Genomic DNA, 56,526 nt, shown 5'->3' on the forward strand with positions numbered 1-56,526 from the left:
GCGGGCGGCCTGGTCGTCGACATGACCGCGCTCGACCGCATCCACTCGATCGACCCGGATTCCGGCATCGTCGACCTCGACGCCGGCGTCAGCCTCGACAAGCTGATGCGCGAGGGCCTCCCGTACGGCCTGTGGGTGCCGGTGCTGCCGGGTACGCGCCAGGTCACCATCGGCGGCGCGATCGCCAACGACATCCACGGCAAGAACCACCACTCGGCGGGCAGCTTCGGCAACCACGTGGTGTCGATGGACCTGATCACCGCCGACGGCCAGGTGCGCACGCTCACGCCGGAGGGCCCCGACGCGGAGCTGTTCTGGGCGACCGTGGCCGGCATCGGCCTGACGGGCATCATCGTCCGCGCCAAGATCCGGATGACGAAGACCGAGACGGCCTACTTCAAGGCCGACATCCAGCGCACGGCGAACCTCGACGAGACCCTGGCGCTGGTCACCGACGGCTCCGAGGCCAACTACACGTACTCGTCCGGCTGGTTCGACTCGATCTCCAGGGGCGCCAAGCTGGGCCGCGCCGCCTTCCAGCGCGGCTCGCTCGCGAAGCTGGACGAACTGCCGCCCAAGCTGCGGGCCGACCCGCTCAAGTTCAACCCGGGCACGCTGGCCACCCTGCCGGACGTGTTCCCGAACGGGCTGGCGAACAAGCTGTCGTTCACCGCGATCGGTGAGCTGTACTACCGCAAGACCGCGAAGAACGCGCGCGACCAGATCCAGAGCCTGACCGCCTTCTACCACCCGCTCGACCTGTTCGGCGAGTGGAACCGCGCGTACGGCTCCAAGGGTTTCCTGCAGTACCAGTTCAGCACGCCGCTGAACGCGCACGAGCCGCTGCGCCGGATCATCCAGAAGGTCGCCGACTCCGGGCACGTGTCGTTCCTCAACGTGTTCAAGCAGATGGGCGAGGGCAACGCGGCGCCGCTGTCGTTCCCGCACCCCGGCTGGATGGTCTGCCTCGACTTCCCGATCAAAAACGGGCTGAGCCGGTTCTGCCAGGAACTCGACGAGGACGTCCTCGCGCTCGGCGGCCGTCTGTACACGGCGAAAGACTCGCGCACCTCCGCGGAGAACTTCGCGAAGATGTACCCGCGGCTCGAAGAATGGCGCAAGGTCCGCGCCTCCGTTGACCCCGAAGGCGTATTCGCCTCTGACATGTCCCGAAGGTTGGAACTGTGATCGACGCTGTGGGCAACCCCCAGTCCCTGCTGCTGCTCGGCGGCACCTCCGACATCGCGCTCGCGATCGCGGAGAAGTACCTGGCCGAGAAGCCCCTCCGGGTCGTGCTGGCGGGACGTCAGTCGCCCCGGCTCGACGCCGCCGCGCAGCGCCTGAAGGACAAGGGCGCTGAAGTGTCCACTGTGGACTTCGACGCGAAGGACATGGAGTCGCACCCCGCCGTGCTGGACAAGGCGTTCGAGGGTGGTGACATCGACGTCACCGTCGTGGCGTTCGGCCTGCTCGGCGACCAGGAAGAGCTGTGGCAGGACCACGCGAAGGCCGTCGAGGCGGCGACCGTGAACTACTCGGCCGCCGTATCGGTCGGTGTCGCGCTGTCGAACAAGCTCAAGAAGCAGGGCCACGGCAAGGTCATCGCGCTGTCGTCGGTCGCCGGTGAGCGGGTCCGCCGGTCGAACTTCGTCTACGGCTCCTCCAAGGCCGGTTTCGACGGCTTCTACCTCGGCCTCGGCGAGGCGCTGGCCGAGTTCGGCGTGCAGATCACCGTCGTCCGCTCCGGCCAGGTCCGGACCAAGATGACCGAAGGCCTCAAGGACGCCCCGCTGACCGTGGACGCCGAGCAGGTCGCCGAGACCGCGGTCGCCGCCTCGCGCGCCGGCAAGGAACTGGTGTGGTCGCCCGCGCCGTTCCGCCTGGTCATGTCGGCCCTGCGGCACATCCCCCGGCCGATCTTCCGGAAACTGCCGATCTAGGGAACGAGCGCGTTACGCCATTCGTCTCACCCGGGCACGGACGCCCTCCGTCCCCGGGTTGAGAGGAATCGATGGCTGACCAGGAAGCCAGGCTCGACGCGGCCATCCGGTCGTTTCAGGAGCAGGCCGCCAAAGCAGCGGAACTGAAGGACAAGATCGCCGGGCTGCGCGGATCCGCGCGCAACGCCGACGGCTCGGTGACGGTGACCGTCGCACCGTCCGGCGCCCTGCTGGGACTCCAGCTGTCCCCCAAGGCGATGAACCGCACGCACACCGCGCTGCAGCAGGAGATCCTCACCGCGGTCAGGGAAGCGACCCAGCAGGCCGCGGCCGCGATGCAGCAGACCGTCCAGCCGATCCTCGGCGACCGCGCGGACCAGTTCAAAGAGGCGTTCAACGCCCACGTCGAACCGCTCGGGCCGAGCGCTCCCCCGCCCGCGGAATCCCTCGCCGGGCCGGCCGCGCAGCAGCCCGTCCGCACCCAGCGCCCGGCGCGCCCCGCTCCCGCGGACGATGACGACTTCGGCGGCCCGATCCTGCGGAGGGACTCGTTTTGACCGGCTTCGGCGTACAGACGGAAGCGCTCACCGCGCACGCGACGGGGTCCAAAGAGGCCTCGGGGAACTTCGGCAGCCTCGCGAGCCTGCTGGAGCAGGCCAGGGTCTCGGACGACTGCTTCGGCCCGCTCGGCGAACTGATGGCCTTCAAGTACTTCGAGGGGCTGCAGGAATGCCAGGGCCTCGCCGAGCAGGCGAAGTCCTTCATGGACCAGATCGCCGACAAGACCACCACCGCGGCGAAGACCTACCTCGACCACAACCAGGGCACCGCCGAGGTCATCACCGGCCTCGGCGCGGGGCTGGACGACGGCGGCAGCGGCCCCGGCAGCCTCAGCGACCTCAACAGCGCCGGTGACTCCGGCCGCAAAGGGTTCTGGGAGCAGAACGGCGGCTACGGCAGCTCGTGGATCAGCACCTCCTCGGAGGTCGCCAGGGCGAGCAGCCCGCCGGACGTCGCGATCGCGGCGGTGCACGCGCGGATGGAACAGCTCCAGCTCGTGACCAGCCCCGGGCAGTCCTTTGTGGACAACGGGCTGGGGTTCCTGATCGGGATCGTGATCAGCCCGCTGGTCGAGCTGGTATTGGAGCCCGCGATCGGTGACCCCGAGCAGATGCGCAGCACCGCCAAGGGCTGGGAGCAGACGGCGAAGTGGCTCGACGGCGTCGCCGAACACGAGCAGAAGCGCGCCGAAGGCACCAAGGAGGCGTGGAAAGGCCAGGCGGGCGACGCGTTCCGCGGCCAGATGACCGAGTTCTCGGGTGGTGCCAAGGCGTTCGCGAACGACGTCCGCGGGCTGCAGCAGATCCTGGAGATCGCGGCCGACCTGTTCGACGCCTTCGTCGAGATCGTCATCGACATCATCCAGGAACTGGTGATGGGCCTGATCATCGAGTGGCTGGCCGCGCTGGCCGCCTCGTGGATCACGGCGGGCGCCTCGGTCGGCGCGGCGGGCGCGGCCACCGCGGGCCAGGTCGCGGTGACCGGCGGGCGGCTCGGGATGAAGGTCAAGCAGCTGCTCGGCAAGCTCAAGCCGTTGATCGACAAGCTCGAAGACATCCTGAAGGCGCTCCGCAACGGGCCGCTGAAGAAGGTCGTCGAGCGCACCGAAGGGCTGCGCGACGGCAACTGGGTGCAGAAGCGGATCGCCGACCAGATCGACAAGAACCCCATCGCCAAGATCGTCACGAAGGCCAACCCGGCGACCGAGGCCTCCAAGACGGCCAACAGGTTCGCGGACCGGTACGGCGTCGGCGGCGAGGGCTCGGACGCGCTCACCACGAACCTCACCGAGGCCGGGCTGCGCGCGATGGGCATGACCGGCACGACCAGCGTCGGCAAGGCCGCCTTCCGCGGCAGTGCCGGTAATCTGGCCGAACTGGGCGTCGAGCAGGGCGTCAAGGCGGGCTACCACGAGTCGCGGGACTCGTCGTCCGAGGAAGAGCGCCGCGCGGCGACCGACAGAGGGTTCACGATCGAAGAATGAATCTCGGCTACCCGCTCGGGGCCGCGTCGCAGGCCCTGCCTTCGCTGCACCCGGGCGAACGGTTGCTGTGGGCCGCGTACGGCCGGACGCTGAACTACGACGTGCGCGGCCTCGACCCGTGGGGCGTGCCGAAGAAGAGCGTGCTGGGCAAGATCGGCTCCGGCGCGGCGAACTTCGCGGGCGACGTGGTCGGCGCGGCGCTGGGCGGGGGCGACGACAGCGGCCGGTCGAATCCGCCGTCGCCGCAGGTGGTCGTGCTCGGCGAACAGGGCGGCCTCGCGCACGCGGCGGTACGGGAACTGCCCACCAGCGGCTCGCTTTCTCGGCTTTGGGCGCTGACCGGCGCGCGGCTGGTGGTGCTGGAGAAATTCGTCGCTCCGGAAGAGCCATCGAAGAAGTCGTTCATGTCGAAGGCGATCGGGTTCGGCAAGGACATCGCCTCGATCATGACCACGAAGACCTACGGCGAGAACGCCGAGGGCGTCCCGATCGCGCGGCACGAGATGGTGCCGTGCGCGGAGATCCCGCGCGAGGCGATCGCCGGTTTCGCGGTCGCCGACCACGGCAAAAACCGGCGCCCGTGTCTTCGGGCGTCCTTTGTGGACGGTTCGGGAATGGATTTCCTTTTCGACTGCGACGATCCCCGGCAGTTCGCCTGGCTGCACTCGGTGACGGTGAGCTGATGGAGAACACGCTTCCGATGGCGAAGTCCGTCGACGAGATCGTCGAACGGGAGCTGCACCAGTTCTGGCTCGCGCCCGGTGAACGGCTGGTCATCGGCTGCCCGCCCGCGCACGGGTACACCGGTCTGCTGCTGGACGGCAAGCTCACGCTGCCGTACGAGCCGTCGCGGGAAACCCCTGCGGTGACGGGGAAAACGCGTTGGCCGCTGCCCGCTTCCGACGTGCTCGAAGGCGACTGGACCGACGACCCGACGATCGCCTACTGGGCCGTCGCGCGGACCGCCGATGAGATCGCCGCGCGGCTCGCGGACCATCTCGCCGGCGGCAAGGGCGAGGCGCGGCTGACGCTGTCCGATCGGCGGCTGGCCGTCGTGTACCCGGCGCGGATGCTGGAGGGCGAGGATCCCGCCCAGCCGTTCCGGACCTTCGAGGAGATGCCCTCGGGAGTGGTGCGTTCGGTGTCCGCGCTCTACCTGGGGCGGAGTTTCCCGCCGCGGCCGGTGCTTCAGTTCGTCTTCGCCGACGGGTCCGTGGTCTGCCAGCGGGACATGCTGGCCGTCACGATGGCCGACCGCGCCCGTTCCCGCCGCTGACTTCCCGCATTTCGTCCTCTGGATGCGGTGGTTGGCATCGCGAACTACCGCATCCAGAGGACGAAATGCGGGAGGGTCAGCGCGCCGGGAGGAGGTACAGGCTTTGGGTGCCCATCCAGGGTGAGCTGATCGTCCAGGTCGCCAGCGCGTTCGGCGGCGGCGCCTTCCGGGTGGTGGCCAGCACGAGATCCGGGGTCGCGGGCGGGACGCTGTGGTCGAAGAACCGGAAATTCGCCGCCAGCAACGCCTTGCCCAGATCGCTGCTGCGGTTCTTCGTCTCGACGATCGCCGGGTCGACGGAGCCGCGGTCGGAGAACTGGTCGACGATGTCGCAATCGCAGGAATAGGCGAGCGCGCCGACCTCGCCCGCGCTCTCCACCTTGCGCCCCTTGGTCAGTTCGCCCAGTTGCGCGCCGATCGCGCGGTATTCGTCGGACGCGGCGTGGTTGCTGGTGATGGGCGCGAACCGGCGCGGCAGTTCGGGAGCCGCGTAGGCGACGGCGCCCACGAGGAGGAAGGCGCCCGCGAGGATCCCCGCGCCGAGCCGGGCCCGGCCGGGCACCGCGCAGGCTCCGGCGGCGAGGAAGATCGTCGCGCCGACGATGCTCGGCGCGTAATACCAGTGGTACGGCGGGACGTTCAGCCAGCAGTAGGCCAGATAGTGCGCCGCGCCGGCGATGGCGAGCGTGGCGAACGGCAGCAACCGCTTCGCCCGCTCCGAACCGCGCCGGAAGTGGAATGTCCACAGTAGACCGGCGACGCCGCCGATCACGAGCGGCAGGAAGGAAAGCGTCGCCGCCACCGGGAAGTTGTGCAGGTACAGCAGCGGGCCGTTGGTGAAACTGAACGGCCCCCACGAGCGCTGCATGATCTTGATGACCAGGGTGTCCGGCACCGCCGAACCCAGCACCAGCCAGCTGAACAGGTACCACGGCAGCGTCACCGCGAGCGCGGCGAACGCCATCCGCCAGATACCCGCCCAGAATTCGCGGCGCCCGAGGAACAGGACGAACGCGATCAGCAGCAGATCGATCCGGATCAGCGCGATCAGGCCGATCACCGCGCCCGCGGCGGCGGGACGGCGTTCGTGCAGCAGCACCATCGACCAGACGACGGCGGTCGCGCCGAGGGCGACCTCGAGCCCGACCGACGACAGCAGCAGCGGATTCACCAGCAGCATGCCCAGCGCCAGCGGGGCGAACCAGCCGGGGAGCCTGGTCGCGGCGCCGATGCGGCGCAGGCCGAGGACGAGCGCCACCTGGCTCGCGACGAAGACGATCCCCGCGGCGAAGACGGCGTCCCGCACGATGAAGGTGACGAGCGCCAGCACGAGGACGTTCAGCGGCGACGTCGCGGTGTTGGCGGTGCCCTCTTCGATCAGGCCCCAATGGCCGTGGAAGGCGAGGTTCTTCGCGTACGAGAGCGTGATGTACGTGTCGTCGATCAAATGCCCGCTGACCAGCACGAACACCAGGGCCGAGGCGACCGCCGCCCCGGCCGGGAGCACCCAGGGGCGGGTAAGGACGGCGGCTCCCGGCAGCGCACCGGGAGCCTGGGGCAGATCGGCGGAGGCGCTTCGCATCACGAACACCGTACACGGCGGCGTGATGATTCCGTTATCTACCTGCCGTGGGACTCGTCACGCCAGCCGCGGTCGCCCGGGCCGTCACGGAAGTCACGGTGCATGCCGGGACCGCCGTGACCACGGTGTTCGCGGGAGAAACCGGGCCGGTCGCCGTCGCGGGAGGCCAGGCCGACGGCGGTGCCGATGATGCCGCCGCCGAGGACGAAACCGAGGGCGCCGACCGCGACCAGCTGCGTCGCGCGGTGCCCGGCGAACCGGCGGAATCCGCCCTTCTTCGGCGGGACCTGCTGCACCGGCGGGGGCGCGGCGGGCTTCTTCGGGGTCTCGTCCGCCACGGCGGGCTGCTCGACCGTCTTGGCCTCGTCTTCGGACGGCCGCTGCGGGTCGGTCATCTTTCGCTCCTCAAAGTAGATGGGGGCGGGCTGCGTGCCCGCCCCCATCACCGAGGATGCGTGCGCATCCTGTGGATGCGCTGTGTCCGAGCTGTCGATCAGAGATAGAACGACAGGAACAGCGTGATGACCCAGCTCGCGCCGAGCACCTGGAGCACGCGGTCCTTGAGCGCGATCTCCTCCGGCTCGCCCGCGTTGCCGCCGTCGACGTCGACGGCGTAGCGCAGGACGGCCACCACGAACGGGACCATCGAGACGACCGCCCAGACCGAATCGTGCTCGACCTGGCGGATCTCGAACGCCCACAGGCAGTACGACATGATCAGGATCGCCGCGGACGTCGCCCAGACGAACCGCAGGTAGCTCGCCGAGTACTTCTTGAGCGAAGACCGGATCTTCGCCCCCGTGCGCTCGAAGAGCATGATCTCGGCGTAGCGCTTGCCCGCCACCATGAACAGCGAGCCGAACGCGGTGACCAGCAGGAACCACTGCGAAAGCGCGATACCCGCGGCGACACCACCGGCGATCGACCGCATCAGGAAGCCCGAGCCGACGATGGCCAGATCGACCACCGGCTGGTGCTTGAGCCCGAAGCAGTAGCCGAGCTGGACGGCCTCGTAGACCGCCAGCACGACCGCGAGCTGCCAGCTGGCGAAGAACGAGATGCCGAGGCCGGCCGCGAAGAACACGGCGGCCGCGACGAACGCCACCGGCACCGGCACGATCCCGGCCGCGATGGGCCGGTTCCGCTTGGTCGGATGCGCCCGGTCGGCCTCGACGTCGATCGCGTCGTTGATGAGATAGACCGAGGAGGCCACCAGCGAGAACGCCGCGAAGGCGATCAGCGCGGCGATCAGCAGGCCGGTCCGGTCCGTCGACTTCGAAAAGGCGAAGAACGGTGCGGCGAACACCAGCACGTTCTTCACCCATTGGCGCGGGCGTGCCGTCTTGATGATGCCGCCGACGAGACCGCCGGCGACCTTCTTCGGTTCGGCGGCCTCGGCCACGGGTTCTACGTCGTCAGGCTTGGAATCGGCCTTCTCGGTCGTTTCACTCATCGTCGCTTCAGCTTCCTACGTATCAGGCCGCCGACTACGCCCCCTAGGGCCGCTCCGGCCAGAACGTCGGTCGGGTAGTGGACGCCGAGCACGAGCCGGGAGGCCAGCATCGGCGGTACCAGGGCCGGGACCAGGTTACGCCCGGTCAATCCGGAGTAGAGCACCGCCGCCGCCGTAGTCGATGTCGCGTGCGAGGACGGGAAGCTCAGCTTGCTCGGCGTGGAGACCAGGACCTCGACGCTCGGGTGGTCCGGTCGCGGCCGCCTGACCACGCGTTTCACCGCGATCGACGCCGCGTGCGCGCCGACGACCCCGGCCGCCGCGACCAGCCAGTCCTTGCGGCGCTTCTTGTCGACCGCCGCCCCGACGAGACCCAGCGCGAACCATCCCGCGCTGTGCTCGCCGAAGTGCGAAAGACCCCGGGCCGCCTTCACCGTGACGTCGCTCTTCAGGACGCCCTGTGCCTTCGCGAGAACAGCCACCTCACCGGTGGGAGCGCCCTTCTCAAGCATCGAGGGACCCGTCGAGAGGCGCGCCATCGGTCAGGTGCGGCGCGATCTTGTTGTCGAACACGGACAGCGCCGAGCCGATGGCCATGTGCATGTCGAGGTACTTGTAGGTACCGAGACGGCCGCCGAACAGCACGTTCTTGTTCTTGGCCTCGGCCTTCGCCAGCTCGCGGTAGGCCTCGAGCTTCTCGCGGTTCTCCGGGGTGTTGATCGGGTAGTACGGCTCGTCGGCCTCGCCGGCGAACCGGGAGTACTCGCGGAACACGACCGTCTTGTCGTTCGGGTAGTGCTTGCGCTCCGGGTGGAAGTGCCGGAACTCGATGATCCGGGTGTAGGGCACTTCTTCGTCGTTGTAGTTGACGACCGAGGCTCCCTGGAAGTCGCCGGTCTCGACGACCTCGGACTCGAAGTCCACCGTGCGCCAGGTGAACCGGCCCGCGGAGTAGTCGAAGTAGCGGTCCAGCGGCCCGGTGTAGACGGTCGGGGTGCCGGCGGGGATGTGCTCGCGGACGTCGAAGTAGTCGACGTTCAGCCGCACCTCGATGTTCTCGTGCTCGGCCATCTTCTCGAGCCACGCGGTGTAGCCGTCGACCGGCAGACCCTCGTAGGTGTCGTTGAAGTACCGGTTGTCGAAGGTGTAGCGGACCGGGAGCCGGGTGATGATGTCGGCGCCGAGGTTCTTCGGGTCGTTCTCCCACTGCTTGGCCGTGTAGCCGCGGATGAACGCCTCGTAGAGCGGGCGGCCGATCAGCGAGATCGCCTTCTCTTCGAGGTTCTGCGCGTTCGCGGTCTCGAACTCCGACGCCTGCTTGGCGATCAGCTCACGGGCCTCGTCCGGCGTGTGGGACTTGCCGAAGAACTGGTTGATCAGCGCCAGGTTCATCGGCAGCGGGTACACCTGACCCTGGTACTTGCCGAACACGCGGTGCTGGTAGTTCGTGAACTCGGTGAAGCGGTTGACGTACTCCCACACACGCTTGTTGGAGGTGTGGAACAGGTGCGCACCGTAACGGTGCACCTCGATCCCGGTCTCCGGCTCGGCCTCGGAGTAGGCATTACCACCGATGTGGTGCCGCCGCTCCAGCACGAGGACCTTCTTGCCGAGCTCGGCCGCGGCCCGTTCGGCGACGGTCAGCCCGAAGAATCCGGAGCCGACCACGATGAGGTCGTAGCCGGTGTAATCGGCTTCAGTAATCTTGTCGGGGTTCGTGTGCGCGCTCACGGGCGTCGAGGGTACGCACGTCGACTCCGAGCCCTGCAGCGAGCATCGGTTTTCACCTTCGACAGACACATTTAGGAAGCAGTGCCTACTCCGGACACCTTCTGGTCGTACTTCGGTGCGACCCTCACCTATCTGGCCGTCCTGGCGGTCCCCGGCGGGCTCGTCGGCCGGGCCGCGGGCCTGCGCGGCTGGGCCCTGGCCGGCCTGGCCCCACTGCTGTCCTACACGGTAACCGGACTGGCCGGTCCGTGGCTGGCACTCGCGGGTGTGTCGTACAACCCGCTGACCGTGGCGGCCGTCACGGCCGTGCTCGCCGGACTGGGCTTCGGCCTCCGCAAGCTGGGCCGGAACCGGGGCTGGATCAAGCCGGGCGCCGAGGAGCCGCCGGCGAAGTGGCACCCGAGGGCGCACTACGCCGTCGCGGCCTGCGTCGCGCTGGCCGTGGGGATCTCGATCCTCGTGGTGCTCTCGGCCCGCGGCGGGACGACGGCGGTGTTCCAGCGCTGGGACACGGTCTTCCACGCGAACGGCATCCGCTACATCGCCGAGACCGGCGACGGTTCGCTGACCGGTATGGGCACCATCAACTGGTACCCGGACGGCTCGTTCTACCCGAACGCGTATCACCTGGTCGGCTCGCTCGTGTACTCGATCTCGGGCACGACGATCCCGGTCACGCTGAACGCCATCACCATGCCGGTCGCCGGCGTCTTCGCGCTGTCGATGGTCGCCCTGATCCGCCAGCTCGGCGGGCGGGCGGTGTTCGCGGGCTGCACGGCCCTGGTGGCCGCCGCGGCCACCACCGGCGCGTACGAGTCGGTGTCCAGCGGGCTCCTGCCGTTCGCGCTGGGGATCGTGCTGACGCCGCTGGCCGTCGTCGCGCTGGCCCGCTTCCTCGCGCGGCCCGGCCTCGACACCGGCTATGTGCTCGCGCTGACCGCGGTCGGCCTGCTGGCCGCGCACTCGTCGGCACTGTTCGGCGCGCTGCTGTTCGCGTTCCCGCTGGTGGTGCAGCGCTGGTACCGCGCGCTGCGGCACAAGCCGCTCGACGGGGTGCCCGAAGGCCGTGGCGGCTGGCGGGTGATCGGCGGCGACGTCGTCAAGATGGTGCCGGTGATGGTGGGCAGCGGGCTGCTCGCGGCGCCGCATATCCTCGGCGCCCTGAAATTCACTTCGGGTTCATACCCTTATTACGCGTGGGGCTCGGACCTGCCGGTGGTGAAGTCGCTGGGCCTGCTCGTGACGTTCCGGCAGGTGCTGAGCGCCCCGCAGGTGTGGCTGACGGTGCTGCTGGTGATCGGCGTGCTGAGCCTGTTCCGGCTCGGCCGGATGCGCTGGCTGGGGCTCTCGGCGATCGGCTTCTCGGCGCTGTTCGTGCTGGTCGCCTCGTTCGGTGCCGAACCGTGGGTGATCTCGCTGTCGCGGCCGTGGTGGAACGACCGGTACCGCCTGATGGCGCTCGCCGCGATCCCGCTGTGCCTGCTGGCCGGGCACGGGATGGCGGAGCTGCAGCGCTGGTTCGCGAAGTGGGCGAGCGGACGCTCCTGGGTGAAGAGCCGCCCCGCGCTGCCCGCCCGGCTGGGGCTGGCGACCGCCGTGTTCGTCGTGGCCGCGTCGGCCGTGCTGACCAAGGGTTTCTACACGGAGTCGAACGCGCACGCGGTGTCGTTCCTGTACTACAACGGGCCCGAGGGCGAGGTCACGCCGCCGGTCAGCGCCGACGAACTGGCCGCGATGAACGAGCTGACCAAGATGAACATCGGGCCGGACGAGAAGGTGCTCAACGAGCGCTTCGACGGGACGGCCTGGCTGTACGCGATCACCGGCATCCACCCGGTCGCCGGGCACTACGACCCTGGCGTGCCGCCGCCGGACGCCAAGTACCTGGCCCTGCATTTCCGGGAGTACGACACCGACCCCGAGGTGCGGGCCGCGGTGCGGCGGCTGAACGTCAAGCACGTGCTGATCGGGAGCACGCCGATCAAGATCGGCGAACCGCCGGCGCCGGGCCTGCGGGACCTGGACGGGCTGGACTTCCTGCGGAAGGACTTCTCCAACGCGGGCGCCTCGATCTACACGCTGACGCGCTGACCACCCGCCGAGGCGTAAGACGCGTGATTGAAGGCGTAACATGCGTGTCTCCCGCCGGAACTCGCGAGTTACGCCTTCAAGCACGCGAGTTACGCCTTCAAGCACGCGAGTTACGCCTTCAAGCACGCGAGTTACGCGCCTGGACACGCGAGTTACGGCCGAAGAGCAAGGCTCGCGTGGCCGCGGACTGCCCCTGCCGCGACCACGCGAGCCTCAGTCCCCCATTCACCCCCGGGGTGACCCATGAGGGGCAGCCGTCACCGGCCGCACCCACTCGCTGTACTCGTCTGTCAGACGACCATTGGGCGGAACCGGTTTACCGGACGCGCCGATTTCACCCGATCGGCCTAAGAACTTCTTCCCTGGAGTACCGGGAGTACGTCGCTCGCGACCTCTTCGAGGGTCGACTCCCGGCCGGCGTAGTAGTCCCCGGACCGCGGCCAGTGGGTGACGATGTCGGTGAAGCCGAGCTCCCCGGCCCGCCCGGCGGCGTCGGCGAACGCGCCCGCGCTGGAGAGCGAGAAGACCGGCGCCGAGTCGAGGCTCAGGAACCGCTGCACGCTCGCCTTGTCCCTGCCCACGACGTCGAGCCGCTCGTCGAAGGTCTTCACGAGTTCCGCGACGCCCTTCCACCACTCGTCCTGGGTGTCCGCTTTGACGCCCGTGGTGGCCCATCCCGCGCCGAACCGCGCGGCGAGCGTCATCGTGCGCGGGCCGTTCGCGGCCACGAGGAACGGCAAGCGCGGCCGCTGCACGCAGCCCGGCTGGTTCCGCGCGCCCTTGGCCCGGTAGTACTCGCCCTCGAAGTCGAAACCGTCGGTCATCAGCAGCCCGTCGAGCGCTTCGACGAACTCGGCGAAACGGTCCGTGCGCTGTTTGACCGACAGCTCGGGGCCGTCGAGGACGACGGCGTCGTAGCTGGTGTTCGTGACGCCGGCGCCCACGCCGAGGATGAAGCGGCCGTCGGAGATGTCGTCGAGGGTGGTCAGCTCGCGGGTGAACGGCACGGGATGCCGCGCGACGGGCGAGGCGACGAAGGTGCCGAGTCTGATCCGCGACGTCACCATCGCGGCCGCCGTCAACGTCGGCATCGCACTGAACCACGGGCCGTCGACGAGGGTCCGCCAGCCGAGGTGGTCGTACGTCCAAGCGTGGTCGAAGCCGTATTCCTCGGCGGCCCGCCATTTCGGCTCGGCCGCCCACCAACGATCTTCCGGAAGGATCACGATGCCTACGCGCACACCCGGGAAGGTACTGGTCCAGACCGACACTTCGCCCGATGGGCGGATCTTCGGGGATGATGTGCGGGTGGAAAAACCCCTCTTGATCGCCTCCGACGTCGACGGAACGCTGCTCGGCCCGCTGGAGGTCCTGTCCGAACGCACGATCGACGTCGTCCGGCGCGTCGCCGACGCCGGAGTGCCGTTCGTGCTGGCCAGCGGCCGTCCGCCGCGCTGGATCGCGCCGATCGCGAACCCGCTCGGCCTGACCGGGTACGCGGTGTGCGCGAACGGCGCGGTGCTGTACGAGATCGGGACGGACCGGATCGTGGCGGTCCACGGGCTGCTCGAACCCCAGCTGCTGCACAACACGGTGAGTGCTCTTGATCACGCTCTGCCCGGCTGCCGGTTCGCCGCGGAGCGGGTCGGCGGCTCCGCGCTCGACCCGGGGATGCGCAACTTCGTGATCGAGCCGGACTATCACAACCCCTGGGGCAACCACGAGGGCACGGAGGCGCCGCGGGCCGAAGTGCTCGGGCATCCGGCGATCAAACTGCTGATCAGCAGGCGCGGGATGAGCTCCGACGAGATGGCGCGGGCGGCGCGTGAGGTACTCGACGGCTCGGTGGACATCACGTACTCGACCAACACCGGCCTGATCGAGATCGCCGCGCACGGCATCACGAAGGCGACCGGGCTGGCCGAGGTCGCCGAGCGGCTGGGGGTGCCCGCCGAGCGGGTGATCGCGTTCGGGGACATGCCGAACGACGTCGAGATGCTCGGCTGGGCGGGGCACGGCGTCGCGATGGCCAACGGGCACCGCTATGCCCTCGACGTCGCCGACGAGGTGACCGCGCCGAACTCCGAGGACGGGGTCGCGCAGGTGCTGGAGCGCTGGTTCTAGCGGGGCGCGGTACGGGTGGCCGTCGGACTGTCGCGTGTCGCGAAAGCCACTTTCGAGACACCTAGCGTCGCGAAAGTGGCTTTCGCGACACGGCAGCGGGCGTCGGCGGGCTAGCGGCCTTCGCGGTCGAGCTTCGCGGCTTCTTCCGGCGTCGGCGCGGTGCCGCCGAGGTGCGCGGGCAGCCNGCGAAAGCCACTTTCGAGACACCTAGCGTCGCGAAAGTGGCTTTCGCGACACGGCAGCGGGCGTCGGCGGGCTAGCGGCCTTCGCGGTCGAGCTTCGCGGCTTCTTCCGGCGTCGGCGCGGTGCCGCCGAGGTGCGCGGGCAGCCACCAGCGCTCGTCGTCGGACGACGGCTTCTCCGGGTAGCCGGCCTGGACGCGGTCCACGAGCGCGGACATCCGCACGCGAAGGTCCTTCGAGAGGATTTCGGCGTCTTCGTCGGCCTTCGGATGCATCGGCTCGCCGACGAGGATCGAGATCGGGACGTGCCGTTTGGTGAGGTCCTTCGGACGGCCCTTGGTCCACAGCCGCTGCGTGCCCCACAGCGCCATCGGCACGACCGGGACACCCGCCTCGGCGGCCATCCGGACCGCGCCGGACTTGATGTCCTTCACGGTGAACGACCGGCTGATCGTCGCCTCGGGGAACACGCCGACGACCTCTCCGGCCTTCAGCCGCTCGACGGCTTCGCGGTACGACGCGAGACCGGCGCCGCGATCGACGGAGATGTGGTGCATGCCGCGCATGAGTGGTCCGGCGATGCGGTTCGAGAAGATCTCCTTCTTCGCCATGAACCTGACCAGGCGCTTCGCCGGCTGCGCGCCGAGGCCGCAGAAGATGAAGTCGAGGTAGCTCACGTGGTTGCAGGCGATGACCGCCCCGCCCGTCGACGGGATGTGCTCGGTCCCCTCCACCCGGATGCGGTTGTCCAGCACCCGGAACATCAACTTCGCCGCCATGATGACGGGCGGGTAAACGAGCTCAGCCATTCGTTCAGGTTACGCTACCGTAGGGTAACCAACCTACGGTCGCGTAGGTCACATCACTCCGAGCGTGCGAAGGTCACCAGCGCGAGCGCGACGCCGAGCACCGTGCAGTACAGCGCGATCACCTGGTGCTTGACGTTCTCCAGGCCGTCACCCAGCGCGGCCAGCACGAACTGCCCGGCGGCGACGGCGAGCAGGAAGCCCAGTGCGACACCCAGCGCGGCGCGCCGCGTCTTCCAGCCTCGCCAGGCGATCAGGGCCCATATCGGCAGCAACGCGAAGAAACCCAGCGGTGCCAGCAGTTTCGTCACGGTCGAAACGATCGGGACGCGGTATTCCTGGGTTTCCGGGGCGAAACCCGCCGACCGGTCGAAGCTGCCGAGGTAGGGCGGCCGCGCGGTGAGCAGATCACCCGCCGCGCGGTCCAGGATCTCGACGGTGCGCCACGGGTGCGTCGCGAAGTACTCGACGACGTTGCGCCTGCTGATCTGTTCGCGGTACTTCGGGTACTCGGGGTCCTGCGTCGCGGGCTTCGGATGCCACCAGCCGTTGCCCGCGTACTGGCCGAACGAGGCGGGCAGCCCCAGTGCGGCGAGGTCGGCCGCGGTGTCGTGCCGACCGTCCACAATGGTCAGGAAGATCGTGTTGAACATGTTGATCTCACGCGAATCGTCGCCCGGCCGCGCGGCGAGCGAGCCATCGGGCAGCTTCGCCGGCTCGACGGTCTGCTGCGCGTAGGCCGTGCCACCGGCGAGGGCGCCGATGACGAACACCACGGGCAGCCAGCGCTTCAGGCCGCAGACGCCGTCCGGACGGACGAGCAGCGCGGCGAGCGCGAGCAACGGCAGGATCATCAGCGTCTGAACCTTGGCGTTGACCGCGATCAGACCGCCGAAGAGCAGCACGGCAAGGCCCGCGTAGCGCCACCAGCCGGACCGCGCGGCGAGCAGCAAGCCGCCGACGGCGAGCAGAAGACCTAGGAAGGCGGCACCTTCGCCGAGCACCGAGGCGAAGTAGCCGAAGAACGCGGAGTCCGCGACGACCAGCAGCAACCCCACGGCCGCGAAACCGCGGACGCGGCGCGAGTACGGCAGCCCGACGACGATCAGCGCGACCGCCGCGGCGGCGAGAACGCTCGTGAGCACGCCGAGGACGACCAGGCTGAGCGTCGATTCGAGGCCGAGCACCCCGCCGATCGACCGCGCGATCCGCGCGAACCAGCTTTGGGTCAGGAGATAGGTGGCGTCGCATTCGCCCGCCGGGACGGTGTAGGCGAGGTGGACGAATCCCTCCGGCTTGCCCTTCCACGGGATGCCCGCACCGCACAGCACGCGGAAACCGTCACCGTTGTCGGACATCGCGATCGGCCGCGGCACGAGGAAACGAACCAGGAGCACGGTGAGCGCGGCGGCGAACACACCGAGGCCGAACAGGCGCGAGGTCGCCTCACGCGCTGCCGGTCTGCTGGGGGAAACGACACTCACGAAGGGCACGGTACGTGGCGGAAATCCGGCGAGCGGTCGAGGGCCGAGGTGACCGCTCGCTCGACGTCCGCCCGCGGGAACACGGTGATCCACGACGAGGTTCCTTCACGCGCGAAGGTCGCGACGCGGTACCTGGCCGCGTACGCCGGGTCGATCACGCAGGTCTGCTCCGCCGAGTAGCCGCTATCAGTGACGACGGCGATCGTCGGATGCCGCCTGGAGACGACGGCCTCGCCCGTTTCCTCGGCCTGGCCCCGGACGCCGACGATCTGCAGTCGTGTCCCGGCGTGATACGACAGCACGCCGGGCGCGGAGGTGCTCACGACCGAACCGGGCGGGAGGTAGGCGTCGAGCCAGCGGCCGATCTCCTCCATCTGAACGCCGTGGTCGTGCCAGGCGCGCACGCGGGCCAGCATCTCCGGGCTGAACACCGACACCAGCACCGCGAGCCCGGACAACGCCACCGCGGCGGCGGGCATCAGCCGCTGGACCGGCGGACGCGGCCGGGGGCTGGGCTTCGCGGCCGCGACGAGCACGCCGTAAACGGACACGGCCGCCACCGACAACAGCGGCGGGATCGGCGCCAGCAGCCGCCAGGCGGGCCCGGCGTCGCCGCCGAAGAAGACCACGAAACCGGTGAGCGCGACGGCGGTGGCCAGCATCAGCCAGGTCAGCGACCTGGCTTCGGCCTCGTGCGGCGTCCGGCCGGTCCGGCGCAGCAGAAGGGCCACCACGGAGATCAGGCCGAGCAGGAGGAATCCCTGGTGGACCAGCGAGAAACCCGACAGATACCGCCATCCGGCGTCGATCCGGGCGGGCAGCTCGAGGTCGAAGGGGATGACGACCGACGTCGGCAGGACATGGTCGTAGTAGGTCACCCGCCAGGCCGTCCACGGCGCCGCGAAGACGAGCCCTCCGAGCAGCCAGCCCACCGGTGACCACCACGTGTAGCGGCCGCGCAGGGCCGCGACGACCAGCCAGATCCCGACCAGTACCGCGAGCAGGAACCCCGCCGGCCGCGTCATCGTCGCGAAGGCGACGAGCACCCCGGCGACCACCGGCCGCCGGGCCGCGAGCGAGGCGAAGACACCGAACACGAGCAGCACGAACAACGGCGTCTCGGTGCCGGATCCGCCGTACGCGGCAAGCCCGCCCGCACCCGCGACCAGCACCGCGGCGGCCACGCCATAGGCCGGGCGCGCCTCACCGGCGGCCCGCGCGACCACGCGGTTCACCGTCACGTGGGCGAGCAGGACCACGCCGAGCGTGGCGAGGACGCCGAGCACGATCGCGGACGTCTCGATGTCGGCCCCGAAAGCGGCCTTCGGCAAAGCGATCACGATCATCCAGAGGAAATTCGCGTAACCCTCGACCCGCTCGCCGGGGTTGAAGACCGGGCCGTTGCCGTCGGCGATGTTCTGGGCGTAACGGAAAGTGATGTACGCGTCCTCCGCGATGGTCGAAAACATCAGCTGGTGCACCAGCGAGAAAACGAGGGTCAGCAGCAGCGCGCAGACGCGCCAGGCCTTGTCGGCGCCGATCCTCGGCCAGGCCACCAGTACGAAGATCGCGACCAGGAACCAGGCGACGACGAGCGCGATCACCACCTGATCCCCACCCTCCCGGGCCGAGTCACCCCGTGTGCGAAAAGACTACGGTCAAGTATCGATCACCGCGCCGGTGCGTTTCTTTCGGCGCAGTCAATTGACACGAATGGGCCAGCAAGTGTGCACAAAGTAGGCAATGTCCCGCCCTTGTGCCGGACCGGATGTGACTCCTTCGGGTAACGGTGCCCCGCGGTTAATCTGGTTTTCCATTCCGTTCCGCACCTCGGGGGTTCCGTGCGGATTCCCCACCCCGAGGTAGCCCGTGCCCACCCAGACCTCCCTGTCGGCCGACGTCGTCACGCTGTGCGTCGCGCTGTTCGTCATCGGTCTCCCCGGTCTGCTCACCGGGCTCGCCGCCGGCCTGCGTGGCTGGGTGCTCGCGGGGATGACGCCGTTGCTGAGTTACGCGATCGGCGGTCTCGCCGGGCCGTGGGCGGCCGCTCTCGGGCTCCCGTTCAACCCGGTGACGTACGCGGTGGCGACGGCCTTGTTCGCCGGAGTCGCGTTCGGTCTGCGAAGGCTCACGCTGCGCCGATGGCCGCCCGCGCCCGACGAGCCGCTGTGGGGACGTTCCGGGCATCTCGCGGTCGGGGCGTGCCTGCTGCTCGCGGCCGGCGTCGGGATGTACGCGGTGGTGCGCGGGATGGGCAGGCTGGACGCCATCCCGCAGGGGTTCGACGCCGTCTACCACGCCAACGGTGTCCGGCAGATCGCCGAGACCGGGGACGGCGGCCTGTTCGGCACCGGCGAGGTCAACTGGTACGGCGGCGCGGCGCCGGTGTTCTATCCCAACGCGTACCACCTGCTCGCGTCCGTGGTGTACCTGCTCAGCCCGGCGACCATCCCGCTGACGCTGAACGTGAACACCGCGCTGCTACCCGCACTGCTCGCGTTGTCGCTGGTCACGATGGTGCGCGTGTTCCGGGGGCGCGCGGTGTTCGCGGGCGCGGTCGCCCTCGTCTCCATCGCGCCGGTGATGGGCCTGTACGAATCGATGAGCAGGGGACCTTTGCTCCCGTTCCTGCTCGGCCTCGCGCTGACCCCGCTGGCCGCCGTCGCGGTGAAGCGCTACCTCGACCGGCCCGCGCCCGACACCGGTTTCGTGCTGCTGGCCGCCGCTCTCGGGCTGCTGTGCGTGCACTCGTCCGCGTTGTTCGGCTCGATCCTGTTCGCCGGCCCGCTACTGCTGCAACGCTGGGTCGCGCCGGGCGAACGGTGGCGGCGGATCGGCCAGGACCTGCGCGCGCTGGCGATCGTCGCGGTCATCGCGATCGTCGTGGCGTGGTTGCAGCTGTTCGGCGCGATCGGGCTCGCGAACGGCGAGGTGCCCTACCGCAGCTGGCCGGTCGAATGGCGGGCGACGACGGCGCTCGGCGCGCTGCTGGGCTTCCAGCACCACCAGCCGTACCCGCAGGTCTGGCTTTCGGCCGCGCTGCTGCTGGGCTTCATCTTCTTTTCGCGGCTGGGCGGGCTGCGCTGGATCGGCGTGACGGCGTTGATCACCGGGTTCGCCTACATCGCGGTGACGTCGTCCGAGCAGCCGCTCGTGCTGACGCTGTCCCGGCCGTGGTGGAACGACCCGTACCGGTTCATGTCGATGGCGGCGATCCCGCTGGCGATCATCGCCGCCCACGGCCTCGCCGAGACGCAGGCGTGGCTCCGGGACAGCGTGACGCACCGGAAGGTGCCCGCGTTCGCCGTCGCGGTGGTGGTGTTCGGCGCGTTCGCCTTCCTGAGTGACGGTTTCTACGCACGGTCCAACGCGGAGAAGATCGCGCCCGGCTACGCGAACACGCCAGGCGTGAATCCGCACAAGCTGCCGGTGAGCCCGGACGAGGTCGTCGCGATGGAGAAGCTCGCCGAGTTCGTGAAACCCGGCGAGCGCGTGCTGAACGACCGGCTGGACGGGACGGTGTGGACCTACGCGCTCTCCGGCGTCCGCACGACTTCCGGGCATTTCGACGAGACGCTGCCGCCGCCGGACGTGGGGCTGCTGGAGTGGCATTTCCGCGAGTACCCGTCGAACCCCCAGGTGCGGGCGGCGGTGGCGCGGCTGAACGTGCGGTGGGTGATCCTCGGGCAGTACGGCTACCCGACGGGTGCCCAGCGCCAGCCCGGGCTGCGCGATCTGGAGGGGCTGAACTTCGTGACCGAGGTGTACCGCAACGCCGACGCCGTCATCTACCGGCTGACCCCTCGCGATTAGCCGGCTAATCGCGGGCTACGAGGCGGGCCGAGAGGGCGGCGCCACCGGCGGTGATCAGGTCGGCGACGGTGAACATCACCCGCGAGGCGATGGCGAACGCCGTCGCCTGGACGACGGTGAGCCCCGAGGCGGTCAGCACGGCGACCTGCGCGACCTCGCGAACTCCGACGCCGCTGGGCAGGATGAACGCGAACGTCCCGACGGTCATCGCGACGGCCATCGCGCCGACGCACAGCACGAACCCGCTGAACCCTGGCGTGCCGACGGAGTTCGCCAGCAGCCACAGGTGCACGCCCTGGAGCGCCCACGCGGCGGTCGACGAGCCGAAGACCTTCCCGACGACCGACCAGCTCAGCCGGTGGTCCAGCGGCGGGCGGCGCAGGATCCGCAGCACCAGCGACGTGCCCCAGGTGAGCACGCGCGGGTGCAGCATCGCCAGGCCGACCGGGATCAGCACGAACAGCCACAGCGCCCGCGGGCTGTTGCTGAACACCGCGGGGGCCGCGAGCAGCGAGACGACCAGCGCGGACACCACGCCGACACCGAGCTGGATCAGCGAGCCGGTGAAGATCCGGGCCCTGGCGAGCCCGGCCTTGCGGCCCAGCTCCATCTGCAGCAGATACGCCCACACGGAACCCGGCACGTACTTGCCGAGCGAGCCGACGAGGCAGATCTGCGCGCCACGGGCGTAGCCGATCGGCTTGCCGAGGTCGTCGACCATGACCTGCCAGCCATAGGTCGACACCATGATCGCGGCGATGAGCGCGAGCAGGCTCAACGTGGAGGATTCCCACGCGACCTCGGACAAGGTGCGCCAGAATTCACCCCAATTGGCGACCAGGGTCTTCGCCGCGAAACCGACGACCAGCAGGATGGCGGCCCAGCGGACGACGTCGAGGATCTTCGCCTTCGTGGATTTCGGTTGCTTTACGGAAACCGAAGTGTCCTCTTCGGGCGTTTCGACGGTCGTCACTGAACCTCCTCTGCTGCTACCTCGTCACCGCAGGTCAGGCCTGTACGGTCACCAAGCGGCTGAACTCGGTCAGCAGATCGTAGCCGTCCCAAATCGCGGAGAACGTCAGGGCCGAGCCGAACGGAACGACACGGTCGACGCCGCGGCCCGCCAATTCCGTCACGAATTCCGTCAATTCTTCTTTGGTGAAGCCGAATTGACCGACGGTTTGATCTTTGCGGAGCACGATCGGGACGAGGTCGGAAAGCGTGTCGACGCGTGCGTTGGCGAAAGTGCCCGCGCCGAGCCATTCGCGCGGGAGGATCGCGGGGTCGGTCAGTTCGAGGGTCGCGATGCCGTTGCCCTGGAACTCGATTCCGTTGACGAGCCCGTCGACGGCGGCGCCGTACGCCGAAACCCGCTTCTGCACGGCCATGGCGGGCTCGGTGACGTGCTGTTTCGTCGCCAGCACCTCGGCGAGCAGCTTCCGGAATTCCTGTCCGGCTTCGCGGGCGCCGTTTTCGTCGCCGACCCAGAACACCGCGCGCGGTGACGAGCAGGCTGCCTGATCGAACCAGTACGAGTCGTTGTAGAAGCCCTCGGCCGCGCCGCGGCGTTCGGCCTCGGAGGCGTTCTGCCAGCCGCGCACCGACGCGACCGCGAACGACGACCGGTCCGGGAAGGTCAGGTCGCGCGCGTGCGGGGCGAGCGGGTACTTGCGCAGCGCGGCGACCGAGGCGTCGCCGCCCCAGATCACCCGCAGATCCGCGGCGACCGAGAGCGCACCGCTGATCGCGTCGCTGCGGTCGTAGGTGACCATGCGCTGCGTCGCGGTGATCGCGGCGGCGGTGTCGGCGTCCACTTCGGACAGTGCGGCGTTCAGCGCCTCCAGCACCGTTTCCGCCGCGCCGGCCGAACGCGAGGACACGCGGACGACGTTGTGGTTACCGGCCAGCGCCGAAAGCGCCCACGAGTACACGAAGATCGTGTCGACGTTGGCGGGCGGGACGTGGAAGACGAGTCCGCGCGGGAACCGCAGCGCGTCGCCGGAAGTCTCCAAAGTAGACAGTGCCTTCAGCGCCTTGGCAATCTCTCCCTTGCGCAGGAAGAAACCGAGCGACGCCAGCTCCGGGAAGCGCCGGGCCGTCGCGGGGGCGAGCAGCTTGCGCGCGAACTTCGTCAGGAACTCGACGACGCGCGGGTCGCCCACGCGAAGCCGTCCGCCGACGGGCTCGGCCCGCAGCTCTTCGACGAGCTTGTCGACCTCGATCGCTTCCGCGAGCGGAAAACGCTGGTTCAGGCTCATGCCGCCGCTCCCTGGAAGGTGTCCGAGCAGCCGCGGGCCTCGGCCTTGGGCAGCCTGCCCATCACCGAGAAGTGCTTGCCCGGCCAGTCGCCGTCGTCGATTCCGTTGTAGACACCGAGATCCTCGGTGAGCAGGACGTGGCCGGGGTACGAGTGCGGCAGCGTGCTGACGACCTCGATCACGCCCGGTTCGCCGACCGGCTGCTCTTCCCAGGTCTCCGGGTTCCGGATCACGACGTCGGCGAAATCGGGGCAGTACAGCGAGTTCCCGGACGGTCCTTCGAGGAACACGGTGCCGATCTGCTCGATCATCCCGTAGTAGTTGTGGATCCGGGTGAGCCCGGTGTCCTCTTTGAAGCGACGGCGGAACTCGGTGTTGTCCACCGCGCGGTCGATCAGCTTCTTCCAGCCGCCGGAGTGGATCAGGATCCCGTTGGAGAGGTCCAGCTTGTGCTCGCGGGCGACCTCGTAGAGGTACTGCCACACCATGAAGGTGAAGCCGAAGATCAGGAACGGCTTGTCGCCGTACGTCGCGAGGAACGTCTTGACCGCCTCGACGTCCGGCTGGTCGTTCTCGTCGAGCACGTAGGTGTGCTTGCGGCCGAAGTTCGCCATGCCCAGCACGCCCGCGCCGCGCGCGGAGAACGAGCGGCGGTTCTTGATGATGCCGATGGTGTCGACCATCAGCATCGGCAGCCGCTCACCGCCGAGGACCTCCTGCAGCGTGGCGCCGAGCTGCTTGGTCTGCGCGCCGGCGGCGGCCTTGTCCAGGTAGATCCGCGACGCGCCCGCGCCGGTGGTGCCCGACGAGGTCAGCGTCTTGAAGATCTCGGACTCCGGGATGCTGCGCAGGTCGTGCGTCTTGAACATCCGCACCGGCAGCCAGGGCAGATCCGCGATGGACGCGAACTCCGCGTCCCGCGCGATGCCGAGCGACGAGAGGATGCGCTCGTAGCCTTCGGAGTTCTCACGGTGGTGCGCGGTCAGTTCGGCGAGCTGCGGAAGCAGGTGCTTCTCGCGCTCTGCCTGCGAAAGCGTGAACACACTCATACCTGGGCCTCCAGCGACCGGTAGTCGATCTTGCCGCTGGCCAGCAGCGGCACGGTGTCGATGGGGCGGACGTCGAACCCGCTGGTGTGCAGGTGCAGCCGCTCGGACAGCGCCTTCGCGGCGTCCTTGCAGATGTCCTTGTCGGCGCCTTCGGCGAACAGGACGACCTTGTCCCCGGCCGGGACGGCGGCCACGACGTCGATCCCCACCGAAGCGGAACGCACGGCGTGCTCGAGATCATCCAGGCTGACCCGGTTGCCGAAGACCTTGCCGATCCGCTTGAGCCGTCCGGTGATGTAGAGGAACCCGTCCTCGTCGAGATAACCCAGGTCGCCGGTGGCGAGCACGCCGCCGTATTCGTCGCCCGCGGCCAGCCCGGCCTCGTCCTCGGCGTAGCCCATCATCACGTTGGGCCCGCGGTAGACGACCTCGCCGACGATCTTCGGGTGTGTCGTCTCGGAACCGTCCTCGCGCCGGATGGCGAACGAGCCGCCGGGCAGCGCGGGCCCGGCCGAACCGAGCTTCTCCGCGAGCCGTTCCGCCGGGACGGTGGTCATCCGCGGGGCGGCCTCGGTCTGGCCGTACATGACGAACATCCGTCCGCCGACCTCGCGGATCTTGTCGTTGAACTGGGCGACCAGATCGTCGCGGAGCTTGCCGCCCGCCTGGGTGAGCGTGCGCAGCGTCGGGTACTTCGCCGGGTCGAACTTGAGCCGCCGCAGCATCTCGTAGTGGTACGGGACGCCCGCGAGCGAGGTGACCTTGTGCTCGTTGACCGCGTCCCAGAACCCGCGCCCGAGCACGCCCGAGGGCTCGATGACCACGGTCGCGCCGCGGACGAGGTGCGAGTTCAGCACGGATAGCCCGTAGCTGTAGTGCAGCGGGAGGCTGGTCGGCGCGATCTCATGACGGTCGATGCCGAGCACCTCGGCGATCGCGTCGGCGTTGGCGAACACCGCGCCGCGCGAGAGCCGGACCAGCTTCGGGTTGCCGGTGGAACCGCTGGTCGGCAGCAGTATCGCGAGATGCGGATGCGGTTCGACACCGTCGGCGGACTTCCGGACCCAGTGCCCGTCGGAAACGCCGTAACCCTCGGGTGCGGGCGCGTCCGGCGCGGACAGCACGGCGGCCGGGCGGAACCGCTCGATGAGCCCCGCCAGGACTTCGGCGTCCAGCGCCGGGTCGATCAACGCGATCGCGCGGCCCGCCTCGAACGCGCCGAGGTAGTTCAGGACGCTGGGGAGGTCCACCGACATCCGCGCGAACAGCGCGCCCGGCGGCAGCAGCGACAACGCGGCACCCACGCGGGTGACCTCGGTGTCGAGTTCCTCGCCCTCGAGCGTCCTGCCGCTCGTGACGTCGATCAGTCGCGCACCCACACCCAGAAGGGTCATTACAGAACCAAGCCTCCGTCGATGCCCAGCACCTGCCCGGTGATGAACGAAGCGTCATCACTGACGAGGAACCGGATCGCGTTCGCCACGTCTTCGGGCGTGCCGAGCCGCCCGAGCGGGGTCTTGCCGATGTTCTCGGCCTTGGCGTCCTCGGTCAGGCCCGAGGTCAGATCGGTGTCGATGACGCCGGGCGCCACCGCGTTGACCCGGATCCCGGAGCGGCCGAGCTCCTTCGCGGCCGAACGCGCGATGTTCGCCACCGCCGCCTTCGAGGCCGCGTACACCGTCTGACCAGCACTTCCGTGCTCGCCGACGATGGAGGCCAGCACCACGATGGCCCCGGTCTTCTTGCGCATCATCGCCCTGGCCGCGGCCTGGACGGTGTGCAGCGTGCCGGCGACGTTCGTGCTCAGCGTGGTGTCGACCAGTTCCTCGCGGATCATGCCGAGGAGCGCGTCCTCCATGATCCCGGCGTTGGCGACCACGATGTCGAGCTTGCCGTGCTCCTTGGCCACCCCACGGACCAGCGTCGACACGGCCTTGGCGTCGGTGACGTCCAGGGCGAGCCCGCTCGCGGCCCCCGCCGCGGCCGCCGCTTCCTTGGCCTTCGCCTCGTCGCGGCCGGTCAGCACCACGGTGGCGCCCGCCTCGGCGAGCGCCCGCGCGGTCGCGAGCCCGATCCCCCGGGTCCCGCCGGTGACCAGGGCGACCTTCCCGTCCAGCATCACTTGGACTGGAGGTCGGTCACCATGTCGACGGCGACCTTGAAGCTGGACATGTCGATCACCTGATCGGTGTCGAACTCCACGTCGAACTCGTCCTCGATGGCCGCGACCAGCGCCATGTGACCGACCGAGTCCCAGGCCTCGATGTCGCGGTACTTCAGGTTCTCGACGTCGACGTCGCCATCGAGGTCCAGCGCCTCGACGAAGACCTCACGCAGCTTGCCGGCGACTTCCGCCATCGTTGAACTCCTAATGCTCTTCGCGCGGACGGGCGTCCCACGCCTTCACCAAGGTAGAGAGGTCGCCGGGCAGCCGGTCGGCCAGCCCGTCCTCAGGGAGACCGGCCTTACCCTTCAGCCACGGCCCCAGTGCCTCGATGGTGGCCTCGTCCAGGCCGCGGCGGGACAGCCCCACGGTGTTGACGCCCGTCACCCGTGCGGGGTTGCCGACGGCGATGGTGAACGCGCCCACCTCCTTGCGGACCGCGGAGCTCATCCCGACCATCGCGCCGGGGCCGATGACGACCCGCTGGTGCAGGATCGCGCCCATGCCCAGGTTCGCCCCGGACCAGATGTGGCAGTGGCCGCCGGTGATGACGTTCGAAGCGACCGTGACGGCGTCCTCGACGACGCAGTCATGGGCGATGTGGGAACCGCGGAGGAAGTAGCCGCCGTCGCCGATGCTGGTGGTGCGCCAGGTGCCCTGGTGGACGCTGACGTACTCGCGGATCCGGTTGCGGCTGCCGATGACGACACCGTGCCCGTCGTGATCGGGGTCACCGTTCGGCGCGGCCTCCCAGGCGGCCGGGTGCTCGCGGCCGCGATCCTCACCGGGGGTACCGATGGTCACGTGCGGGCCGATCCAGTTGCCGTCCCCGATCCGGGTGGGGCCCACGATGACCGTGAACGGTCCGACGACGTTGTCTTCGCCGAGCTCGACACCCTCGCCGATGACTGCTGTCGGGTGGATGCGGTTCACCACGTGAAGTTCCGTTCGTCGTGGCTGGAGACAGCCTGGGGTAATGGGCGCTTCGGCGGTCCCGGTAACGTGTGGCCCGCGCCAGAGAGGGCGGCCGGACGCAGAACCGGCGGCTCACTGTACCGGACGCACCAGAACGCCCAGTCGAGAGAGACTTGCAGATGATCCCCATTACCGTGGTCGACGTCCGTGACGCGGAGGACCTCGTCGTCGAGGTGCTGCGATCCGGCGCCATCGCACAGGGACCGATGGTCAAGCGCTTCGAGGACGCGTTCGCGAGCGTTTCCGGCACGAAGCACGCGATCGCCGTCAACAACGGCACCACCGCGCTGGTCGCCGCCATCCAGGCGCTCGACCTTCAGCCGGGTGACGAGGTCGTCACCTCGCCGTTCACCTTCGTGGCGACGCTGAACGCGATCCTGGAAGCCGGCGCGACCGTCCGCTTCGCCGACATCCGGCGCGACGACTTCGCGATCGACCCGGACGCCGTGGCCGCCGCGATCACCGACCGCACCAAGGTCCTCATGCCGGTGCACCTCTACGGGCAGACCGCGGACATGGGCAAGCTCGCGCCGCTGGCCGCCGAGCACGGTCTCAAGGTCATCGAGGACTCGGCGCAGGCCGTCGGCGCGTCGTTCCAGGGCAAGCCGTCCGGCTCGTTCGGGATCGGCTGCTTCTCCTTGTACGCCACCAAGAACGTGACCACCGCCGAGGGCGGCGTGATCACCACGGACGACGACAAGCTGGCCGACAGCCTGCGGGTCCTGCGCAACCAGGGCATGCGCGCCCGGTACCAGTACGAGGTCGCCGGGCACAACTACCGGATGACCGACCTGCACGCCGCCGTCGGCATCCCGCAGCTGGAGAAGCTGGACCAGCTCACCGCCGCCCGCCAGGCCAACGCGAAGCGCCTCACCGAAGGCCTCGCCGGCACCCCCGGCCTCGACCTCCCGCAGGTCCTGCCGGGCCGCGAGCACGTGTGGCACCAGTACACCGTGCTGGTCGGCCCGCACGCCTTCCTCTCGCGTGACGAGCTCGCCGCCGCCCTCACCGAACGCGGCATCGGCAACGGGATCTACTACCCGAAGATCGTCTTCGACTACGACTGCTACCGGAACAACCCGCTGATCCCCGACGCGAAGGTCGAGGACTTCCCGGTGGCCGCTTCCGTCGCCGCGCAGGCGCTTTCCCTGCCGGTGCACCCGCACCTTTCCGAGTCCGACCTGGACACCATCATCGAAACGGTTCGCGAGGTACTCGGCGCATGAGCACCCACAAGATCGCCCTCATCGGCACCGGGAACATGGGTTCGCTGCACGCCCGTGTCCTCGCCGCGAACGAGCGCGTGGACCTCGTCCGCGTGATCGACCCGCGCGAAGAGGCGGGCCGCAAGGTCGCCGATCGGTACGAAACCCAGTGGACGCCCGAAATCGGCTCCCTGTCCGATGTGGACGCCGTCGTGCTCGCCTCGGCCACCGAGGCGCATTACGAGCTGGCGCAGGAGATCCTGGGCCAGGGCAAGCCGATGCTGGTCGAGAAGCCGGTGTGCAACAGCTTCGAATTCTCCCAGGAGATCGTGGGGCTGTCGGCGAAGAAGGACGTCCCGCTGATGTGCGGGCTCCTGGAGCGCTACAACCCGGCCGTGATGACCGCGCGGGCGCTGGTCAACGAGCCGATCCACCTGATGGCCCGCCGCCACGGCCCGTACGCGCCGCGGATCAAGACCGGCGTCGCGTGGGACCTGCTGGTGCACGACGTCGACCTGGCGATCCAGTTCTTCGGCGGCGCGACCCCGCAGCGGGTCGCCTCCGGCGCGGGCTACTTCCACCCGAGCTCGGTCGAGGGCGCCGAAGACACCATCGAGACGGTGCTGTCGTTCGAATCCGGGCTCGCCACGGTTTCCGCGTCGCGCCTCGGCCAGCGCAAGGTCCGCTCGCTCTGGGTGTCCGAACTGGACCGCATGATCGAGATCGACCTGCTTCGCCGCGACGTCACCATCTACCGGCACGTGTCGCACGACTCGGTCACCGAGGACGGCCTCGGCTACCGCCAGCAGACCGTCATCGAGATCCCGGAACTGGTGACCGCGCGCGAGCCGCTCGCGACGCAGCTGGACCGGTTCGTCGACCTGCTCGAAGGCAAGATCGACGCCGACACCGAGCGGGACCTGATCCTGCCGTCGCACGCCGTCGTCGACCAGGTGCTGACGCAGGCCGCTGCCTGATCTCTCGCATTTCGTCCTCTGGATGCGGTAGTTGCCCACGCAACTACCGCATCCAGAGGACTAATTGCGTTATTTGGTGAGGCGCTGGCCCTTCGCGTCGTACGCGACGAGGGGGGTCAGCACTCCGGCCGACTCCACCTGGGCGCCGTCGAACCAGAAGATGACGACCGACGGATCCTCGCTCCAGGGAATCGCCTTGGCCTCGACCGGCTTCCCGCGGACGGTGCTGGTGATCCGCGCCGCCGGCCCGGCGAAGTAGCCGAACACGGGCACGAACGTCCCCCGGATCACGTCGCCGCCGTCCACCGCGTGGAAGCCGAACGACCGATCGGATCCCTTGAACTCGTTGCTGGCCAGGAGCGCGTCGTACTCGCCGGACCCGTTCCGGTACGCGACCTGGAGACCGAACCTGACGTCCGGCATCTGCGGCTCTTCGATCGCGAAGGCGTAGAGAACCAGCTCACGGCCGCCTTCCCCCTTGACCCCGAGAGGGATCGCCTCACCGAAAGGCCGGTCCGCCGGAGCCGCGGTGATCGTCGGGCTCGCCGGGGCGGGCTGAGGCGGAACGGGCGAGCTCGCGACCGGCGCGCTCGCGGCGGGCGGAAGCGGGCGCTGAGCCGGTTCCTTGAGCGCGACCGCGCCGACGATGACCAGCACCGTCACCACGGCGGCCGCGATCCCGCCCGCGCCGGTCGCTAGACGGCGACGACGGCGGATACGCCTGCCCTTGGTCATGATCGCGTCGAGGTCGGGCTCGGCGAACCCTTCGGCGAGCGGTTCCCGCAAGGCCGAACGCAGCGTTTCGAGGTCGGTCATCGTCCCAGCCCCCCGATCAGTTCCGTGCCGTCCTCCGCGGTGATCCGCAGCTTGCTCAGGGCGCGGGAATTGGTGCTCTTCACGGTGCCGATCGAGACACCCAGTTCGCCGGCCACGTCGGATTCCTTCAAATCGAAGAAGTGCCTGAGCACCACGACGGCCCTTTCCCGGTCTGTGAGCGTACGCAACGCGTCGAGCAGCCATTTCCGCTCGACGACGGCACCGGCGACGTCCATACCGCTCGGCTGCTCGGGGATGTCCTCCGTGGCGTTCTCACGGATCGGCCGCCGCCAGCCGTCGATGACGTGGTTGACCAGGACCTGCCGCGCGTAGGCGTAGGCGTCCTTGCGGCGTACGCGCGACCAGGCCGCGTACGTCTTGGCGAGCGCCGTCTGGGTGGCGTCCTCGGCCTGATGCCGGTCGCTGGTGAGCAGGTAGGCCGCATGCTGGAGACGAGTCGCCGAGTTCCGCACGAACTCGACGAACTCGTCATCGCCACGAGCCACCCTGGTCCTCATCTCCGTTCGACGGTTGGCCACCTGAAAGGTTGCTTAGTTCTTCCGGCGAGTGAACCGGAGCGCGACGACGACACCGGCCGCGACCGCCGCGATCGCGAGAACGATCCACACCCAGGCCGGCACCAGGTCCTCGGGAGTGGTCTCGGCGGCCTGCGGTGCCGGGGCCGCCGCGCCGCTGCTGCTCGCCGGGGCCGGGGCTTGACTGCTCGACGGGCTCGGGGAGGCCGCGGGTGCGGGTGCGCTGAGGTTGAACTTCACCGAGCCGCTCGCGGCGTGCGTGTCCTCGAAGGTCACCTTGTAGCGGAGGGTGTACTCCCCCGCGGGACCGACGGCCTTGACCGGCGCCGTGACGACCGATCCGGCGACCTCCGCCCGGCCGACCGTCCACGACGCGTTCTCGGGGCCGGTGATCTGGATCGGGTTGTCGTCAGCCAGGGTGACCGGGCCCGAGAAGGTCAGCTTGATCTGCGTCGGCGGCGTCGCGAGCGAAGCGCCCCTCGCCGGGTCGCTGCTCTTCAGCTCCGAGTGGGCCAGTGCCGGGGACGCGGCGCCCAGCAGGGCCAACCCGGTGACCAGCAACGACGCGCCAAACCGTTTGAACCTCATCTGACACCCTTCTCACCGGGGAACTCCCCCGTCGAGCCTAGTAGCCGGGCGTGGGGACGGGCGTTGGTTCCGGCTGTCGAGCCCTTATGTCGCGAAGGGCACCTTGGAGACGTTCATCGTCTCCAAGGTGCCCTTCACGACATACCCACGACCGCTGGCGCCTGCGGTGCGACGTGGTTCTAGCCGTCCTTACCACTCACGAGCCATTCAAGGACGCTGCGCGTGGCGGGTGGTCAGCGCGTCGAGGTCGAAGGTGAGCGGAGTGCCGTCGAAGTCGAGGCTCACCTTGCCGGTGTGCTCGCCGAAGTTCTCGTACTCGCCGTCGATCAAACGGTAGGTGGTCATACTCGCCGGATCGTCGAGGTCGACGATCCAGTAGTGGTCGATGCCGACTTCGGCGTACTCGGAGAACTTGGTGACCCGGTCGGTGCGGACGGTGCCCTCGGACAGCACCTCGATGACCAGCCGCACGTCCTCCGGCGACGACCTGCGGACGTTCAGCTCGGTCGAGCTCGTGCCGAGGACGTCCGGCACTCGGATGCTCAACGGTTCTTCGGCGAGCAGCAGTTCGACTCCGGCGAGGGCGACCAGATCCGGAAGGCGCTCGTCCAGCCAGTACGCGAGCCGCGTGACCGCCTGTTGTGCCGGGTGTCCAGGAATGGCGCCGCTACCAGGACACCACCGGCCACTTCGGCGCGATTCCGGGGCGGCCGCGCTCTTGCGGACTCGCAACGGCGTGTCGCGAAAGCCACTTTCGGGACACCAGACGTCGCGAAAGTGGCTTTCGCGACGTGGTCGCCGGAGCGCGCGCCGGGCTACTCCGTGAAGTCGCCCGCCGGAGCGCCCCAAGCCCCAGGCGTGTCCCCGCGCTCCTCCGCCAGCGCCCGCCGTCGCGCGTTCTCGGCGCGCACCCGCTCCACTTCGGACTGGATGTACTCGTCGTCGTACTTCTGGAACACGCGCGCGGGGTTGCCCGCGACCAGTGTGCGCGGCGGGACGTCCTTGGCGACCACGGAATTCGGCTGCACGGTGGCGAAATCGCCGATCGTGACGCCCGCCATGATCACCACGAGACCGCCGATGAAGCAGCCTTTGCCGATCTTCACGGGTTTGCGTTCGATGAGGTCGCTGCCGGAGTGGTTCTGCAGCGTCATGTTCGCGAGCCAGCTGGAATGCGTGAAGATCAGCGTGTTGAGCCCGATGCTGGTGTGTTCGCCGATCTCCAGCCCGCCGCTCGCGTCGAGCGCAGCGCCTTCGCCGATCCAGCAGTGTTCGCCGATCTTCAGGTTCTCCGGGCTGATGATCTTGACCCGTTCGCGGACCCTCGTCGACTCCGGCAGCCCGTAGAACCGGGCGCGCTCGGCGTCGTTCATGTACTGCGAGACGAGTTCGGTCAGGATCTGCGGGCGCAGGCGGTTGCTGCGCTCGTCATCGAAGAACATCGGCCTCGGTCACCAGTTTCTCGAAGGTACGCAGGTGTTCTTCGGCGACGACGTCGAGGCCGAAGTTGGCCCGCACCATCGCGCTTTCCCGCTGTGCCACCAAAGCCCGCTTCTCGGGGTCGTCGAGCAGTTCGATGACGGTGTTCGCCACCGCCTCGCTGTCGTCCGGCCGCACCAGCAGGATGTTCTCGCCGTTGCGCAGTTCGATGCCCGGGTAGTTGTCCTCGGTGACCGACGCGATGGTCGCGGTGCCCGAGAGCATCGCCTCCAGCGACGCGGTGCCGCAGCCGCCGTTGAGGTCGTGCGTCACGATGTCGGCCGCCGCGAAGTACGCGGGAACGTCGGCCTTCGGCACGGCGCCGGTCACGATGATGGCGTCCGCGACGCCGAGTTCTTCCGCCCGCTTCAGGAAGACGTCGTGGTAGACGCGGCCGACGACGACCACCTTCACACCGGGATGTTTGTCCAAAATGGACGGCAGCGCCTCGACCAGCGGGAGCCGGTTGCGCAGCGGGATGACGTGCCCGAGCGAGACGATCACCGGACCGTCGCCCAGCTGGTGCTCCGCCCGCACATCGAGGGTCAGCGGTTTCTCGAAGTTCCCCGTGTCGACGGCGATCGGGAAGTAGTCCGAGTTCGCGTCGCTCGTGCCGTAGCGCTCGACGCAGTAGTCGACCCCGAGTTTGTCGAGGATGACGTACCGCGGCTTGAGGTAGCGCAGGATCGGGTTCACCAGCACCCTGTCCAGCAGCCGGAACACGCCGCCGTACAGCTTGTTGTCGCTGATCAGCAGCGTGTGGATGGTCAGCAGCATCGGCAGCCTGCGCCGCCGCGCGTACAGCCCGGCCAGCCACGACAGGTCGAAGAACTGCCCGTGCAGGTGGACGGCGTCCGGCTTGAACTCGTCCAGCAGCTTCCACAGCCGCCGCCAGTTCCCCGGCCGCAGCGAGGCGAAGCTCATGTCGAAGTCGATCGACAGGCCCAGCTGCGGCATCTTCACCGCGGGCAGGCGGACGACGCGGTAGCCGTCCTTCGTCTCGTCGGCCGGGGCGTCGGCGTACGCGGCGGTGATCGCGAGCACCTCGTGCCCGCGCGCCGCGTACTGCTCGGCCAGGGACGCCGCCATGTGCGCGCTTCCGCCCACCCTCGGCGGGAAGAAGTTGTTCACGACCGCGATGCGCATGGCGCGGCTCTCCCCTGGCCCGGCGGTCATCCCTCCGAAGCCTTCACCAGTTCGTACATGCCCTCTTCCACGGAGATCTTCGGCTCCCAGCCGAGGATCTCGCGGGCACGGGTGATGTCGGCGGCGCGCCGCGAGACCAGCACGTCACGCTCGTTGAACAGCGGCTCGACGTTGACACCGACGGCGTCGATGAGGATCTTCGCCAGCGTCGCGATGGAGGTGTCGATCCCGGTGCCGATGTTGATCGGCAGGTTCGCCTTCTCCGACTCCAGCGCCGCGACGACGGCGCGGGCCAGGTCCGTGACGTGCACGAAGTCCATCGACTGGTCGCCGCGGCCGTCGATGATCGGCGGCTGGCCGGCGCGCAGGCGCTGGATGAAGTGGTTGATCACCGACGTGTAGTAGGCCTCGATCTTCTGGCCGGGGCCGTACACGTTGAAGAACCGCAGCGCGTTCCAGGACAGGCCCTTGGTGCGCTCGTAGAAACCGAGCATGTCCTCGCCCGCGCGCTTCGAGATGCAGTACGGCGTGAGCGGCTTGAGCTCGTCGTCCTCGTGCATCGGCAGCCGCTTCGGGTCTCCGTAGACGGACGCGGTCGAGGCGAACACCAGCCGCTCGACACCCTCGTCCGCCGCGGCGGCGAAGACGTTGTGGTTGCCGACCATGTTGATGTCGATGGACTCGTGCGGGTCCGCGACCGACTTGTTGATCGACACGGTGGCGAAGTGGATGACGTGCGTGCAGCCGCGCATGGCCTCGCGCACGGCGCCGCCGTAGCGGACGTCCTTCTCGACCAGCTCGACCTTGCCGGTGGCGACGAACTCGTTGATCCGGGCACGGTCGCCGCGGGTCATGTTGTCGAAGACGCGGACGGTGTAGCCGCCCTCGATCAGCATCGGGATGACGTGCGCGGCGATGAAACCGCCGCCCCCGGTGAAGAGGACCTTCTTGTCGGGCATTTCTCTCCTAGCTCGGCAGTGCGGCGCTGACGGTCGCGATGACCCGGTCGACCTGGGCATCGGTGAGGTTGGCGTGCATCGGGATGGCGAGATGACGGGCGAAGAGGTCCGCCGATACCGGCAAGGTCTGCTTCTTGCCGTAGATGGGCTGGAGGTGCGAGGCGTACGTGCCGAAGTTGCACTGCACGCCCTGCTCGCGGATCCGCAGCGCGAGCGCGTCGCGGTCGATCTCCGGGGCCACGGTGAGGATGTAGGCCTGCCACGGGTGCTCGCGATCCGGCAGTTCCACCGGGACGTCGAGACCGGGCAGGTTCTCGAACGCCTCGTGGTAGCGCTTGGCCACCGAACGGCGGGCCGAGAGCAGGTCCGGGAGGCGGTCCAGCTGCACGTTCATGATCGCGGCCTGCACGTCCGAGAGCCGGAAGTTGTAGCCCAGCTCGTGGAACTCCGGAATCGGCAGCGTGCCGGAACCCTCACGGGTGATGGCGGGCTCGATGCCGTAGGTGTGCAGCTTGCGCGCGTGCGCGATGAGGTCTTCGCGGTCCGAGACCAGCGCGCCGCCTTCGCCCGCGGTGATGCCCTTCCGGCCGTGGAAGGAGAACGCGGCCAGGTCGGCGAGGCTGCCTGCCGGGCGGGTCTTGTACGTCGCGCCCGCGGCGCAGGCGGCGTCCTCGAACAGCCACAGGCCGTGCTTGTCGGCGATGGCGCGGTATTCGTCGAAGTCCCCGGGCTGCCCGGCGACGTCGACGGCGAGGATGCCGACCGTGCGCGGGGTGATCAGGGCTTCGATCGACGCCGGGTCGGCGCTCCAGACGTCGGGGCGGATGTCCGCGAACACCGGGGTCGCCCCGGCCTGGAGCACGGCGTGGCCGGTGGCGGGGAACGTGTAGTCGCCGACGATGACCTCGTCGCCCGGCTTCACGCCGAGCACACGCAGCCCGAGGAAGAGTGCCGACCCACAGTTGCTGGTGGTCAGGGCGTACGCGGTGCCGACGGTCTTCGCGAAGCGTTCCTCGAAACGGCGGCACGCGGGGCCGGCACCGGCCAGCCAGCCGGACCGGAAGACCTCCGCCACGGCGGCGAGTTCTTCGTCGCCGACGGTCGGCTGACCCAGAACGACGGGTTCCTGCTCAGACATACCTCTCCCATTGCGTGGGGACCCGGCGAAGTGTATAGACGCCGATCGGCGTAGTTCGGGCGGGCTGGATCCGCCCAGGTCAATGACGCCCTAGGGTTACGGCATGCGATTCCGCGTGCTGGGGGCGACGGAGGTGCGCCGCGACGACGGCACCACCGTTCCGATCGGCGGGCCGAGGGTCCGGACGCTGTTCGCGTTGCTCGCGCTGGAGGCGGGCCGGGTCGTCCCGGCGGAGCGCCTCATCGACGGTCTCTACGGCGAGCAACCACCCGAAGGTGTGGCGAACGCGCTGCAATCGCAGGTCTCGCGGCTGCGGGGCGCGCTGAAGAAGCTCGCGCCCGTCGAGTTCAGCCCGGCGGGCTACCGGCTCGCCGTGGATCCCGACGACGTCGACGCGCGCCGGTTCGAGCGGCTCGCCGCCGAGGGACGGCGCACTCTCGCGGCGGGAGACGCCGCGAAGGCGTCCGAGCTGCTTCGCGATGCTCTCGGGCTCTGGCGTGGCCCGGCCTTCGCGGACATCACCGACGCGCCGTTCCGCGATCCGCAGGTCACTAGGCTGAACGAGCTGAAGACATCGGCGATCGAGGACCGCGTCGAGGCCGAGCTCAAGCTGGGAAAGCACGAAGACGTCCTCGCCGAGCTTCGCGAGGTCATCGACGAGCAGCCGCTGCGGGAACGGCCCCGCGCGCTGCTGATCCGCGCGCTGCACGCCGCCGGACGGCAGGCCGAGGCGCTCACCGCGTTCGAGGACGCCCGCCGCGTCCTCGCCGACGAACTCGGCACGGACCCCGGGCCGGAGCTCGCCGCCGCGCATCTGGCAGTGCTTCGCGGCGAGACGCCTGTGAAGGCCACGTCCGCGGTGCTCCCGGCGCAGCTCACCAGCTTCATCGGCCGCGAAGGCGATCTCCGGCACGTGCTCGACAGGCTGGAGAGCTCGCGGCTGGTGACGCTGACCGGCCCGGGCGGAGCGGGCAAGACGCGGCTGGCCATCGAGACGGCGGCCGCCGTGGACCTCCCCGCGGTCTTCGCCGAGCTCGCTCCGTACACAGAGGACGCGGACGTCGCACACGCCGTGCTGACCGCGCTCGGCCTGCGGACGGTCCCGCTCGGGACGGTCACCGCGCCGGTGGAGAACGCGCCGCTGGAGCGGCTGATCGACGCGCTGGCCGAACGGGCGGTCCTGCTGGTGCTCGACAACTGTGAGCACCTGATCGAGGCCGCCGCGAAGCTGGCCGCCCGGCTGCTCGGCGCGGCCCCCGCGCTGCGCGTGCTCGCCACCAGCCGCGAACCGCTGGGCATCACCGGCGAGGTCGTCTCCCCCGTGCCGCGGCTCGCCGTGCCGCCGCCGGGCACGCCGCCCGCCCGGTCGCTGGAGTTCGCCGCGATCCGCCTGTTCGCCGACCGCGCGCGGGCGGGCGATCCGGGTTTCGTGGTCGACGACGACACCGCGGGCGACGTCCAGCGTGTCTGCGCCGCGCTCGACGGGCTGCCGCTGGCCATCGAGCTCGCCGCCGCGCGTGTGCGGACCCTGCCGGTCGGCGAGATCGCCGCCCGGCTGGACGACCGGTTCGGGCTGCTCTCGCGGGGCAGCCGGGCCGCCGAGAGCCGTCATCGCACCCTGCGCGCCGTCGTCGAGTGGAGCTGGGATCTGCTCGACGAGGACGAACGCCTGCTCGCCAGGCGGCTGACCGTCTTCGCGGGCGGCACGACCCTGGCCGACGCGGAAGCGGTCTGCGCCGTGCCGGACATCGCGGAGCTGCTGCCGTCCCTTGTGGACAGATCGCTGGTCGAGCGCACCGGCGACCGGTATCGGATGCTCGAAACCATCCGGGCCTTCTTCGCCGGGAAACTCGCCGAAGCGGGTGAAACCGAGCGCTTGCGGCGCGCGCACGCCGAGCATTTCCTCGCCCTCGCCGAGGAAGCCGATCCGATGCTGCGCACCGGCGACCAGCTGGTCTGGCTCGCTCGGCTCGACGCCGCCTACGACGATCTCCTGGCCGCGTTGCGCTGGGCCGCCGAGTCCGACGTACGGATCGCGCTCCGGCTTTCCGCCGCGCTGGTGCTGTACTGGTGGATGCGCGGTCGCCGCTTCGAGGGTTCGACGCTGTGTATGGAAGTGGTCAAACGGCTCGGAGAACGGGCGCCGGACGGTCTCGAAGAGGAGTACCAGCTCTGTGTGCTCACCGCCGCCGCGGGACTGCGGGGCAGTGCGCACGCGGAGGCGCTCGACCGGCATCTGCCGTTGGTGGACGGCCTCATGCTGGATATCGCCAAGGCGCCCCGGAACCCGGCACTGTTGCTGTTGATGGGCGTCGTGTCCGGCCCGCCCGGTGACGACGACGCGCTGATCAAACGCAGCCGGGTGCTGCTGGCGAACAGCGATGCCTGGAGCCTCGCCCTCGCGCCGACCGGTTACGGTCTCCGCGCGCTGATGCAGGGCGAACTCGACACAGCGGAAGAGTTCCTGCTCGAAGGGGCGCAGGCGTTCCGCTCGATCGGGGAACGCTGGGGCCTTTCGATGGCCCTCGACCATCTGTCCCAGATCCTGATCTGGACGAACCGGCAGGCGGAAGCCCTCGAAACGATGAACGAGGCACTGCGGCTGATGCGGGAGCTCGGCGCTTCCGACGACAACGCGGACCTGCTGTGCCGTCGCGGCGGCAGCAAGCTGCTCCACGGGGACGCGGCGGGCGCGCGGGCGGATTTCGAACTCGCCATCGAGATCGCGCGCCGCGCCGGGATGCCCGAGAGCCGGGCGGCCGGGTACGTCGGTCTGTCGTTCCTCGCCCGGCACGAGGGCGATCTGGCGGCGGCTCGCGCGCTGAGCGAACGCGCGCTCTCGGAGTGTTCCGGTGGTTCGTTCGCGGCCGAAGGCGTGCGCGCCGGCGCGAAGATCTCCCTCGGCTGGGTCCTGGCCGCCGAGGGTGACGCCGACGGGGCCGAGGAGCTGCACCGGCTGGCGCTGGTGTCGGCGGACCGCTGGCACGACAGCACCACCATGGCCTGCGCCGTCGAGGGTCTCGCCGGGGTCGCGCTGGTGCGGGGCGACGCCGAGCGGGCGGCGGTCCTGATCGGCGCGGCGGTGACCATCCGGGGCACCCCGTTCGCCGTCGATCTGGACGCCGCCCTGCTCAGGACGACCGTGCGCGAGCGGCTCGGTGACGACTTCGACCGGGCCTACCGCCGCGGGCTCGGCCTGCGGGGTGCCGCTCAGCTGGCCTAAGCGCGGGTCAGCTGCGTGCCCTGCGGCGCGAAGCCCACCTCGCCGCCGGCACCCGTGTCGCGAAAGCCACTTTCGCGACGCCTGATGTCCCGAAAGTGGCTTTCGCGACATGGGAAGGGCACGTCGCCGACCTCGCCTCACCATTTCCCCTGAGCCACTCACGAGTCGTCCATGTCGGCGCTGGACGTCCCGCCCGATCGCGGATGAAGANCCACTTTCGCGACGCCTGATGTCCCGAAAGTGGCTTTCGCGACACGGTCGACCGGAACCCTTGGTCCCTTGTGGACGGTCATAGCCGCGTCGGGCGCCTAGGCGCGGGCCAGCTGCGTGCCCTGCGGCGCGAAGCGGCCGACGGCGTCGGCGAGGAGCCGCTGGTCGAGCTCGCTGTCCTGGACCGCGACGTACAGCGGTGCCGCGTTGACCGGGACCGCGCCGAGGCGGGTCATCCCGGGACCGACCGGATCGATGGTGAGCCGGGTGACGTCCCGCCACGGGACGACCGTCCGCTCGATCCGGACGCCGACCGCGTCCAGTTCGAAGAGCACCCATTGCTGGTCGTGCAGCGATTTCACGTAGCCGATGGCCGCGCAGCCGACGGCGATCGCGATGATCCGCAGCACGCCGGGCCCTTCCAGTGAGCCGACCAGTGCGATGAAGCCGAGGACGACCACCACCATCCCGGTCAGCTTCGCGGCGCCGACCAGGCCCGCGTTCGGTTTGTGCACCCGGAACCGCACGGCGCGCATCAGGTGTTTGGTGAGCAGCCCGCCGCCGATCGCGGCGGCCAGCCCGAGCATCGTCACCACCAGCGAAACCGGGGAGAAGTCGGCGACGACGTTGTAGCCGGCGACCAGCGCGACGAACCCGCCGACCACGGCAAGCATCAGCGCGAGCTTGCCCTTGCGCACGTCCTGCTCGCGGCGTTGGAGGGAGGCCTGGTCGGGTGCGGCGAGGAAGCCGCCGTCGATGTTCCTCATCGGGCGTCACGCTGCGCTTCGGCGGCCGCGCGACGCTCACGCTGACGGCGGTCGAGGACGTACAGCAGCGCGCCGGCGCCGGCGCTCACGGCGGCGTAGAGCAGGTCCTGCAGGCCGTCGTCCGGGTAGCCGGTGGAGAACTCGACCATCGCGAGCGCGACGAAGAGGACGCTGAGGACGGCCCCGCCGATGATGTACACCTTGTTGCTGAGCATGGTTTCCCTCGCTTGTCGTTGCCTGGTGGGACCACTTTCGCGCGGGGCACATGACATTCCGATGACACCGCCGTCAGACACCGTCAGGCACTGACAGCGCTTGGTGCGTGGACGGTCAGCGGCGGCGGACACCCTCCGTGGCATGACCTACGTAGCCGGTTCTCCCGAAGACTTCCTCGCCGTGCGGCATCTGACGCTGCGCGGCTCCCAGGCCGAAATCGGCCATGCCCTCGGCGCCGAGGTGAAGGCGCGCTCGGAATGGTCGCCGCCGTCGCTCGATCCGATCGTGGCCAAGGCGCGGCGTACCTGGTTCGCCCGGAACTGGCCTCAGTACGCGGCGCGCACGGCCGGGTTCGCCGAGGCGCACGGGTTCGCCACCGACGCGGCGGTCTCCTTCGACGACGCGAGTGCCTTGCCCCCTGGATCGGGTTGTTCGGCGCTCTGGACGGGGACCGAGCTCGGCCGCAACTACGACTTCTTCACCATGAGCTGGACTCAGCTGGGTGCGGTGCTGGCCGGTGAGGAGCCGGTCGACGACGGGACCGTCCCGATGGCGTCACGGCCCTATGTCCTGACGACGATCCCCGACGACGGCATCGCATCGACCTCGCTCACCATGTCCACAATGGACGGCGGGACGGAGGGCGTCAACGAGGCCGGGCTCGTCGTCACCCTGCTGATGGCCGAGGTCGAGACGGCCATGCCGCTGGACCACGGTCCTCAGGCGGGCCTCTCGGTGCTGCAGGTGTGCCGGTATCTGCTGGACACCTGCGAAACCGTCGAAGAGGCCAAGGAAGCGCTGATGCTCGCCAAGCAGTACGCGCACGGCGCGCCCTGCCACTACATCGTCGCCGACACCTCCGGCCGCGGCTTCGTCTACGAACGCGGAGCGCACGACGTCGAGTACTTCGTCGAGGTGGCCGACGGGCCGCTGTGCGTCACGAACCACCTGCTGCACCGTCATCCGGATCTCGACGCGCTGCCCGAGGACAACCCGGAGACCATGCGCACCTACGAGCGGCTTCGCACCATCACCAAGGAAGCGGACTCCGGAACGCGGGACGCGCTCGACACGGTGGCCTTCGCGGTCGAGCCCGGCGCGCCGTGGCGGACGTTGTGGCGCAGCGTCCTCGACCCGTCGGCCCGCACCCTGAGCACCCGGTTCTACCTTGGCGACGGCGAGAACGGCACCGCGCGGCACACGCCGGAACTCACCTTCGGGATCTCGCGGTGACCATCGGCAAGGGCCGCAAGATCGGCACCGTCGCGGTCTGCGTGCTGGCGCAGCTGCTGATCGCGATCGACCTGACCGTGCTGCACCTGGTGCTGCCGTCGCTTTCGGAACAGATGCACCCGTCGACGACGGAACTGCTGTGGATCGCCGACGCGTACGGTTTCGCCCTCGCCGGGCTGCTGATCACGATGGGGAACATCGGCGACCGGGTCGGGCGGAAGAAGCTGTTGCTGATCGGGGCGTCGCTGTTCGGTGTCGCCTCGGTGATCACGGCGTACGCGCCGACGGCGGAACTCCTGATCGCCGCCCGCGCGCTGCTCGGGATCGCCGCCGCGACACTGATGCCCTCGACGCTGTCGATCGTGCGGAACGTGTTCACCGGCAAGGAACGCGCGGCCGTGATCGGGGTTTCGAGCGGGCTGACGATCCTCGGTTTCGGCATGGGGCCGCTCGTCGGCGGTTTCCTGCTCGACCACTTCTGGTGGGGCTCGGTGTTCCTGGTCAACGTTCCGGTGGTCGTGGTCATGGTGATCGCGGGCGCGCTGATCCTGCCCGAGTCGAAGAACCCGGTGTCCCATCGCATCGACGTGCCCAGCGTGCTGCTCTCGCTCGTCGGCATGGTCGGGATCGTCTACACGATCAAGGAAATCGCGTACAAGGGCTGGGGACACTGGGACGTCGCGGTCGCCGCCGTGCTCGGCCTCGGCTGCCTGCTGGCGTTCGTCCTGCGGCAGCCGCGGCTGGCCGAACCGTTGATGGACCTGAAGCTGTTCGCCCAGCGGGCGTTCTCGGCGACCGTCGGCACCACGATCCTGGCGATGTTCGCGCAGCTCGCGGTCTCGCTGATGTTCGCGCAGTACCTGCAGCTGGTGGCGGGCTGGTCGCCGCTGAAGTCCGGGCTCGCCGGGCTGCCCGGGATGGGCGGCGCGATCCTCGGCGGCGTGCTCGCGCCGCTGGCGATCAAGGTGTTCGGCCGCGCGGTCACCATCGGGCTGGGTTGTGCCCTGTCGGCGGTCGGGTTCGCGTTGTACTCGGCGGTCGGCGTGACGATCGTCTACACCGACCTGCTCGCGGCGATGATCGTCTTCGGGGTCGGGCTGTCGCTGATCCTCGCCGTCGCGACGGACACGGTGCTCGGCGTCGTGCCGAAGGCCAGGGCGGGCGCGGCGTCGGCGATCTCCGAGACGGCGACCGAACTCGGTGGGGCGCTGGGGATCGCGGTCCTCGGCAGTGTGCTCGGCGCGCTGTACCGGAACGAACTCGTCCTCCCGTCCGGTGTGCCGCCGGAAGCGTCGGCGGCGATCTCGGACACGCTCGGCGGTGCCGTGCAGGTCGCGGCCCAGTTGCCGGCGGACCAAGGCGCGCTGGTCTTGGCGAGTGCGAAGTCGGCGTTCGTCGACGGGTTGCAGGTGACGATGCTGTGCTCGGCGGCGCTGATGGCGTTGCTGGCGGTGAGCGCGCTGTTCACGTTGCGCGGGGTGCCGAAGGTCCTCGAAGACCCCGAAGACGAACCGGCTCCGGTGCCCGTGGCAGCGTGAAATGTCATGAACGGCCCTTTCCTGACGTTTTTCGTCAGGAAAGGGCCGTTCATGACACTCGTCAGCCCCTCGGACCGGCCAGCGGGACCGCGCGTTTGTCACCGGACCGGACCATGGCCAGCAAGGGTTTCGCGGCCACCTTGAGCAGCCGGGCCGCGAACGTGCGGCCGTTGCGGCGGGCGATGTCCGGGCCGAAGGCGTCCATCAGCGCGACGAGCCCCGGCAGCGGCCGCACGAACAGCGTCACTTCGGCGATGAGCCCGTCTTCGCCGAGGTTCAGCACCGCCGCCTCTTCGATCTCTTCACCGCCGATACGCGCGGTGTAGACGACGACTCGCGTCGCCTCGTCGCCGGTGTCGGTGTGGAACCGGACGTCGCGCAGATGCGAGTACGCGACCTCCAGCAGCGGCCTGAGTTCCGCGTGCCCGGTGAACCGCACCCGGCTCGTCAACGGCGAGCGCACGACGGCGTCCGGCGCGAAGGCGCTCAGCGCGAGTTCGACGTCCCGGGTTTCGAGGGCGCGGCGGTATCGCTCGGCGGTTTCGGTGCTCATGTGTCCTCCTGGATCAGGTTCCCCAGCCCGCGCCACAACAGGTCCGCGGTGAGCGCGATGACCTGCTCCCGCGGGATGTCGCGGTTGCTCCACCACCAGGTGGCGATGGCGTTCAGTGCGCTCTTGGCCGCTTCGGCGAGCGCTTCGTTCGCGCGGTCGCGCGGCAGGTCCGCGGTCAGCGCCAGGCCGGGAACCTGGGCGAACACCTCGGTCAGCTGCCCCGTGGCCCTGGCCTGTCCGCGCCGGTGCACCTCGGCGACCGCTTCGTCGGACGGCGTCTCGGCGAAGATCATCCGCCAGCCGCGTTCGTTCGCCTCCATCCAGGCGAAGATCGCCGCCACGCGGCCACGCAGCAGCTCCTCGGCGGTGTCCGAAGGCGGCAGCTCCGCCCAGCCGGCCAGCAGGCTGTCCACTTCGGACTCCAGAAGCCCGGCGTACAGCGCGGCCTTGGACGGGAAGTGGTCGTAGAGAACGGGGGTGCTGACGCCGGCGGCCGTCGCGACCTCGCGCATCCCGGCCGCGTCGTAGCCGGACGCGGCGAACACCCGCGCCGCCGCGGCGAGGATCCGCTCCCGGCGTTCTTCCCTGCTCAAGCGCTTACCTGACATTGGTTAGGTACGCTACCACCGAACCTGACGCCTGTCAGGTAGCGCTCCGGGTAACCTGGTCGATCGTGCGCACAGTCGTAGTCATCGGAGGCGGGATCGTCGGTCTCGCCACCGCCTGGGAGCTGACCAAACGTGGTCTGGACGTCACGGTGCTCGAGAAGGAGGACCACTGGGCGGCCCACCAGACCGGGCACAACTCGAACGTCGTGCACGCGGGGCTCTACTACAAGCCGGGCTCGTTCAAGGCCAGGATGGCGACCGCGGGCAACCGGTCCATTGTGGACTTCGCCCGGCAGTACGGGGTGCCGGTCGAGGTCTGCGGCAAACTCGTCGTCGCCACCTCCGAAGCGGAGCTTCCGGCGTTGAAGGTGCTCGCCGAACGCGCCGAGGCGAACGGTGTCCCGGCGAAGCTGATCACGCCGAGCGAGGCCCGCGAGTACGAACCCGAGGTCTCGTGCGTCGCCGCGCTGCGCGTGGAGTCCACCGGCATCATCGACTTCGCGGGCGTCTGCGCCGCCCTGGTGCGGCTGCTCGACGAAGCCGACGCCGACCTGCGCCTCGGCACGCCCGCGCTGGGGATCCGGCCCGGCCGCACCGGCGGTGTCGAGGTGGCCACCGGTGACGAAGTGATCCACGCGGACGCCCTCGTCAACTGCGCCGGCCTGCACGCCGACCGCGTCGCGCGGCTCGCCGGGCTGACCCCGAGCGCGCGGATCGTCCCGTTCCGCGGCGAGTACTACGAGCTGAAGCCGGAACGCCGCCATCTCGTGCGCGGCCTGATCTACCCGGTGCCGGACGCGTCGCTGCCGTTCCTCGGCGTGCACCTGACCCGCATGCTCGACGGCAGCGTGCACGCCGGCCCCAACGCCGTGCTCGCGCTTCGCCGCGAGGGCTACACCTGGCGCGACATCTCGGCGAAGGACCTCGCCGAGGTCGCCCGCTTCCCCGGCGTCTGGCGGCTCGCGCGCAAGTACGCGTACCCGACCGGGCTCGACGAGGTCCGCCGCTCGTTCTCGCGCCGCCGCTTCGCCGAAAGCCTCGCGCGGCTCGTCCCCGCCGTCACCGAGGACGACATCGTGCGGCACGGCTCCGGCGTCCGCGCGCAGGCACTGCGCCCGGACGGCGCGCTCGTCGACGACTTCCTGATCGAGACCGCGCGGAACCAGGTGCACGTCCTCAACGCGCCCTCACCGGCGGCGACCAGCTCGCTGGAGATCGCGAAGCACATCGCCGACGAACTGACCGGCTAGAAAGCGGGCCCTGTAAGTCTGTTCGCTGGGCTTCGTGCACCAGGTGTCGCGAAAGCCACTTTCGGGACATCAGGCGTCGCGAACGTGGCTTTCGCGACGCGCTCCGGCTCCATGACCCCTTGCGCAGACTTGACGAACTGACCGGCTAGAAAGCGGGCATGTTCCCGGTCACCAGCGGCATGACGGCCTGCGGGATTTCGCAGGCCTTGGCGTTGTCGCTGAGGTCACCGGTGTCGACCTTGACCGAGGACGTCTCCGTGACCGGCAGCATCGCGACGCAGATCGGGCTGTCCGGGCTGGAGTAGACGAACCACTTCTTGCCCGCCACCATCTGCTCGACCGGCGTGCCGTCGAGACCGGGGACGTCCTCGAGTTTCGTCGCCGTGTAGATCCACAGGTCGAGCGCCTTCTTGCCCTTGTCGCCGTCGTTGTCGTCCCACTGGCAGCCGTTCTTCGGATCCCTCGACGAACCGTTCATCGGCCGCGCGGCCTGGAGGTTGAACGGCGTCACCTGCTCCGGTTTGAGCAGCGAGCACGGATCGACGGTCATGAGCGGCCCGGAGGGCTCGATCGGCTTCTGGCCGGGGGGCGCGGTGAGCGGCGGGCTCGGCTGTCCGCCGGGCAGGTTGGACGCGACCGCGGGAGCCGCGGCCTTCGCCAGGTCACAGGCCTTGGTGACGTCTTCGCCGGGGGCCTCGCTCGTGATCTCGACGAAGGTCTTCGGATCGAGTTCGGTCATCAGCGAGCAGTGGCTCGGGCCGAAGATGGACGCGTACCGGGTCCAGGTGAACCCGCCGATGCCGAACTTCTCCCCGGGAAGAGCGCCGTTGACGTACTCGACCAGCGGGAGGTCGAAGCTCTGCGACACCTCGAGCGTGACCCCGTCGGGCGCGTCCTCCAGCTCCGGGTACCGGCAGGTCCCGGGGACCTTCTGCACCTTGTCCGCCGGACGTTCCTTGCCGGGGAAGGTGACGCCGATGGCCGCCGCCTGCTCCTGCGAGAGCAGCTTGCACGGCTCGGCCTTCGTGATGACCGGGCCCTGCCCCGGCACCGGCGACGCCGTACCGCCGACGACCGACGTGCAGCCGCCGAGCGTCAGCACCGCCAGCCCGATCGCGAGCGAATTCCGAAACCGCATGCGTCCTCTTCCCCTCACCGCCGACGGCTACTTGGATGCCGGCGTGAGCACCTCGGTTCCGCCGAGGAAGGGGCGAAGCGCCTCCGGAACCCGGACGGAACCGTCTTCGAGCTGGTGGTTCTCCAGGATCGCGACGATCCACCTGGTGGTGGCCAGCGTGCCGTTCAGCGTGGCGACGGTCTGCGGGCGGCCGTCGTCGTCGCGGTAGCGGATGCCGAGGCGGCGGGCCTGGAAGGTCGTGCAGTTCGACGTCGAGGTCAGCTCGCGGTAGGTCTCCTGCGACGGCACCCACGCCTCGCAGTCGAACTTCCGGTACGCCGAGGTGCCGAGGTCGCCGGTGGCGGTGTCGATCACCCGGTACGGGACCTCGATCTTGGCGAGCATCTGCTCTTCCCAGTCCAGCAGGCGCGCGTGCTCGGCTTCGGCGTCCTCGGGACGCGTGTAGACGAACATCTCGACCTTGTCGAACTGGTGGACGCGGATGATGCCGCGGGTGTCCTTGCCGTACGAACCGGCCTCGCGGCGGTAGCAGGACGACCAGCCCGCGTACCGCTTCGGGCCGTTGGCGAGGTCGAGGATCTCGTCGGCGTGGTAGCCGGCGAGGGGGACCTCGGACGTGCCGACGAGGTACAGGTCGTCGTCGCGCAGCCGGTAGACCTCCGACGAGTGCGCGCCGAGGAAACCGGTGCCCGCCATGATCTCCGGCCGCACCAGGGTCGGGGTGATCATCGGGGTGAACCCGTTCGCGGTCGCCTGCGCGATCGCCATGTTCAGCAGGCCGAGCTGGAGCTGGGCGCCGATGCCGGTGAGGAAGTAGAACCGCGAGCCCGAGACCTTCGCGCCACGCTCCATGTCGAGCGCGCCGAGGCCCTCGCAGAGTTCGAGGTGGTCCTTCGGCTCGAAGTCGAACTTCTTCGGCTCGCCGACGTGCTTGAGCACGACGTAGTCGTCCTCGCCGCCTTCGGGCGCATCGGGGTGGACGAGGTTCGGCACCAGGCGGTGCAGCTGCTCGAACTCCTCCGACGCCTCGGTCTGCTCGACTTCGGCCGTCTTGACCTGGGCGGCGAGGTCCTTCGCCTTGGCGAGCAGCTCGGCCCGCTCGTCGCCCTGCGCCTTGGGGATGAGTTTGCCCAGCGACTTCTGCTCGGCGCGCAGCTTGTCGGCGGCGGCGATGGAGGACCGGCGACGGGAGTCGAGGGAGAGCAGCTTGTCGACCACTCCTTCGTCCTCGCCACGGGCGCGCTGCGAAGCGCGCACGACGTCCGGGTCATCGCGCAGAGTCCTGGGGTCAATCACGAGTGCTGAGAGTAGTCCGTGCCGGCCGCACAAAATGTGCGGGTCCGCGCGGATAACCCGACAGTCTGATCGTTGCCGCCCGTTTCGGGCCGTCCCCATACTGAGATCCCCCTGCTGCGGACGGAGAAACCCGATGACCGATGCGGACCTGCTGGCGCGGCACAAGGCGGTACTGCCGTCGTGGCTGGCGCTCTACTACGACGAGCCGATCGAGATCGTGCACGCGCAGGACCGCCGGGTCATCGACTCGACCGGGCGCACCTACCTCGACTTCTTCGCGGGCATCCTGACGAACTCGATGGGCTACGACGTCTCGGCGATCAGCGACGCCGTGCGCAAGCAGCTCGACACCGGCATCCTGCACACTTCGACGCTGTACCTGATCCGCTCGCAGGTCGAACTGGCCGAGCGCATCGCGAAGCTCTCCGGCATCCCCGACGCGAAGGTGTTCTTCACCAACTCCGGGACCGAAGCGAACGACACCGCGCTCATGCTCGCCACCCAGTACCGGCGCAGCAACCAGGTGCTGGCGATGCGGAACTCGTACCACGGCCGGTCGTTCGCGACGGTCGGCATCACCGGCAACCGCGGCTGGTCGGCGTCGTCGCTCAGCCCGGTGAAGGTGAGCTACGTGCACGGCGGCTACCGGTACCGCAGCCCGTTCCGGGCGCTTTCGGACACCGAGTACATCGACGCGTGCGTCGCGGACCTGGTCGACGTCCTGGAGACGGGCACTTCGGGCGACGTCGCCTGCATGATCGCCGAGCCGATCCAGGGCGTCGGCGGCTTCAGCTCACCGCCGGACGGCCTGTTCAAGGCGATGAAGGAGGTCCTCGACCAGTACGGGATCCTGTTCATCTCCGACGAGGTCCAGACCGGCTGGGGACGGACCGGGGAACACTACTGGGGGATCCAGGCGCACGACGTCGTCCCCGACGCGATGACCTTCGCGAAGGGCCTCGGCAACGGTCTCGCGATCGGCGGTCTCGTGGCTCGCGGCGACCTGGTCGACTGCCTCACCGCGAACTCGATCTCGACCTTCGGCGGCAACCCGGTCGCGATGGCGGGCGCGGCCGCCGTGCTCGACCACATCGCCGACCACGACCTGCAGGCCAACGCGCTCGCCCGCGGCAACGAACTGCTCGACGGCCTGCGCGCGGCGGGGAACCCGCTGATCGGGGACGTGCGCGGCAAGGGCCTGATGATCGGCGTCGAACTGGTCGAGCCGGGCGGGATGACGCCGAATCCGGGGGCCGCGGCGCGGATGATGGAGGAGACCAAGGCGCGCGGGCTGCTGATCGGCAAGGGCGGGCTGCACGGCAACGTGCTGCGGATCGCGCCGCCGATGACGCTCACCGCCGAAGAGGCCGCCGAAGGCCTCGCGATCATCACCGACGCACTGGCCGCCGTCTCCTGACCGGACGTCCGTCTCGCCGGGGTCTTGCCGGGGCCCGGTACCGCCCTGGCGATCATGTCGCGAAAGCCACTTTCGAGACGACTGATGTCCCGAAAGTGGCTTTCGCGACACCACGCCTCCAGCACCCCAGCCAGACCCTTGGTCGCTGGAGTGCGTTCAGGAGTGCACGAAGCGCGCGATTACCTCTCCCAGCCGTCCGCCCGCGTCCTCNTCGCGAAAGCCACTTTCGAGACGACTGATGTCCCGAAAGTGGCTTTCGCGACACCACGCCTCCAGCACCCCAGCCAGACCCTTGGTCGCTGGAGTGCGTTCAGGAGTGCACGAAGCGCGCGATTACCTCTCCCAGCCGTCCGCCCGCGTCCTCCTGCAGGAAGTGGCCCGCCCCGGTGATCGTCGGATGCTCGAGTTCGCGGGCGCCGCGCATCGAGCCCCGCAGTTCGAGGCCCCACGGCGCGGTGATCGGGTCGCCGTCGGAGAACGAGACCAGGAACGGCTTGTCCAGTTCCGAAAGCACCTTCAGCGCGGCCCGGTTGGCGGCCGAGGCCGGATCGTCCGGGGTGATCGGCACCAGCGAAGGCATCGCGCGCGGCGCGGCCTTGTACATCTCGTTCGGGAAAGGCGCGTCGTAGGCGGCGCGGACCTCTTCGGACAACTTGGTCTGACAGCCCGACTGGACGAAGCGCCCGACGTCGAGCACCTGGGCGTTCTCGACGGTGTCGCGGAACTTGTGCCACAGCTCGGGCATGTCGGTGTCGCCGGTGGGGAGACCGGTGTTGGCCGCGACGACCCTGGCGAACCGATCGGGGTTTTCGGCGACCAGCCGCAGGCCGATCAGGCCGCCCCAGTCCTGGCCGACCAGGGTGACGTCGGTCAGGTCGAGGACGTCGAAGGCGAACGCGCGCATCCACTCGACGTGCCGCTGGTAGGTGTGGTCGACCATGTCGCCGGGTTTGTCGGATCGGCCGAAGCCGACCAGGTCGGGCGCGATGGCGCGCAGCCCGGCGTCGGCGAGCACCGGGATGACCTTGCGATAGAGGTAGGACCAGGTGGGCTCGCCGTGCAGCAGGAGAACGGGCGGCCCGTCTTCGGGTCCGGCCTCCACGTATCCCACTCTGATCACGCCGCCGTGAAGGTCGACGAGTTCCGCGTAGCGCGGTTCGAAGTCGAAATCGGGCAGGTCCGAGAACCGGTCGTCCGGTGTCCTTAAAAGGCGCACGACCCCCACGTTAGTGGGAATCGTGCGCCGATGCCGGTTTCAGCAGGTCAAGAAATCACGAGATGCCGACGGCCACGACCAGGCCGAGGGCCAGGTGCGCGGCCGCGACCACAACGCTGACCGGGGCGAACTTGTCGCTCTCGATGGTCGAACGGACGTCGATGCGGGTCGCCCACTCCAGCAGCCGGACGGCCAGCACCTGGACGACGATGCCGAGCAGGCCGTAGACCAGCGAGGTGATGAGGCCCTCGGTCAGGTCGCTGGCGGAGTTCGCGATCGCCACGACGACGATGAACGCCATCGACAGCAGGCCCGACGCGGTGACGATGACCGCGTTCGGCAGGCCGCGGCTGACCAGCTGGGACAGCTTGCCGGGCGTGGTCCAGTCGATCGCCCAGAACCCGGCGAACATCAGCAGCAGGCCGACGACGCCGTACAGCAGGATCGCGCCGATCCCTCGCACGAGGTCGGAGCCGAACGTGTCGGACAGCGCAAGGGTGGTGGTCACAGGGTGCTCCCAGAGGTACGTGCTGGTCAGGAATGTCAGGTTTGTGCGGTTGCTTCTATCACGACTCGACGATGCGGTGCGGGACGAACGCCGCACCGTCGTCGGTGACGAGTCCCGCGGTCTCGCGGATGCCGAGGCCGGCGGCCTGGTCCCCGACGATCCACGCGCCGAGCGCGGGCCGGTAGCCCTGGAACTCGGGGAGCGGGTCGAACGCCTGGTAGACGAACCCTTCCGCGCCGTAGACCCCGTCGGTCTGCGTCTCGTACCCGGTGGCGACGATCTGCACGTTCGCGCCCTCGCGGCCGAGTTTCGGCTTGCGGACGTACTCGGTCAGCAGGCCGGGGTCGTCGGCGAAGGCGGGCAGCAGGTTCGGATGGCCCGGGTAGTTCTCCCACAGGATCGCGAGCAGCGTCTTGTTGGAGAGGATCATCTTCCACAGCGGCTCGACCCACAGCGTGCGCGGCATGGTCTCGACGGCGAAACGGCCGAACTCCTCGTCGACCACCCATTCCCACGGGTAGAGCTTCACCACGGTCGCCATCTGCGCCTCTTCGAGGTCGACGAACCGCTTGAGCACCGGGTCCCAGCCGATCTCCTCGATCGACAGGCCGACGGTGTCGAGCCCGGCCTCGGCCGCGGTCTCCTGCAGGTACGCCGTCGTCACGTGGTCCTCACCGGACGGGTCGGCCGACGACCAGGTGAAATGCAGTTCGTTCGACGGCAGCTTGTCGGCGAGTTCGCCCCAGCGCTCGACCAGCTTTTCGTGGATCGAGTTCCACTGGTCGTCGTCGGGGAAGACCGCGGTCTTCCAGTGCCACTGCAGCACCGCGGCTTCGAGCAGCGAGGTCGGGGTGTCGGCGTTGTACTCGAGCAGCTTCGCCGGGCTCTTGCCGTCGTACCGCAGGTCGAACCGGCCGTAGACGTGCGGATCCTGCCGCTTCCACGACTCGGCGATATGCGGCCAGACCCACTCGGGGATGCCGAAGCGGTGGTACTGCTCGGTGGTGATCACGTTGTCGACGGCTTCGAGGCACATCGAGTGCAGCAGCTCCACGTCCGCCTCGACGGACAGGATCTCGTCCATGTCGAAGACGTAGTGGACCGACTCGTCCCAGTACGGCCGGGACTTGCCGGAGCCGTCGCGGGCGGGCGTGCCGAAGACCAGGCCCTGCTCTTCGACGATGTTCTGCCAGTCCCGCCGGGGCGGCTTGGAATCCCGGTACACCTACGAGCCCCCGCTCTTGCCGCTGCCGCCGCTCTTGCCGCTGATGCCGAACCCGCCACGCTGGACGGACTTGCCCGATTTCGTGCTGACGTTCGCGTTCGACGGCGCGGTGTACGAGCCACCCGACACGCGCTGCCCGATCGCGCCGGAGCCGCCGTAGTTGTAGCGGTAGCTCTGCATCGGCCCACCGATACCGCCGATGGGGAGGAAGAAGAACCCGCCGCTGACGTAACCGCCGTGCGACCGCACGTAGTTCTCGTCGCAGTTCTGGTCGTTGTCGACGATCTCGGTGTCTCTGGTGGTGCAGACGGCCGTGACGTTCTCCGGCTTCGCGACCGTGTAGAACGTCGCGACCAGACCGACCAGACCGACCGTCACACCGGTTCCGATCAGGATCTTCTTCTTGGTCGAAGACTTCTTCTCGGCGGCGCGAGCGGCTTCGGCGGCCAGCGCCTCCTGGCGCTCCTGCTCCGCCAGTGCCTGCTGCCGCGCCCGCTGCTCGGCCAACGACGGCTGCCGCGCCTGCGTGCTGCCGTCCTGGAAGCGCATGGAGCCGCGCTTGGGCGGCTCCTGAGGCCCCTGTGCCCCCTGGTTGTCATCCTGCGTCATCGAAGCTCCGTAATCGCCCGCCGGCCCGAACCCGTGTCTCAACACTAACCACCCGGTACGCGCACCTTACGTGCGGCGCGGGCATCATGGAGTGGATGTCTCAACAGGCCGAGCGGTTCCGTGATCCGCGAAACGCGCTGAGCACCCTGCGCACCCGGCTCCTCATGGCCGGCGTGTTCGCGGGCGCGATCATCGCGCTTTCGCTGAGTGTGGCGTTTTCGTGGAACGTGGGCCCGGAGGGCGGTGCGGGCGGCGGCGCCCCCAAACTGTCGCCCGCCGCGGCCGAGGCGTTCCAGTCTCCTCCTGGCACCTGTCTGACCTGGAACAATCCGGACGCCACCGACGCGCGGCGCGTGCCGTGCGCCGAGGCCCATCTGTTCGAGGTCACCAGCATCGTCGACATCGGCGCGCAGTACCCGCCGGGGGCGCCGAGCCCGAACCTGGAGCAGTGGCAGGAGATCTCCAGGTCGCAATGCACGATCGACGTCAAGCCGTACCTCGGCCGCACGCTGGATCCGTACGGCAAGCTGAGCATGAACCTGCTCCGGCCGACGCCCGCGCAGTGGGCCGACGGCGACCGGCAGCTGCGGTGCGGCCTGCAGTGGGCGGGCCAGGGCGGCAAGCTCCAGCCGACCAAGGGGCCGGCGAAGGAGCAGAACCAGTCCGCCGTCTGGGAGCCGGGCACCTGCCTCGCGCTGCTCAACAACAGCTTCGGCGACCCCATCGACTGCGCGCAGACGCATTCGTACGAGATCATCGCGACGATCGACCTCAAGACGAAGTTCAAGGACGGCTACCCGTCGCAGGAGCAGCAGAACACCTGGCTGGACACCGAGTGCTCGACGGCTTCGCAGGAGTACACCGGCAACGCGGACCTGGCGGCGAAGAAGCTCATCCTCAGCTGGGACGTCCGCGAGCAGGAGAGCTGGGACGCCGGGTCGACGCTGGTGAACTGCAAGGTGGCGGCGGTCCTGCCGGACAACAAGGGGCTGGCGCCGGTCACCGGGAGCGTCAAGGTCGGCACCGGCGAGAGCCCGCCGCCGTCGTCGTCCTCCCCGCCGAAGACCGGAGGATGATCGCGTGCCCGTCGAGATGACGCAGCAGCGGTTCGAGGAGCTGGTTTCGGAGGCGCTGGACGAGCTGCCGCCCGAATTCGCGGACGCCATGGACAACGTCGTGGTACTCGTGGAGGAGTTCAACGAGGAGTCGCCCACGATCCTCGGCCTGTACCACGGGGTCGCGCTGACCGAGCGGACCCACGAGTACGGCGGGGTGCTGCCGGACCGGATCTCGATCTACCGGCGCCCGCTGCTGGAGATGTGCGACACCGAGGAGGACGTCGTCGAGGAGGTGCTGATCACGGTCATCCACGAGGTCGGCCACCATTTCGGCATCGACGACGCGCGTCTGCACGAACTCGGGTGGGGCTGAACCGCCGGACAGGTGGTAGCAAAGGTCCCTCGCTCCCCCGGCACGTACACGGTGGATTCCGCGTCACAGGCGGCATGGTCGGTGATTTTTGTGCGTGGAGCACCACGGGTTCTCCGAATTCTTAACTGGGTGTAACAACCCGGCCACTTTGGGCGACAGCCCCGCTAAACTTTTCGACACCTTGTCGCCGGCCGGCGCCGGCGAATGCCCGGGAGGCGGACATGGCCGGATCGGCGGCACGCGGGAGGGGTGACCGGCGGTTGCGCTGGCTGCTCGCCTCCAGCGCGGCGTCGAACCTCGGCGACGGGATCGGCAAGGTCGCGTTCCCGCTGCTCGCGGTCACCCTTACCCGGGATCCGCTGCTCATCGCGGGTCTTTCGGCGACCCAGTTCCTGCCGTGGCTGCTGTTCGCGCTCCCGGCGGGCGCGCTGCTGGACCGCGTCGACCGGCGGCGGGCGATGATCCTCGCGAACAGCGTCCGCGCGGTGGTCGTCGGCGGGACGGCCGCCCTGGTCGCCGCGGGCGGGGTGACGATCTGGCTGGTCTACGCCGCCGCCCTGCTCATCGGCTTCGCGGAGGTGGTCGCCGACAGTGCCGCGAACGTGCTCATCCCGGCGGTCGTCGGCGAGGGGTCGCTCGACAGCGCGAACAGCAAGCTCCAGGCCTGCGAGATCGTGGGGCAGACCTTCCTGGGCGGGCCGGTCGGCAGCGCCACCTTCGCGCTCTTCGCGACGTTCCCGTTCCTGCTCAACTCAGTGGGCTTCGCGATCGCGGCCGCCGTGTTGATCGGCCTCGCCGGGAGCTACCGGCCGAGAGCCACCGGCGACGCGCCCGCCAACCTCCGCGCCGAACTGGCGGAGGGTTTCCGCTGGCTGAAGCACAGCCGGCCGGTGCTGCGGCTGGTCGTCGTCGCCGGACTGATCAGCCTGGTCAGCGAACTCGCGCAGGCGCAGCTGGTGCTCTACGCGATCGAGTATCTGCGCCTCAGCGAAGCGGCCTTCGGGCTCTTCGCGTTCGTCGGCGGCATCGGCGGCCTGCTCGGCGCGGCCGCCGCCCCGCGGCTGGTGAAGGCGACCAGCCGTCGCGCGGTACTCGTCGGGGGCACGGCCTGCTGCGGCGCGGCGTTCACCGGCATGGGCCTGACGAGTTCGCCGGTGGCGGGAGCGGCACTGTTCGGCCTGTTCGCGGCCGCCGTGGTCGCGGTGAACATCGTGCTCGGCACGGCGCGGCACACCCTCGTCCCCGGCGACCTGCTCGGCCGGGTCCTCGGCGTGTGGCGCACCGTCGTTTGGGGAGCGATCCCGATCGGCGCGCTGCTCGGCGGCGTCCTCACCCACGCCCTCGGTTCCCCGGCCCGGACCTTCCTCACGTCCGGGCTTCTGCTGTTCGGAGTAGCCGGTTTCGCGTTCGTCTCGTTACGGCAAGGAACCTTCGATGACGAATCGGCCACGGAGGAGCGGGTTCTCCACCAAGACCGGTGAAAACAAAGGACTTTGGTGCTGAAATAGCCCATCACCGCCACGGGTGACGGGGAGGTCCGCGATGCAGCAGACACTGGTGCCGGAGGGCGGCGTGGGGACGACAGAACCTTCGAGACGTCCGCAGGTACTCACCGCCGTCGCCGGTTTCGTGATCGGCGGTGGCGTGATCGGCATGCTGTGGGCGCTCTCGGGCGTCAACGCGGGGGCGCTCGAAGACGCGCAACACGCTTGTTCGGCGCTGGCGAGGGTCGGCACGATCCCGGACACCACCGATTCGGCACCGGGCGAACGGACCGTGGCCGTCCTCGCCCCCGAAGTCCTGCACCGGATGACGGCCGCACGCGAACTCTCCGCCGCGGCGGCCGCCGCCAACGACACCTACCGGCCGCTGGCCGAGCACATCGACGGTGTCAGCCGGATGGTGTTCAGCCTGCACTTCAACCAGATCTCGGGCCAGCGGCACCTGGCGCGGGCCGAACAGCTCTGCACCCAGCTCTAGCCCTTGTGGACGGTCTGGACGGTCAGCTGATTGCCCGGGATCTTCCCCGCGCAGCCGAGTCCCTGCACCGGAACGAAGTTCGAGGCCGTCTCCTGCGGCAGGTACACCCGCAACCCCCGGGTCTCGGTGGGCTTGCAGACCGCCTCGTCGTAGTTGCGGACGTTCACGAAACCGACGTCGGCGACCGCGCTCTCCCCGCTGGCGAGCTGGACGGGGGCGCCCTTGGCGCCGTCGCGATACGCGGCCTCACCGACCTGGTGGCCGTCGGCGCCGGTCACGTAGGAGACGCCGG

The 56,526-nt window shown here is 69.3% G+C and carries 55 protein-coding genes (2 of these 55 only partly in view); 20 read left to right on the top strand and 35 right to left on the bottom strand.

Translation table 11 applies throughout. The features are described 5' to 3' along the window. The 6 genes from ACXIZN_RS32335 to ACXIZN_RS32360 all read left to right on the top strand — a co-directional run. Window positions 1-1,188, top strand: the 3' portion of a protein-coding gene (locus ACXIZN_RS32335) for an FAD-binding protein (protein ID WP_457958825.1). Its footprint begins 183 nt before the window's first position; only the last 1,188 of its 1,371 coding nucleotides appear in the window; the start codon falls outside the window, past its left edge; its stop codon occupies window positions 1,186-1,188. Continuing rightward, window positions 1,185-1,940, top strand: a complete 756-nt coding sequence (locus ACXIZN_RS32340; RefSeq protein WP_457958826.1) for a decaprenylphospho-beta-D-erythro-pentofuranosid-2-ulose 2-reductase — start codon at window positions 1,185-1,187, stop codon at window positions 1,938-1,940. The genes ACXIZN_RS32335 and ACXIZN_RS32340 overlap by 4 nt, the downstream gene beginning before the upstream one ends. 71 nt (window positions 1,941-2,011) lie before the next feature. Further along, a complete protein-coding gene (locus ACXIZN_RS32345) occupies window positions 2,012-2,497 on the top strand; it encodes a YbaB/EbfC family nucleoid-associated protein (RefSeq protein WP_257483709.1) in 486 nt (161 codons plus the stop codon). After that, complete coding sequence (locus tag ACXIZN_RS32350) at window positions 2,494-3,984, top strand: WXG100 family type VII secretion target (protein WP_457958827.1); 1,491 nt, start codon at window positions 2,494-2,496, stop codon at window positions 3,982-3,984. Before ACXIZN_RS32345 ends, ACXIZN_RS32350 begins: the two co-directional genes overlap by 4 nt. Beyond that, window positions 3,981-4,667, top strand: a complete 687-nt coding sequence (locus tag ACXIZN_RS32355) for a hypothetical protein (protein ID WP_457958828.1) — start codon at window positions 3,981-3,983, stop codon at window positions 4,665-4,667. The genes ACXIZN_RS32350 and ACXIZN_RS32355 overlap by 4 nt, the downstream gene beginning before the upstream one ends. Beyond that, window positions 4,667-5,260: a hypothetical protein gene (locus ACXIZN_RS32360; protein WP_457958829.1), complete on the top strand. Its 594-nt coding sequence runs from the start codon at window positions 4,667-4,669 to the stop codon at window positions 5,258-5,260. Before ACXIZN_RS32355 ends, ACXIZN_RS32360 begins: the two co-directional genes overlap by 1 nt. Window positions 5,261-5,336: 76 nt before the next feature. On the opposite strand, the gene ACXIZN_RS32365 is transcribed toward ACXIZN_RS32360, so the two are convergent. From ACXIZN_RS32365 to glf, 5 genes are all read right to left on the bottom strand, one after another. After that, the gene (locus tag ACXIZN_RS32365) at window positions 5,337-6,842 is read right to left on the bottom strand and encodes a hypothetical protein (RefSeq protein WP_457958830.1); all 1,506 of its coding nucleotides are present in this window, start codon (window positions 6,840-6,842) and stop codon (window positions 5,337-5,339) included. 38 nt (window positions 6,843-6,880) lie between these two features. After that, on the bottom strand, window positions 6,881-7,237 hold the full coding sequence (locus ACXIZN_RS32370; RefSeq protein WP_457958831.1) for a hypothetical protein: 357 nt from the start codon (window positions 7,235-7,237) through the stop codon (window positions 6,881-6,883). A 98-nt stretch (window positions 7,238-7,335) separates the two neighbouring features. Further along, window positions 7,336-8,295, bottom strand: coding sequence for a decaprenyl-phosphate phosphoribosyltransferase (locus ACXIZN_RS32375; protein ID WP_063277319.1), 960 nt, complete (start codon window positions 8,293-8,295; stop codon window positions 7,336-7,338). After that, a complete protein-coding gene (locus ACXIZN_RS32380) occupies window positions 8,292-8,807 on the bottom strand; it encodes a phosphatase PAP2 family protein (RefSeq protein ID WP_037333445.1) in 516 nt (171 codons plus the stop codon). The genes ACXIZN_RS32375 and ACXIZN_RS32380 overlap by 4 nt, the downstream gene beginning before the upstream one ends. Beyond that, window positions 8,800-10,026 (bottom strand): UDP-galactopyranose mutase, encoded by a 1,227-nt coding sequence (glf, locus tag ACXIZN_RS32385; RefSeq protein WP_192747488.1) that lies wholly within the window; start codon window positions 10,024-10,026, stop codon window positions 8,800-8,802. Before glf ends, ACXIZN_RS32380 begins: the two co-directional genes overlap by 8 nt. Before the next feature lie 81 nt (window positions 10,027-10,107). Here glf and ACXIZN_RS32390 point away from each other — a divergent pair, with 81 nt between their 5' ends. Next, on the top strand, window positions 10,108-12,117 hold the full coding sequence (locus ACXIZN_RS32390; RefSeq protein ID WP_457958832.1) for a DUF6541 family protein: 2,010 nt from the start codon (window positions 10,108-10,110) through the stop codon (window positions 12,115-12,117). 347 nt (window positions 12,118-12,464) lie between these two features. Here ACXIZN_RS32390 and ACXIZN_RS32395 read toward each other — a convergent pair whose 3' ends face one another. Continuing rightward, window positions 12,465-13,358, bottom strand: coding sequence for an LLM class flavin-dependent oxidoreductase (locus tag ACXIZN_RS32395; protein ID WP_457958833.1), 894 nt, complete (start codon window positions 13,356-13,358; stop codon window positions 12,465-12,467). Between the two features lie 82 nt (window positions 13,359-13,440). Between ACXIZN_RS32395 and ACXIZN_RS32400 the strand changes: the two genes are divergently transcribed. Then, entirely contained in the window at window positions 13,441-14,241 is an 801-nt protein-coding gene (locus ACXIZN_RS32400) for an HAD family hydrolase (RefSeq protein ID WP_457960655.1), read from the top strand. 256 nt (window positions 14,242-14,497) lie between these two features. Here the strand turns inward: ACXIZN_RS32400 and ACXIZN_RS32405 are convergent, their stop codons facing one another. Genes ACXIZN_RS32405 through ACXIZN_RS32415 form a run of 3 tightly spaced genes read right to left on the bottom strand, consistent with a single transcriptional unit; the run spans window position 14,498 to window position 18,320 of the window. Next, on the bottom strand, window positions 14,498-15,232 hold the full coding sequence (locus tag ACXIZN_RS32405) for a lysophospholipid acyltransferase family protein (RefSeq protein WP_192747485.1): 735 nt from the start codon (window positions 15,230-15,232) through the stop codon (window positions 14,498-14,500). Window positions 15,233-15,285: 53 nt separating this feature from the next. Beyond that, a complete protein-coding gene (wsfD, locus tag ACXIZN_RS32410) occupies window positions 15,286-16,713 on the bottom strand; it encodes a glycan biosynthesis hexose transferase WsfD (protein WP_457958834.1) in 1,428 nt (475 codons plus the stop codon). Then, the gene (locus ACXIZN_RS32415; RefSeq protein ID WP_457958835.1) at window positions 16,710-18,320 is read right to left on the bottom strand and encodes a hypothetical protein; all 1,611 of its coding nucleotides are present in this window, start codon (window positions 18,318-18,320) and stop codon (window positions 16,710-16,712) included. Before ACXIZN_RS32415 ends, wsfD begins: the two co-directional genes overlap by 4 nt. A 262-nt stretch (window positions 18,321-18,582) precedes the next feature. Between ACXIZN_RS32415 and ACXIZN_RS32420 the strand changes: the two genes are divergently transcribed. Then, complete coding sequence (locus ACXIZN_RS32420) at window positions 18,583-20,526, top strand: DUF6541 family protein (protein ID WP_457958836.1); 1,944 nt, start codon at window positions 18,583-18,585, stop codon at window positions 20,524-20,526. 4 nt (window positions 20,527-20,530) lie between these two features. Here the strand turns inward: ACXIZN_RS32420 and ACXIZN_RS32425 are convergent, their stop codons facing one another. From ACXIZN_RS32425 to ACXIZN_RS32455, 7 genes are read right to left on the bottom strand one after another with little or no spacing between them, the layout of a single operon-like run. Then, entirely contained in the window at window positions 20,531-21,499 is a 969-nt protein-coding gene (locus ACXIZN_RS32425) for a lysylphosphatidylglycerol synthase transmembrane domain-containing protein (RefSeq protein WP_457958837.1), read from the bottom strand. Between the two features lie 34 nt (window positions 21,500-21,533). Next, window positions 21,534-22,784, bottom strand: a complete 1,251-nt coding sequence (locus tag ACXIZN_RS32430) for an acyl-CoA reductase (protein ID WP_457958838.1) — start codon at window positions 22,782-22,784, stop codon at window positions 21,534-21,536. Then, window positions 22,781-23,833 (bottom strand): LuxE/PaaK family acyltransferase, encoded by a 1,053-nt coding sequence (locus ACXIZN_RS32435; protein WP_125790504.1) that lies wholly within the window; start codon window positions 23,831-23,833, stop codon window positions 22,781-22,783. The genes ACXIZN_RS32430 and ACXIZN_RS32435 overlap by 4 nt, the downstream gene beginning before the upstream one ends. Then, on the bottom strand, window positions 23,830-25,227 hold the full coding sequence (locus ACXIZN_RS32440; protein WP_457958839.1) for an AMP-binding protein: 1,398 nt from the start codon (window positions 25,225-25,227) through the stop codon (window positions 23,830-23,832). The genes ACXIZN_RS32435 and ACXIZN_RS32440 overlap by 4 nt, the downstream gene beginning before the upstream one ends. Further along, a complete protein-coding gene (locus tag ACXIZN_RS32445; RefSeq protein ID WP_020632875.1) occupies window positions 25,227-25,952 on the bottom strand; it encodes an SDR family NAD(P)-dependent oxidoreductase in 726 nt (241 codons plus the stop codon). The genes ACXIZN_RS32440 and ACXIZN_RS32445 overlap by 1 nt, the downstream gene beginning before the upstream one ends. Then, window positions 25,952-26,191 carry an acyl carrier protein gene (locus ACXIZN_RS32450; protein WP_034309750.1) on the bottom strand — a complete coding sequence of 80 codons (240 nt, stop codon included), beginning with the start codon at window positions 26,189-26,191 and terminating at the stop codon, window positions 25,952-25,954. Before ACXIZN_RS32450 ends, ACXIZN_RS32445 begins: the two co-directional genes overlap by 1 nt. Window positions 26,192-26,201: 10 nt before the next feature. Then, the gene (locus tag ACXIZN_RS32455) at window positions 26,202-26,933 is read right to left on the bottom strand and encodes a UDP-N-acetylglucosamine acyltransferase (protein WP_457958840.1); all 732 of its coding nucleotides are present in this window, start codon (window positions 26,931-26,933) and stop codon (window positions 26,202-26,204) included. 158 nt (window positions 26,934-27,091) lie between these two features. On the opposite strand from ACXIZN_RS32455, the gene ACXIZN_RS32460 reads away from it, so the two are divergent. Both ACXIZN_RS32460 and ACXIZN_RS32465 read left to right on the top strand, forming a co-directional pair. Next, window positions 27,092-28,198 (top strand): DegT/DnrJ/EryC1/StrS family aminotransferase, encoded by a 1,107-nt coding sequence (locus tag ACXIZN_RS32460; RefSeq protein WP_257483692.1) that lies wholly within the window; start codon window positions 27,092-27,094, stop codon window positions 28,196-28,198. Then, window positions 28,195-29,154, top strand: a complete 960-nt coding sequence (locus ACXIZN_RS32465) for a Gfo/Idh/MocA family protein (protein ID WP_457958841.1) — start codon at window positions 28,195-28,197, stop codon at window positions 29,152-29,154. The genes ACXIZN_RS32460 and ACXIZN_RS32465 overlap by 4 nt, the downstream gene beginning before the upstream one ends. A 69-nt stretch (window positions 29,155-29,223) precedes the next feature. Here ACXIZN_RS32465 and ACXIZN_RS32470 read toward each other — a convergent pair whose 3' ends face one another. The 8 genes from ACXIZN_RS32470 to ACXIZN_RS32505 all read right to left on the bottom strand — a co-directional run bounded on the left by ACXIZN_RS32470 (window position 29,224) and on the right by ACXIZN_RS32505 (window position 35,816). Beyond that, on the bottom strand, window positions 29,224-29,970 hold the full coding sequence (locus tag ACXIZN_RS32470) for a hypothetical protein (protein ID WP_457958842.1): 747 nt from the start codon (window positions 29,968-29,970) through the stop codon (window positions 29,224-29,226). Beyond that, window positions 29,967-30,476, bottom strand: coding sequence for a SigE family RNA polymerase sigma factor (locus tag ACXIZN_RS32475; RefSeq protein ID WP_126732456.1), 510 nt, complete (start codon window positions 30,474-30,476; stop codon window positions 29,967-29,969). The genes ACXIZN_RS32470 and ACXIZN_RS32475 overlap by 4 nt, the downstream gene beginning before the upstream one ends. Window positions 30,477-30,521: 45 nt before the next feature. Beyond that, a complete protein-coding gene (locus ACXIZN_RS32480; protein ID WP_457958843.1) occupies window positions 30,522-31,094 on the bottom strand; it encodes a copper resistance CopC family protein in 573 nt (190 codons plus the stop codon). Between the two features lie 207 nt (window positions 31,095-31,301). Continuing rightward, a complete protein-coding gene (locus ACXIZN_RS32485; protein ID WP_457958844.1) occupies window positions 31,302-31,826 on the bottom strand; it encodes a Uma2 family endonuclease in 525 nt (174 codons plus the stop codon). Between the two features lie 83 nt (window positions 31,827-31,909). Next, window positions 31,910-32,536, bottom strand: a complete 627-nt coding sequence (locus ACXIZN_RS32490) for an acyltransferase (RefSeq protein WP_457958845.1) — start codon at window positions 32,534-32,536, stop codon at window positions 31,910-31,912. Next, entirely contained in the window at window positions 32,523-33,719 is a 1,197-nt protein-coding gene (locus tag ACXIZN_RS32495) for a glycosyltransferase family 4 protein (protein WP_457958846.1), read from the bottom strand. The genes ACXIZN_RS32490 and ACXIZN_RS32495 overlap by 14 nt, the downstream gene beginning before the upstream one ends. Before the next feature lie 26 nt (window positions 33,720-33,745). Next, window positions 33,746-34,678 carry an NAD-dependent epimerase/dehydratase family protein gene (locus ACXIZN_RS32500; protein WP_240596203.1) on the bottom strand — a complete coding sequence of 311 codons (933 nt, stop codon included), beginning with the start codon at window positions 34,676-34,678 and terminating at the stop codon, window positions 33,746-33,748. A gap of 7 nt (window positions 34,679-34,685) precedes the next feature. Next, window positions 34,686-35,816 (bottom strand): DegT/DnrJ/EryC1/StrS family aminotransferase, encoded by a 1,131-nt coding sequence (locus ACXIZN_RS32505; RefSeq protein ID WP_457958847.1) that lies wholly within the window; start codon window positions 35,814-35,816, stop codon window positions 34,686-34,688. Between the two features lie 103 nt (window positions 35,817-35,919). Here ACXIZN_RS32505 and ACXIZN_RS32510 point away from each other — a divergent pair, with 103 nt between their 5' ends. After that, window positions 35,920-39,039, top strand: a complete 3,120-nt coding sequence (locus ACXIZN_RS32510) for a BTAD domain-containing putative transcriptional regulator (RefSeq protein WP_457958848.1) — start codon at window positions 35,920-35,922, stop codon at window positions 39,037-39,039. Window positions 39,040-39,347: 308 nt separating this feature from the next. Here ACXIZN_RS32510 and ACXIZN_RS32515 read toward each other — a convergent pair whose 3' ends face one another. Further along, on the bottom strand, window positions 39,348-40,016 hold the full coding sequence (locus ACXIZN_RS32515) for a hypothetical protein (RefSeq protein WP_457958849.1): 669 nt from the start codon (window positions 40,014-40,016) through the stop codon (window positions 39,348-39,350). Next, on the bottom strand, window positions 40,013-40,231 hold the full coding sequence (locus ACXIZN_RS32520) for a hypothetical protein (RefSeq protein ID WP_257483682.1): 219 nt from the start codon (window positions 40,229-40,231) through the stop codon (window positions 40,013-40,015). Before ACXIZN_RS32520 ends, ACXIZN_RS32515 begins: the two co-directional genes overlap by 4 nt. A 142-nt stretch (window positions 40,232-40,373) precedes the next feature. Here ACXIZN_RS32520 and ACXIZN_RS32525 point away from each other — a divergent pair, with 142 nt between their 5' ends. Together ACXIZN_RS32525 and ACXIZN_RS32530 are read left to right on the top strand one after the other, a co-directional pair. Further along, window positions 40,374-41,465, top strand: coding sequence for a C45 family autoproteolytic acyltransferase/hydolase (locus ACXIZN_RS32525; RefSeq protein WP_457958850.1), 1,092 nt, complete (start codon window positions 40,374-40,376; stop codon window positions 41,463-41,465). Then, complete coding sequence (locus tag ACXIZN_RS32530) at window positions 41,462-43,003, top strand: MFS transporter (protein WP_457958851.1); 1,542 nt, start codon at window positions 41,462-41,464, stop codon at window positions 43,001-43,003. The genes ACXIZN_RS32525 and ACXIZN_RS32530 overlap by 4 nt, the downstream gene beginning before the upstream one ends. Before the next feature lie 61 nt (window positions 43,004-43,064). Here the strand turns inward: ACXIZN_RS32530 and ACXIZN_RS32535 are convergent, their stop codons facing one another. Both ACXIZN_RS32535 and ACXIZN_RS32540 read right to left on the bottom strand, forming a co-directional pair. Continuing rightward, window positions 43,065-43,556, bottom strand: coding sequence for a nuclear transport factor 2 family protein (locus ACXIZN_RS32535; RefSeq protein ID WP_457958852.1), 492 nt, complete (start codon window positions 43,554-43,556; stop codon window positions 43,065-43,067). Then, complete coding sequence (locus ACXIZN_RS32540; protein WP_457958853.1) at window positions 43,553-44,149, bottom strand: TetR/AcrR family transcriptional regulator; 597 nt, start codon at window positions 44,147-44,149, stop codon at window positions 43,553-43,555. The genes ACXIZN_RS32535 and ACXIZN_RS32540 overlap by 4 nt, the downstream gene beginning before the upstream one ends. 14 nt (window positions 44,150-44,163) lie before the next feature. Between ACXIZN_RS32540 and lhgO the strand changes: the two genes are divergently transcribed. Then, window positions 44,164-45,414 carry an L-2-hydroxyglutarate oxidase gene (gene lhgO / locus ACXIZN_RS32545; protein WP_457958854.1) on the top strand — a complete coding sequence of 417 codons (1,251 nt, stop codon included), beginning with the start codon at window positions 44,164-44,166 and terminating at the stop codon, window positions 45,412-45,414. Window positions 45,415-45,559: 145 nt separating this feature from the next. On the opposite strand, the gene ACXIZN_RS32550 is transcribed toward lhgO, so the two are convergent. Together ACXIZN_RS32550 and serS are read right to left on the bottom strand one after the other, a co-directional pair. Next, a complete protein-coding gene (locus ACXIZN_RS32550; RefSeq protein ID WP_457958855.1) occupies window positions 45,560-46,552 on the bottom strand; it encodes a DUF3558 family protein in 993 nt (330 codons plus the stop codon). A 27-nt stretch (window positions 46,553-46,579) separates the two neighbouring features. Next, window positions 46,580-47,848: a serine--tRNA ligase gene (gene serS / locus ACXIZN_RS32555; protein WP_457958856.1), complete on the bottom strand. Its 1,269-nt coding sequence runs from the start codon at window positions 47,846-47,848 to the stop codon at window positions 46,580-46,582. Window positions 47,849-47,981: 133 nt separating this feature from the next. On the opposite strand from serS, the gene ACXIZN_RS32560 reads away from it, so the two are divergent. Then, window positions 47,982-49,265, top strand: a complete 1,284-nt coding sequence (locus ACXIZN_RS32560) for an aspartate aminotransferase family protein (protein ID WP_257483675.1) — start codon at window positions 47,982-47,984, stop codon at window positions 49,263-49,265. Between the two features lie 310 nt (window positions 49,266-49,575). Here the strand turns inward: ACXIZN_RS32560 and ACXIZN_RS32565 are convergent, their stop codons facing one another. Genes ACXIZN_RS32565 through ACXIZN_RS32580 form a run of 4 tightly spaced genes read right to left on the bottom strand, consistent with a single transcriptional unit; the run spans window position 49,576 to window position 52,823 of the window. Beyond that, window positions 49,576-50,481, bottom strand: a complete 906-nt coding sequence (locus ACXIZN_RS32565) for a haloalkane dehalogenase (protein ID WP_457958857.1) — start codon at window positions 50,479-50,481, stop codon at window positions 49,576-49,578. 55 nt (window positions 50,482-50,536) lie between these two features. Continuing rightward, window positions 50,537-50,989, bottom strand: a complete 453-nt coding sequence (locus tag ACXIZN_RS32570; protein ID WP_034309700.1) for a DUF350 domain-containing protein — start codon at window positions 50,987-50,989, stop codon at window positions 50,537-50,539. 58 nt (window positions 50,990-51,047) lie between these two features. After that, entirely contained in the window at window positions 51,048-52,214 is a 1,167-nt protein-coding gene (locus tag ACXIZN_RS32575; protein WP_034309698.1) for a glutathionylspermidine synthase family protein, read from the bottom strand. Then, window positions 52,215-52,823, bottom strand: coding sequence for a hypothetical protein (locus ACXIZN_RS32580; protein WP_378341848.1), 609 nt, complete (start codon window positions 52,821-52,823; stop codon window positions 52,215-52,217). A 95-nt stretch (window positions 52,824-52,918) separates the two neighbouring features. On the opposite strand from ACXIZN_RS32580, the gene ACXIZN_RS32585 reads away from it, so the two are divergent. From ACXIZN_RS32585 to ACXIZN_RS32600, 4 genes are all read left to right on the top strand, one after another. Then, entirely contained in the window at window positions 52,919-53,899 is a 981-nt protein-coding gene (locus tag ACXIZN_RS32585) for a septum formation family protein (RefSeq protein ID WP_457958858.1), read from the top strand. Between the two features lie 4 nt (window positions 53,900-53,903). Next, window positions 53,904-54,254, top strand: coding sequence for a metallopeptidase family protein (locus ACXIZN_RS32590; RefSeq protein ID WP_034309691.1), 351 nt, complete (start codon window positions 53,904-53,906; stop codon window positions 54,252-54,254). 221 nt (window positions 54,255-54,475) lie between these two features. Next, window positions 54,476-55,735, top strand: coding sequence for an MFS transporter (locus ACXIZN_RS32595; protein ID WP_457958859.1), 1,260 nt, complete (start codon window positions 54,476-54,478; stop codon window positions 55,733-55,735). 61 nt (window positions 55,736-55,796) lie between these two features. Then, window positions 55,797-56,234 (top strand): hypothetical protein, encoded by a 438-nt coding sequence (locus ACXIZN_RS32600; RefSeq protein WP_457958860.1) that lies wholly within the window; start codon window positions 55,797-55,799, stop codon window positions 56,232-56,234. On the opposite strand, the gene ACXIZN_RS32605 is transcribed toward ACXIZN_RS32600, so the two are convergent. After that, window positions 56,231-56,526, bottom strand: partial view of a DUF4232 domain-containing protein gene (locus tag ACXIZN_RS32605; protein ID WP_457958861.1) — the 3' end only. 355 nt of this gene lie beyond the right edge of the window; the window shows 296 of its 651 coding nt (coding positions 356-651); its start codon lies off the right edge, out of view — the gene reads right to left on this strand; its stop codon occupies window positions 56,231-56,233. The two genes, ACXIZN_RS32600 and ACXIZN_RS32605, sit on opposite strands and share 4 nt — an antisense overlap.

Source organism: Amycolatopsis sp. TRM77291 (assembly GCF_054166285.1).

Bases quoted from the DNA above. Each gene is read 5' to 3' on its own strand.
- ACXIZN_RS32360 (WP_457958829.1), top strand. From the start codon at position 4,667: ATGGAGAACACGCTTCCGATGGCGAAGTCCGTCGACGAGATCGTCGAA.
- ACXIZN_RS32435 (WP_125790504.1), bottom strand. From the start codon at position 23,833: ATGAGTGTGTTCACGCTTTCGCAGGCAGAGCGCGAGAAGCACCTGCTT.
- ACXIZN_RS32520 (WP_257483682.1), bottom strand. From the start codon at position 40,231: ATGCTCAGCAACAAGGTGTACATCATCGGCGGGGCCGTCCTCAGCGTC.
- ACXIZN_RS32525 (WP_457958850.1), top strand. From the start codon at position 40,374: ATGACCTACGTAGCCGGTTCTCCCGAAGACTTCCTCGCCGTGCGGCAT.
- ACXIZN_RS32430 (WP_457958838.1), bottom strand. From the start codon at position 22,784: ATGAGCCTGAACCAGCGTTTTCCGCTCGCGGAAGCGATCGAGGTCGAC.
- ACXIZN_RS32510 (WP_457958848.1), top strand. From the start codon at position 35,920: ATGCGATTCCGCGTGCTGGGGGCGACGGAGGTGCGCCGCGACGACGGC.
- ACXIZN_RS32470 (WP_457958842.1), bottom strand. From the start codon at position 29,970: ATGACCGACCTCGAAACGCTGCGTTCGGCCTTGCGGGAACCGCTCGCC.
- ACXIZN_RS32465 (WP_457958841.1), top strand. From the start codon at position 28,195: ATGAGCACCCACAAGATCGCCCTCATCGGCACCGGGAACATGGGTTCG.
- ACXIZN_RS32460 (WP_257483692.1), top strand. From the start codon at position 27,092: ATGATCCCCATTACCGTGGTCGACGTCCGTGACGCGGAGGACCTCGTC.
- ACXIZN_RS32505 (WP_457958847.1), bottom strand. From the start codon at position 35,816: ATGTCTGAGCAGGAACCCGTCGTTCTGGGTCAGCCGACCGTCGGCGAC.
- ACXIZN_RS32355 (WP_457958828.1), top strand. From the start codon at position 3,981: ATGAATCTCGGCTACCCGCTCGGGGCCGCGTCGCAGGCCCTGCCTTCG.
- ACXIZN_RS32370 (WP_457958831.1), bottom strand. From the start codon at position 7,237: ATGACCGACCCGCAGCGGCCGTCCGAAGACGAGGCCAAGACGGTCGAG.
- ACXIZN_RS32580 (WP_378341848.1), bottom strand. From the start codon at position 52,823: ATGACGCAGGATGACAACCAGGGGGCACAGGGGCCTCAGGAGCCGCCC.
- ACXIZN_RS32375 (WP_063277319.1), bottom strand. From the start codon at position 8,295: ATGAGTGAAACGACCGAGAAGGCCGATTCCAAGCCTGACGACGTAGAA.
- ACXIZN_RS32515 (WP_457958849.1), bottom strand. From the start codon at position 40,016: ATGAGGAACATCGACGGCGGCTTCCTCGCCGCACCCGACCAGGCCTCC.
- ACXIZN_RS32560 (WP_257483675.1), top strand. From the start codon at position 47,982: ATGACCGATGCGGACCTGCTGGCGCGGCACAAGGCGGTACTGCCGTCG.
- ACXIZN_RS32535 (WP_457958852.1), bottom strand. From the start codon at position 43,556: ATGAGCACCGAAACCGCCGAGCGATACCGCCGCGCCCTCGAAACCCGG.
- ACXIZN_RS32600 (WP_457958860.1), top strand. From the start codon at position 55,797: ATGCAGCAGACACTGGTGCCGGAGGGCGGCGTGGGGACGACAGAACCT.
- ACXIZN_RS32480 (WP_457958843.1), bottom strand. From the start codon at position 31,094: ATGAGGTTCAAACGGTTTGGCGCGTCGTTGCTGGTCACCGGGTTGGCC.
- ACXIZN_RS32380 (WP_037333445.1), bottom strand. From the start codon at position 8,807: ATGCTTGAGAAGGGCGCTCCCACCGGTGAGGTGGCTGTTCTCGCGAAG.
- ACXIZN_RS32495 (WP_457958846.1), bottom strand. From the start codon at position 33,719: ATGCGCATCGCGGTCGTGAACAACTTCTTCCCGCCGAGGGTGGGCGGA.
- ACXIZN_RS32345 (WP_257483709.1), top strand. From the start codon at position 2,012: ATGGCTGACCAGGAAGCCAGGCTCGACGCGGCCATCCGGTCGTTTCAG.
- ACXIZN_RS32490 (WP_457958845.1), bottom strand. From the start codon at position 32,536: ATGTTCTTCGATGACGAGCGCAGCAACCGCCTGCGCCCGCAGATCCTG.
- ACXIZN_RS32550 (WP_457958855.1), bottom strand. From the start codon at position 46,552: ATGCGGTTTCGGAATTCGCTCGCGATCGGGCTGGCGGTGCTGACGCTC.
- ACXIZN_RS32365 (WP_457958830.1), bottom strand. From the start codon at position 6,842: ATGCGAAGCGCCTCCGCCGATCTGCCCCAGGCTCCCGGTGCGCTGCCG.
- ACXIZN_RS32500 (WP_240596203.1), bottom strand. From the start codon at position 34,678: ATGCCCGACAAGAAGGTCCTCTTCACCGGGGGCGGCGGTTTCATCGCC.
- ACXIZN_RS32445 (WP_020632875.1), bottom strand. From the start codon at position 25,952: ATGCTGGACGGGAAGGTCGCCCTGGTCACCGGCGGGACCCGGGGGATC.
- ACXIZN_RS32450 (WP_034309750.1), bottom strand. From the start codon at position 26,191: ATGGCGGAAGTCGCCGGCAAGCTGCGTGAGGTCTTCGTCGAGGCGCTG.
- ACXIZN_RS32405 (WP_192747485.1), bottom strand. From the start codon at position 15,232: ATGGCTGAGCTCGTTTACCCGCCCGTCATCATGGCGGCGAAGTTGATG.
- ACXIZN_RS32440 (WP_457958839.1), bottom strand. From the start codon at position 25,227: ATGACCCTTCTGGGTGTGGGTGCGCGACTGATCGACGTCACGAGCGGC.
- ACXIZN_RS32585 (WP_457958858.1), top strand. From the start codon at position 52,919: ATGTCTCAACAGGCCGAGCGGTTCCGTGATCCGCGAAACGCGCTGAGC.
- ACXIZN_RS32595 (WP_457958859.1), top strand. From the start codon at position 54,476: ATGGCCGGATCGGCGGCACGCGGGAGGGGTGACCGGCGGTTGCGCTGG.